Origin of the sequence: Stenotrophomonas sp. HMSC10F07 (assembly GCF_001807895.1) — a bacterium.
Lineage (GTDB): Bacteria > Pseudomonadota > Gammaproteobacteria > Xanthomonadales > Xanthomonadaceae > Stenotrophomonas > Stenotrophomonas sepilia.
Map to the genome: position 1 here is coordinate 1 of NZ_KV791448.1, position 44,776 is coordinate 44,776.

Sequence of the window (44,776 nt, forward strand, 5' to 3'; positions counted from 1 at the left end):
GCCATCCCACGGAATGCACGCTGTTGCTGTTGCTATTGCTGTTGCTGTTGCTTCGGCTTCTGCGGGTGCAGGGCGCAGCCCTGCAAACAGCCCCCAACCTCAGAACATCAGGTTGATCATCAGCACCACCACGCAGGTATAGATCAGCGACAGCGGGCCGCCGACCCGCCACATCTCGCGCGGGGTGTAGTTGGCCGGGCCAGTGATCATCGAGATCACCGGGTTGGAGGCCGTCATCAGGTTGTTGGACGCCGACAGCGCCACGATCAGCGCGAACGCGGTCGGGTTGCCCCCCGCCGCCAGTGCCAGGTTCACCGCGATCGGCACCATCACGATGGTCGCACCCACATGGCTGATCACCAGCGAGAACGCCGTGGTCAGCAGCGCCAGCGCCACCTCCAGCACCCACACCGGAATGCCGGTCGGCAGCTTGTCGATGGTATGGCCGGCCACCCACGCGGCCGCACCGCTGGAGTCCATCGCCCAGCCGAGCGGAATCAGCCCGGCCATCATGAACACCGTCTTCCAGTTGATCGAGGCATACGCCTCGTCCATGCGCAGCACGCCGGTCAGCAGCATGCCGGCCACGCCGGTCATCAGCGTCAGCGCCACCGGCAGCTTGCTGGTCAGCGCGATCAGGATGGTCAGCGCGAAGATCGCCATCGCAATCTTGAACTTGTGCGGGCGCTGCTCGCCGGTCGGATAGTCGGTCACCACCACGAAGTCGCGGCTGCGCGCGGCCTGCGCCAGGTCGGTCCAGATGCTGTGGAACACCAGCATGTCGCCGGCGCGCAGCTGCACGTCGCGCACGTCCTCGCGGATCACCTGCTTGTCGCGGTTGATCGCCAGCAGGCTGATGCCGCGCTCCTTGCGAAGTCGCAGATCGGCCGCACTCTTGCCGATCACGTTCGAGGTCGGTGGCACCACTGCCTCGGAAATGCCGGCGCGGCTGGGGTTGAACAGGTCACCCAGGTGCTTCAGGCGCGAGGACATGCGCAGGAACTGGTTCTGCGCGAAGTCGCTGATCTGCTGGCGCGGTCCCATCGCACCGAGCACGCTGCCGACCCAGATGCGCATCTCCGCCGGCGGTGCCAGGCGGGTGTCGTTGCCGGTCTTCAGGGCCAGCAGCAGCGGCGCATCGTGCAGGGTCTCGGCCTCGCCCAGGGTCATGCCCACCAGCGGGCTCTCGGCGGTCACCACCAGCTCGAACACATCGCCTTCGATGCCATAGGTCTTGGCGAAGTAGCTCTCGGTGCGCGCCGGGGTGACCCCGTCATTGACCAGGCTTTCCTCTTCGATCAGCTTGCGGTCGCCGTAGTAGCGGAAGTACAGCAACGAAGCGATCAGCAACGCCACACCGATCGGCAGCGGCGCGAACATGCGCAGCGGCTCGATGGTGGCCAGGCCGGAGGGAAGGTTGTTGTTGGCCGAGGCCAGCAGATCGTTCAGCAGGATCAGCGGCGAATTGCCGACCATGGTCAGTGCACCGCCCATCACGATCGCCGCCGAGATCGGCAGCAGCAGGCGCTGCATCGTCAGCCCGGTGCGCGCTGCCAGTCGTGAGGCAACCGGCAGATACAACGCCATCACCGACGGGTTCTGCATGAAGGAGGAGTTCAGGCCGGCGATGGCGGTGGTCATCATCAGCAGCCGTTGCTCGACACCGTGGCCGCGCCGCAGCAGCCAGGCCGCCAGCCGGTTCAGCGCCCCGGTGCGGTCCAGGCCCGCACCGAGGATGGTGGTGGCGATGATGCTCATCACCGCGTTACCGGAGAAACCGCCGAAGATCTCCTCCGGCGCGATCAGCCCAGTGACACCAAGCACCACCAGCACCACCAGCGCGACCACGTCGGCGCGGATGCGCTCGAACAGGAACATCGCCATCGTGAAGCCGACCAGCCCGAGCACGAGCTTCATGTCGTTGGTCAGCGTCAGCGCGGTATCCATGTGGGGCGCGGCGTCCTCAGGCGATCGTCAGGTGCGGTCGTACAGCAGGTCCCAGACGCCGTGGCCCAGCTTCTGGCCGCGGGTCTCGAAGTGCGTCTGCGGGCGCCAGTCCGGGCGCGGCACGCTGCCCCGCGGGCCGGCGCGGTTGACCAGCCCGGCGGTTGCGTCGAGCACGTCCCACATCTGCTCGGCGTAGTCTTCCCAGTCGGTCGCGCAGTGCAGGCGGCCCCCCGGGCGCAGCTTGCGCACCAGCAGTTCGGCGAATGCCGGCTGCAGCAGGCGGCGCTTGTTGTGGCGCTTCTTGTGCCACGGGTCCGGGAAGTAGATGCGCACTTCATCGAGTGCGCCGTCGGCGATCTCGTTCTGCAGCACTTCCACCGCGTCGTGGTGGTACAGGCGCACGTGGTCGGCATTGTCCTCGGCCAGCGCGTTCAGCAGCCGGCCCACGCCCGGGGCGTGCACCTCGATGCCGATGTAGTCGCGCGATGGGTCGTGCTGGGCCGCGAAGCGCAGCGCGGCACCGTTGCCGAAGCCGATCTCCAGCACCTTGTGTGCCGGGCGGCCGAAGGTGGCGTCCAGGTCGCGCGGCTGGCCGTTGTAATCGATGCCGAAGCGCGGCCAGCGTTCGTCGAACGCGCGCTGCTGGGCGGGAGTGAAACGGCCTTGGCGCAATACGAAGCTGCGCACCTCGCGTCGGCCCTCGCTCACGGTGAAGGGCTTGGGCGGGGCCTTGGAACCGGCGCTGTCAAAAGGATTGGTCATCAGCCGATCAGCCCGTCCACCGGCGAGGAGGCGCTGGCGTAGCGCTTGCGCGGGATGCGCCCGGCCAGGAAGGCCTCGCGGCCGGCCTCGACCGCCTTGCGCATCGCGCTGGCCATCAGCACCGGGCTGCGCGCACCGGCAATGGCGGTGTTCATCAGCACGCCGTCGCAGCCCAGCTCCATCGCGATCGCCGCGTCCGACGCGGTACCCACGCCGGCATCAACGATGATCGGCACCTTGGCGTCTTCGATGATCTGCAGCAGGTTGTACTTGTTCTGGATGCCCAGGCCCGAACCGATCGGCGCGGCCAGCGGCATCACCGCAGCGCAGCCGATCTCTTCCAGGCGCTTGGCCAGGATCGGGTCGTCGGAGGTATAGACCATCACCTCGAAACCGTCCTTGACCAGCTGCTCGGCGGCCTTCAGGGTCTGCATCACGTCCGGGTACAGGGTCTTCTGGTCGCCGAGCACTTCCAGCTTCGTCAGGTTGTGGCCGTCCAGCAGTTCACGGGCCAGGCGGCACGTACGCACCGCGTCCTCGGCGGTGTAGCAGCCGGCGGTGTTGGGCAGGATGGTGAAGCGCTCCGGCGGCAGCACGTCCAGCAGGTTCGGCTCGCCCGGGTTCTGCCCGATGTTGGTGCGGCGGATGGCCACGGTGACGATCTGGGCACCAGCGGCCTCGGTCGCCAGGCGGGTTTCTTCCAGGTCCTTGAACTTGCCGGTGCCGGTCAGCAGCCGCGAGCCATAGGTCTTGCCGGCGATCACCAGCGAATCGGGGGAGACATGAACGTTCATGGCGCGATTATCGCTTATCCGCCTGAAGATGGGGTCACGTAGAGGGCGGGGTCGAGCGTGGGGTCAGATCCCTTTGCCACCGGCAAAGGGATCTGACCCCTGAACACCCGCGCAGCCTCAGCCCCCACCCAGCGCGTGCACGATCTCCACCACGTCGCCCTCGGCCAGGACGTGCTCGCCATGGCGGCTGCGGCTGACGATTTCGCCGTTGACCTCGACCGCGACCCGGCGTTGCAGCAACTGCTCGGCCTGCAGCAGATCGTGGAGGGTCGCCGAGGCGGGCAGGGTACGGGGTTCGCCGTTGAGCTGGATGTTCATCGCCGCATTGTCGCCTACGGCCTGCGCGGATCGGAACCCTTGCAAATTGCCTCGGCCGCCAGCCCCGGCACAGCGTTGTCCGACGCTGCCGGGCGACAATCCATGCGGCGGCGCAGCGTGAGCAAAACGCGGCGCAGTGAAACCATTCACCGTGCGCCGGCGTACGTCCGCCGGGTCCTCAACGATATCCCCACAGGAGTTTCTTACATGCTGCTCAGCAAACGCCCGATCCGCTCCCTGATGGCGGCCGCGATCGCGCTGGCCGCGGTTCCGGCCATGGCAGGCGAATCCCCGTATTCCAAGGCCGTGTTCTTCGGCGACAGCCTGACCGATGCCGGCTATTTCCGCCCGCTGCTGCCGGCCGATGTGCGTCCGGTGACCGGCCAGTTCACCACCAACCCGGGTTGGGTGTGGTCGCAGCAGGTCGCCAACTACTATGGCCTCAATGGCGCCGCCAACGGCAACGGCCAGAGCGGTGACAACTATGCAGTCGGCGGTGCCCGCGTGTCGGTGGACGAGGCCGGTGGCCTGGGCGTGATTCCGTCGCTGAAGTCGCAAGCAACCCGCTACCTTGCCGCGAACGGTGGCAAGGCTGACGGCAACGCCCTGTACACCGTATGGGGAGGCGCCAATGATCTGTTCGCGGCCACCCGCGCGGCGGCAGGTGGCGCGTCGCAGGCCCAGGTGCAGGGCATCATCGGCGCAGCGGTCACCGACCAGATCGCGCTGGTGGGTGCGCTGAAGCAGGCCGGCGCCCAGTACGTGCTGGTACCGAACCTGCCGGATGTGGGCATCACCCCACAGTTCCGCGGCCCCAATGCCGCCGCCGCCACCGCACTGTCGGCCGGCTACAACAAGGCCCTGTACGGTGGCCTGAAGCAGGCGGGCATCGAGTTCATTCCGCTCGATACCTTCAGCATCCTGCGTGAAGTGACCGCCAACCCGGGCATGTACGGTTTCACCAACGTCACCAGCACCGCCTGCAAGATCGACCCGGCCAACTCGACGCAGAGCATCCTGACCTGCAACCCGACCAGCTACGTCAGCCCGGATGCAGCCAACACCTACCTGTTCGCCGATGGCGTGCACCCGACCACCGCCGGCCATCAGCTGCTGGGCCAGTACGCCGTGTCGGTGCTGGAAGCGCCGCGCCTGCAGCAGGTGCTGAGTCACTCGGCGCAGACCATCGGCCGCTCGCGCGCCGACCAGGTCAGCATGCACCTGGGCGGCCGTCCGGCTGACGGCCTGTCCTGGTGGGGGGGCGTGCGGGGTGACCTGCAGCGCTACGACCACGCCGACCTGTACGACGGGCTGGCCCCGGCCGGCCTGTTCGGTATCGACTGGGCACGCGACGGCATGGTGTTCGGCGGCTTCGCCGGTTTCGGTCGCCTCAACGCCGACTTCGGCAACAACCGCGGCGACTTCACCCAGAAGGACACCTCGGCCGGTCTGTTCGCTGGCTGGTACGGCGACCGCATCTGGGTGAACGGTCAGGTCAGCTACACCTGGCTGTCCTATGACGTGAACCGCAAGGTCCAGCTGGGCCCGGCCACCCGTGAGCATGGTGGTTCGCCGGACGGCAGCAACCTGACCGCCGCCCTGAACGCCGGTTACGAGTTCGGCACCGAAGGCGGCTTCCGTCACGGCCCGATCGCTTCGGTGATCTGGCAGAAGGTGAAGATCGACGGTTACACCGAAAGCGCCGCGGCCGGCACGCTGGCAACCGCACTGGGCTACGACCGCCAGAATGTCGATTCGACCGTCGGCCGCATCGGCTGGCAGGCCCGCTTCGATGGCGGCACCCTCAAGCCGTACGCGCAGGTGACCTACGACCACGAGTTCGAGGACACCAAGCAGGCCAGCGCCTGGCTGCAGACCCTGCCGGAACTGGGCAGCTACCGCGTGCCGGGCCTGAAGTTCGACAAGAACTACGCCACCGTCGTGCTGGGTGCCCGCACCGAACTGTTCGGGCTGCAGAGCAACTTCGGCCTGAGCGCGTCGACCGGCCAGAAGCGTGCGCAGGACGCCACCCTGTTCGCCAACTTCAGCGGCACGTTCTAAGCAGCAATCGCCGGGGTCGGAGCCCTTTCCGCAGGGAAAGGGCTCCGACCTGTTGTATCAGGGGGCGGATCCGTTTCTGCCAGGAAGCGGCTGTGACCCCATTGCGGCATGCTGCCATTGCGCAACACTGGCCCAACCGCATAGACTTTCACCGCGCACTGCGGGCGTAGCTCAATGGTAGAGCTGTAGCTTCCCAAGCTACTGACGTGGGTTCGATTCCCATCGCCCGCTCCAGAGCTTTCGTCAAGTCTCTAAGTGTCTGACTTGGTTGAATATTTTGGCCGATTGATGATTCCGAGCGATGCCCCTTGAGGTATCAATCGAGGTATCAATCTTGCCCAAGCCTCTGATGATGTCGCGCTCTGCTGGCTTGTATGCGCGCTTTTTTGTTCCCACCGATCTTCGAGCCCTGATTGGCTCGCGTTACCTTGTCCGATCGCTGGGAAACCGCCGTGGGGACCACGCCAGGCTGGCGGCGGCCACGATGGGGATGGCACTATCGATGGCATTCGATGCCATGCGGAAAGGGATGACCGTGGATCTGGACGAACTGCTGGAAAAGGTCCGCAGTGGGGACATCAAAGAGCTCACGCTGAAAGACGTGACGCTGCCGGACCGACGTCCCCCCCAGTTTGAGTAGCACCTTGGTTTGGAGTCCAATTCCCTACCCCGAGGAGATTGGACGTGAAGAAGCGTTTTTCTGAAGAACAGATCATCGGCTTCCTGCGCGAAGCCGAGGCCGGCATGGCAATCAAGGACCTGTGCCGACGGCATGGGTTCAGCGAGGCCTCCTACTACCTGTGGCGCAGCAAGTTCGGCGGCATGAGTGTGCCCGATGCCAAGCGGCTCAAGGATCTGGAGGCCGAGAACACGCGGCTGAAGAAGTTGCTGGCCGAGCAGGTGTTCCAGAACGACCTGATCAAGGATGCCTTGCGAAAAAAATAGTCAGCGCACCGGCGCGTCGTGCGCTGGTGCGCGAGTGGATCCAAGGCGGCGCCAGCGAACGTTGCGATCTGACAGCGATCGGCATGAGCGCCAGTGCACTGCGCTATTGTCCGCGTGAGGATCGCAATGACGAGCTGCGTGAGCGCATTGTTGCGTGGCGCATCGCCATCGCCGCTACGGCGTGGGGATGATCTATCTCAAGCTGCGACAGGAAGGACGCCTGGTGAACTACAAGCGCGTGGAGCGGTTGTACCGCGAGCAGCACCTGCAAGTGCGGCGCCGCAGGCGCAAGAAGGTCCCAGTAGGCGAACGTCAACCGCTGCTGCGGCCATCGCAGGCCAATCAGGTGTGGTCGATGGACTTCGTATTCGACCGCACCGCCGAAGGCCGGGCAATCAAGTGCCTGGTGATCGTGGATGATGCCACGCATGAAGCGATCGCCATCGACGTGGAGCGCGCGATCTCCGGCCACGGCGTTGTGCGCGTGCTGGATCGGCTGGCACACAGTCGCGGTTTGCCGAAGGTGATCCGTACCGACAATGGCAAGGAATTTTGCGGCAAAGCGATGGTCGCCTGGACGCATGACCGGGGTGTGCAGCTACGGCTGATCCAACCCGGCAAGCCAAACCAGAACGCCTACGTGGAATCGTTCAATGGCCGCTTACGCGACGAGTGCCTCAATGAACACTGGTTCCCAACGCTGCTGCATGCGCGCACCGAAATCGAACGGTGGCGACGCGAGTACAACGAAGATCGGCCCAAGAAAGCAATCGGCGGTATGACACCAGCCGCCTATGCACAACAACTTGCCAACAGCGATATCATCAACCCCGGACTATAAACCCGACTGCTACTCAGGACGGGGGGGACGTCGGTGAGTGACTTCGCTGTCGTAGACGGTGCTGATGGTGCCAGTGATCCGAGAGCGTGATTCCATTCTGGGACGCCCGCCGCACCTGACGGTTAGACTCTGGTGGCAACCAAGGGCATCGAGCACTCACGGAGGCTCAGCTTGCGCTTACTGATTCACAGCATTGTGGTGCTTACCCTTTCGTTAGGAACGCTGGCCTGTGCTCAAGGACCGGCGAGTGGTTACGCCTCTCAGGAGAAAACGATGGAAGGACATCCCCCCAGCGCCGCAGACGTGCGCTCCGAGCAAGACAAAGCCGCTGCTAGTGCGGACAGGGCCGCAGACGAGGCCAGCCGGCGAGCCGCTCCCAATGCTGTGGTGTCGGGCGATTACCCACCACTGCCGCAAGGCCCAGCACTAACGTCAGGTGCATTGGTCGAGGCCATCGTTCGCATGGCCAAATCTTTCGAAACCAGAGCAGACATGGCCCCGGTGCATGTTGCGCTCGTGTCAGGGCTTGAGGTGACACCAGACAGTCAAGGGCGGCGAACAGGGCTCCAGGGCACACTGGGTGTGGGGCACTACGAGTTCGCCGTGTGGAAGCCTTACGCGCGTCATCCTGGCCATACCATCGAGCTCACAGTGCGGCCGTCCGAAGCCTGCGACCTGTCGTTCAAATCGCTGCATGACCCATTGGTTGCCGCAGGGTTTGGTGTGACCAAGAGCGCGGTGGGCTTCAAGCCGACGGTCTACTTCGAGCGAGCACTCGCAGACGGGCTTGGATTGTATGTGGTCGTCAGCACGGACAAGCACGACGACCCACGCTGCGTTTCGCGGGTCAGGCTCGAAATGGAGCCGCGTGATGGCTGATCGGCGCGACATTGACCGGTTGCTCCAGAACCTGGAGCAACAGCCGGGCCTCCCCAAGGGCGCGGTGCGTGACCTCCGTGAAGCCATCGATACTTCGCCTTACCTTGCTTCGGTCATGACACAGGCCATCGACCTGGGAACCTTGCGCCGGCTGGAAGTGTCCAACCAGCCGAATGAGGGCGGGCACTACGATGACAGGACAGGCACCGTCAGCATCAACACCTCGATTTTCGCGCCGTCCATTCGGTCAGACCGCTTGGACATGTTGGCGGGAACGTTGGGGCACGAGACCGGGCACGCGCTGATGGCGCCGTCGGCGCAGGTTTCCTTGAACACCTTTGTGTTCAAGCTCGATGCCGCGCTCAAAGACGGTATCCAATACGGCGAGTCGGTCGTTGATGCCACGGCGCTGTCCAAGCAATACGTGGCGTCCGCTCGGCAGAACGAAGCCTTGGCCGAGTTGGTGAGCATGAACGCTGTGGCCAGCCGGGTGGAGACGACCACGGGCGAGTTCAACCAGGCCGAGTTTCTGCGTCGCGTCGAGCCGACAACCGCTTGCGTGAGAGGCGGAAAGCTTGAGCCGGGCATTCACTTGGACGAGCACGGACTTCAACGAACCGGAAACAGCATTTCCAGTCCCGCAGTGGAGGCGGTCGCCGTTTGTCACTTCGACCGAAGTGACAGCAGCATGGGAACCCAGGGCACGTCTAACTACGCCGGCTACTACGCGAGCTATGCCGTGAGTGCAGGGGCTGTGTTGCTGAAGGAGCGCGCAGGCTCCACGACGCAAGCCCTGCCGCGCCTGGGTTACAACCTCGCTGAGCTCGGCACCGATACGGCCAAGCTGGAGGGAGCCGGCCTGAACTTGGGCGGGCAGGGCAAGGCGTTCGGATTTGTCGATACCTCCCACGGTCAGCAGCGGGAGGTGGAGGTGCGCCAACTGGGCCCAGCGCAGCATCGCCCGGACATCGAGCCATCCTCGCTTCGGTCACCTTCACAGGTGCTGGCCGACAATCCCGTCCATCCGGACCACTCGACCTATCAGCAGATCCACTCCTGGGTGCGAGGCACCGGCAACTGGAACGACGAAGAGAGCCGGAACGTCACAGCGGCCCTCTACAAGCAGCAGACCGAGGACCCGTTGCTGAAGCGGGTGGATCAAGTCACGGGAGGGCTAGGCCGAGATGGGGCCCACAACGTCTTCGCGGTCTACGCGCCGCATGGGGTGGGAGTTGCGCCCATGTTTCATGCCCATGTCGATGGGCGCGAAGCCTCGCAGGAGCCGGCCCAGCAGAACCTCCAGCAGGCTGAGGTCATTAAGCAGGACCAGATGCGACAGCAGCAGATGGAGCAGACTCAACAGCAGACTCAACAACAAGAGTCGGGGCCGAGGATGACTATGTAGCCCTGCCTTGGGTTAAACTGTGCTTGCTCTGGCGATAGGCTTTCCGCCTGTCCCTCTATTCGTCACCAAGTGACTTACTCGACTCCGCATGTCTCTATTCGGTGGTCGCTGTTGGTTAAGTGTCCATGCGCACTGCGCTAGGCAAGCCGGAGCTAAGAATAGAGGAGTGATCTTATGAAGAAATTTATTCGTAAGACCCGCCTAGTTCATGCGTTGCTGTCGTTTGGGGGCGGATTTTTCCGTTTCCTGGCAGCGCTCATGAACATGGCATCTAACTACTCGTGGGCTTCGCGATGAAGAGATGGGAACACCGCTTTGAGGTAAAGCCAGGGCGATGGGTGTATGTCCCGACTCCCATTGGCAAAGCTGCGGGCGAAAAAATTCGTTCATCTGTGGCAAAGGTGTGGTCCCGCCCCAAGTTCTACTTTCACCTTCGCAAGGGCGGGCATGTGGCGGCTCTCCAAGACCGCGCCGCTTCCCGCCGCGCAGGTCCCTTCAGACCCCCTCAGTACGCCGCGAACACGCTGGCCAACACGTCGGCATCCAGCACGCGCCCCTGATCGCGATTATGCGTGTGCAGGTACCAGACTTCGCCCGGTTCCAATTGCCGTGTCAGGTGCCACTGGTTTTCCCGGGCCAGAATATCCACCCGGCCCTGGCAGCCGAGGCAGAAACGGGCCAGAGGCTTGATCGAGGCGGCCTTGCCGTTGACGCTCAGGGCCAGGACGGGGGCTTGGTAGGTTCTCACTTCCCCGGATGATGGGTGCTCGGTGATGGTGGCCGTTTCCCGGCGCAGCGTGGCCACCTCCGCCTGCACCAACGGTTGCAGCCATAGTTCGAGGGTGTCGAACAACACATGCAGCGATTGGATCCAGTCCTGATACTGCTTTTCGACGGCGGCGGCCCTGGCCTGCTCCGCGTGTGCGGACTGCTGCAGCTTCTGTGCAAGTTGCTCCATTTTCGACATCGGGATTTCCGCTTTGGGAGGCGCTTCCATGGTGATCGGCACGCTCGCCTGCTTCCAGCCGAAAGCGACATTTTCGTAGAACTCCTAGAGGCGCTGCGGAGGGGGCGCGTAACGCTTCAAACTTTTCCCATGGGCAGGCCGGCACCGACCAACTAGCGTGAGCGGATACTGACCAGGAGCTGCCTTCCATGAACTGCCGGAACGACGTCGTCGAGCGCATCCATCGAATCTTTCTTTCCGCCGGCGTCGGCTCGAACAAGCAGCTTGAGGCCGTGCGCGCGCTCGGGCGTGCCGGTGGTCCCAAGGCCGCGGAACTGCTCGAGCAGATCTACCAGCAGGCGTTCAGCAATTCTGCCCTGCAGATGGCCTGCGTGGCGGCGCTGGGCGAAGCGGCCCGTGGCTTCCAGGCCAGTGCTGAACGGGACAGCTGAAGCTTCATCCACAACGCTCGAGATCGTCGACGACGGGCATCATCCGCCCGCCACACGCCCGCGCTATGCTGCGCGCCTGCCGACCGATCCCGCCGCGATGAAGCTCGCCATCCTGTCCCGCAACAGCTCCCTGTATTCCACCCGTCGGCTGGTCGAGGCGGCGCGCGCGCGCGGCCACACCGTGCGCATCCTCGACCCGTTGCGCTGCTACATGCGCATCGCCGCCGATGGCTTTTCCATGCACTACAAGGGCCGGCCGATGACCGGCGTGGACATGGTCATTCCGCGCATCGGTGCCTCGATCACCCGCTACGGCACCGCCGTGCTGCGCCAGTTCGAACTGATGGGCGCACGCACGCCCAATCCGTCCGATGCCATCCTGCGTTCGCGCGACAAGCTGCGCGCGCACCAGCTGCTGGCGGCCAAGGGCATCGACATGCCGGTCACCGTGTTCGGCGACAACCCCGACGACACCGTCGATCTGCTGTCCATGCTCGGCCCGCCGCCGCATGTGGTGAAGCTCAATGAAGGTACCCAGGGGCGCGGCGTGATCCTGACCGAAAAGGCCAGTGCCTCGCGCGGCATCGTCGAAGCGCTGCGCGGCCTGTACGCCAACTTCCTGATGCAGGAATTCATCGGCGAGGCCAAGGGCGCCGACCTGCGCTGCTTCGTGGTGGGCGACCAGGTGGTGGCGTCGATGCAGCGGCAGGCACCGGAGGGTGACTTCCGCTCCAACCTGCACGCTGGCGGCACCGCCGTGGCGGCCAAGGCCAGTCGCGCCGAGCAGCAGGTGGCGGTGCGTTCGGCCAAGGCGCTGGGCCTGTCGGTGTGCGGCGTGGACCTGATCCGCTCCGCGCGCGGCCCGCTGGTGCTGGAGGTCAACTCCACGCCGGGGCTGGAGGGCATCGAAGCGGCCTGCGGTGTGGACGTGGCCACACGCATCATCGAACACGTAGAGAAGATCAAAAAGCCTTGATTATTCATAGGGTTGTGATTCTCATGGGTAAATGATCCGGGCCTTTAACGAGGCTTTAATCGGCCCCGGCGTAGGCTTCAGCGAACCGCAGCTCTGCCTCTCAGCAGGATCGGTATCGGGATACGACTTCAGGCCCAGGCGGGTGCACCGCCTGGGCCTTTTTTATGCCTGTCGGCTCTGTGCCCAAGGTCTCTTGTGGAGGCCGCGTGACGGTCGTAGAGTTGGCCCTTCGTTCCGGGATGGATCGGGAGGTTGGCGATGTACCGCATCATGACGATCGCGTTGCTGCTGGGCCTGTCTGGCGCTGTTGCCGCCAAGCCGGAGAAAGTCGCTGTACAGATGGACCGGCAGGGCTCGGTCGCCGAGCAGATGCGCCAGGTGGAAGCCGCGCTGGCCGCCCCCGACTATGCCGAACTGTCTGCCGAGGATCGCGGCCAGGTGCAGCAGGCGCTGTCGCGTATCCGCCAGCACATGGGCGAACGCCAGACCGTGCAGGAGCTGCCGCCGCAGTTGCAGGCCGAGGTCTTCAACGAGCAGGAACGCATCAACACCCTGATGGCGCGTGGCCATGACGACAGCCGGCAGATCTGCAGGTACGAACGCACCACCGGCAGCAACATGCCCAGGAGCCGCTGTCTGACCGTGGCCGAACGGCGCCGGATCGAAGAGAAAGGCAAGGCGCTGATCAACGACCAGCGCAGCTACAACACGCTCAGCCCACCGCCCGCCGGGCGTTGACCGCACCGCCTTTCGGTCCACCGGGGTGCCGTAACGGCGTGTCGATGGCACCGCAGGGTCGGTGTTCCACTCATGGAAGAACCTGGAGGTAACAATGCAGCGCATGACCCCCTTCGCCCTGATGCTGGGCCTGGCACTGGCCACCACCGCGCACGCCAAGCCCGAGAAAGGGCAGGTGAAGTTCGACGCCAACGCACCGGTGGCCGAACAGATCCGCAACGTTGAGACGGCGATCAACACCGAGGACTACAGCGAGATCGGGCTGGAAGACAAAAGCCGTGTGCAGCAGGCGCTGGGCCGTATCAAGATCAAGATGGGCGACCACGAACGGGTAGAGCAGTTGAGCCCGCAGGACCGCACCGAGATCTTCAACGACCAGGAAGTGATCAACACGATCATGACCCGCGCCCATGCCGACAGCCGCATGGTCTGCCGCCGCGAGCGCACCACCGGCAGCAACATGCCGCAGAGCGTCTGCCTGACCGTGGCCCAGCGCCGCAAGGCGCAGGAAGACAGCCGCAAGGCCCTCAACGACAACCAGCGTTTCAACAACTACAAGCCGTAACCGTGGTTGGACCGGTCGCAGGCCGCCATCGGTCACCCTGCCGTGCGTCCCTTGTGGACGCATCGGCGGAACCGTAAAGTCGAGACCCTATTCATGGACGAACATGGAGCTCGTCATGTACCGCACCACTACGCTCGCCCTGATGCTGTCGCTCGGCCTGGTGGCCACCGTGCAGGCCAAGGCGCAGAAGGACACCGTGCAGATGGATTCCTTCACCCCGGTATCCGAGCAGATCCGCCGCGTTGAAACGGCCATGGGCAGCGAGGACTACAGCGAGATCGGGCTGGAGGACAAGAGCCGCGTGCAGCAGGCGCTGAACCGGATACGGATCAAGATGAATGGCCGCGAGAAGGTGGATGAGCTGGCCCCGCAGGAGCGCAACGACCTGTTCAACGAGCAGGAGATCGTCAACACCATCATGACCCGCGCCCAGGCCGACAGCCGCATGATCTGCCGCCGCGAGCGCCTGACCGGCAGCAACATGCCGACCAGCGTCTGCCTGACCGTGGCCCAGCGTCGCAAAGCCCAGGAAGAGAGCCGCCGGGCGCTGACCGACCAGCAGCGCATCAGCCGCTGAGCGCTCGCCCCGGGGGCGTTTGCCGGTGTCCTCCCTCCGGTACGAAATGTTAAGAATGGAACCTGTATCGTTCAGCAGGTAGACGTCGCGTCCACCCGCACAGGGGCATCCTGAGCAGGTGGGCCTGGCCCCCCGACGACCCTTCAAGAACCAGAGGTCCCAGTGCGCATTCTCGTAATCGAAGACAACAGCGACATCGCCGCCAACCTTGGCGACTACCTTGAGGATCGTGGCCACACCGTGGACTTCGCCGCCGACGGCGTGACCGGCCTGCACCTGGCGGTGGTCCACGAGTTCGACGCCATCGTGTTGGACCTGAACCTGCCGGGCATGGACGGCATCGAAGTGTGCCGCAAGCTGCGCAACGAAGCGCGCAAGCAGACCCCGGTGCTGATGCTGACCGCCCGCGACTCGCTGGACAACAAGCTGGCCGGTTTCGATTCCGGCGCCGATGACTACCTGATCAAGCCGTTCGCGCTGCAGGAAGTGGAAGTGCGCTTGAACGCTTTGTCGCGCCGCGGCAAGGGCGTGCAGACCCGCGTGCTGGAAACCGGCGATCTGGAATACAACCTGGACACGCTGGAAGTGCGTCGCCAGGGCAAGCTGCTGCAGCTCAACCCGACCGCGCTGAAGATTCTGCAGGCCCTGATGGAGGCCGCGCCGGCCGTGGTTACCCGCCAGGAACTGGAGACCCGCGTCTGGGGCGAAGAGCTGCCCGATTCGGATTCGCTGCGTGTCCACATCCACGGCCTGCGTGCGGTGGTCGACAAGCCGTTTGAAGTGCCGCTGATCCAGACCCGCCATGGCATCGGATACCGCATCGCTACCCCGGAAGCCTGATTCCGTGGCAACCAAGGGGGAGCGCCGGCGTTCGCCGTATCGGCGGCGCCTGCGCAGCCGCATCATCGTCTCGTTCGTGTTGTTGGGCTTCTGCCTGACGACACTGTTCGCGTTCGCCACCAACTGGGCCCGCATGCGCGTGGAAAACCAGCTGGTGGAAGACGTGATGAACCGCAACATCAACGAGTACGTGCGGCGGTTCTACGAGAGCCCGGATCGCAACCCCGACCTGCCCGTGCAGCAGATGCGTGCGCGCCTGATCAAGCCTGACAAGTTCGAGGCGCTGCGCGAGGAAGAGCCAGACTGGTACGAGTTCAAGGATGGCCTGTACAACATGGGCGGCGTGGATGAGCGCGGCCAGCGCTATTCGTACAAGCTGGCCGTGCGCAAGACGCCCGACGCCTGGGCATTCCTGGCCTACGACATGACCGACAGCGTGCGCGGCGGGCAGCAGCTCAACCGCGCGCTGGTGCTGTCGGTGCTGGTCTTCAGCCTGTTGTCGCTGGTGCTGGGCTGGTGGTCGGCGTCGAAGGTGATGAAGCCGGTCTCGGACCTGGCCGCGCGGCTGCGTGCCTATCGCGGCGGCACGAGCGAGCCCGAGCCGCTGGCGCCACGTTTCCCCGATGACGAAGTGGGGCAACTGGCGCAGGCGCTGGATGATTATTCGTCGCGGCTGACCGAAGTGGTGCAGCGCGACCGTGAGTTCAATGCCGACGTCAGCCACGAGCTGCGCACGCCGCTGGCGGTGATCCGTGGCGCCACCGAACTGCTGCTGACCCGGCCCGGCCTGGATGAGAAGGTGCTGCAGCGTCTGCAGCGCATCCAGCGCGCCGAACAACAGTGCAGCGACCTGATCGGCGCACTGCTGCTGCTGTCGCGCAATGAACGCGGGCAGGGCACCAGCAACGTCGCCCGCGTGGCCGAACAGCTGCTGGACGCCCACCGTGCACAGCTGGGCGGCAAGCCATTGGAACTGGCACTGGAAGGCGAGCGCAACCTGGTGATCGATGCGCCGGAAGCCGCGTTGTCGGTGGCGCTGGGCAACCTGATCGGCAACGCGGTGAAGTACTCGCAGGATGGCGAAGTGCGCGTCTTTGTCGGCAGCAATTCGGTGTCGGTGACCGACAGCGGACCGGGGCTGAGCGAAGAGGATGCCGCCAAACTGTTCCAGCGGGGCTATCGCGGCACGCATGCCGGCCATTCGCAGGGCGGCGGCATCGGCCTGTCGATCGTCAGCCGCCTGTGCGATCTGTATGGCTGGCAGGTGAGCGTGCGCCCCGGTGGCGAGCGCGGCGTGATCGCCACCCTGACGTTCTCGCCGAAGCCGTTGTAAGGGGCTTTACTTTGGTGGGTGCTCCACGTTTGTAGAGCCGAGCCCGCGCTCGGCTGCGGTGGCTTCCCGGAGCCGAGCATTGGCTCGGCTCTACACCGGGTTCGTGTTGCGCCCTGTGTCGCTTGTGCCATCAAATTAACTTTGCAGTCGTGATGGGCCAGAAGCCCAACACGACATCACCGTGATCGCCGCCACGCCGCGTGCGTGTCCGCATGCACGCATTCGTACCCTCAACTGCGGCTTGAGAATTTCCTTACAGATCACAGCGCTACGTGATGGCCAGATGGGGCGGCCGGGGCAGGTGCCCTGGCCGGGATTGGCGTCCTGAAAAAAATCCAACATTCAGCAATCTTCGACGGCCCCTCGGTCAGTCGTCGAAAATGCACCGCGTGCCTTGCTTCGGCGGGCGGTGCGTGGGGATTCATCAGAATCCGCTGGAGTCTTTTTGCTGAATGTCGGACCTCCGGTACGCCAACCCGCACCGTCCGCCACCTCGCATCCGCAGGTGGCTCGTCGTCTGCGAGGAGATTCATCATGTCCGCACGCCCCTTGTTCCCCCAACTGCACGCCCTGATCGGCGAAGCCGCTGACCTGCTGCCCGCCGACGTCGCCGAGCGCATCGAAACCCTGCTCGATGATCCCAGGGATCTGCTGCCCGCGCTGCTGGCCCGCATGGACGGGCGCGATGCAGCCGACGGCCGACGGCTGGAAGCGGAGGGACTGAGCCCGGCACAGGCGGCCACCATGGCCGGCCTCAGTCGCACCCTGGCCGGCTTGAATGCACTCATGCAGGTGCTGCACGCCGCCGAGGCGGCCCGCGAACAGGGCGGTGCCCACCAGCAGCTCAGCCCGGATGTCGTAGATGGATTGCTGCTTGGCGCACGAGAACTGGCCCGCTATGCCCGCCTGCAGCTGGAGTAGGTCCACGCAATGCGTGGATTCGCTTCGGTAGTGCCGGCCGCTGGCCGGCAACCAAACCGTCCAGTAGATCCACGCCATGCGTGGATTTGCTTTGGTAGTGCCGGCCGCTGGCCGGCAACCAGGCCTCAACCTCCAGCCAACCCCAGATACCGCGCATGCAGCGCTTCTACCTGCGCCTGCAGGTCCTCCGGGTGGCCATCGTTGACCACCACATCATCGGCCAGTGCCAACCGCTGCGTGCGGCTGGCCTGGGCGGCGATCATCTTGTCGGCCAGTGCGGCGTCGATGCCGTCGCGCTGCATCAGCCGGGCGTGCTGCACGGCTTCGGGCGCATCCACCAGCAGCACCCGGTCCAGCCACGGGTAGGCGGTCCGCCCGCCGACCTCGGTCAGCAGCGGAATGGCGGCAATCGCATAGGGGCTGGTGGCCTGCTCGCACTGCTGTTGCATCAGAAGGCGGATGGCCGGATGGGTGATCGCTTCCAGTGCGGCCCGTTCGGCCGGATCGGCGAACACGTGGGCCCGCAGGCGTGCCCGATCCAGGCCGCCGTCTGCCTGCAGCATGTCGGCGCCGAAGCGCTCGGCGATGCGGCCCAGGGCAGGGCTGCCGGCAGCAACCACCGCGCGGGCGGCCAGATCGGCGTCGGCCACCACGATGCCCAGCGCCTCGAAGCGCCGGGTCACCTCGCTCTTGCCGGCGGCAATGCCGCCGGTCAGGCCCACCACATACCGGCTCATGGGGATTCCCCTCAGCGCAGTCCGCTCAGCACCAGGTACTGCTCGACCACGGGCGCGCCCCACATGAAGTACAGCCAGCCCGCGATGGCCAGGTAGGGGCCGAACGGAATCGGCGTGGCGCGGTCACGGCCGCGGGTGTACAGCCAGATCGAGCCGATGATGGCGCCCAGCACCGACGACAGCAGGATGATCGGCAGGATGCCCTTCAGCCCGCACCAGGCGCCGAGGGCGGCCAGCAGCTTGAAATCGCCGTGGCCCATGCCTTCCTTGCCGGTCAGCTGCTTGAACAGCCACCAGACCATCCACAGCGACAGATAGCCCACCGCCGCGCCGACCAATGCAGGCTTGGCCGGCATGTACAGGTTGTCGATGTTGCCTATCAGGCCCAGCCACATCAGGGGTAGGGTCAACTGGTCGGGCAGCAGCTGGGTGCGCAGGTCGATGCCGGACAAAGCGATCAGGAAGCAGGTCAGCACGATGGCGCCAAAGCCCTGCCAGCCGAAGCCGAACTGCCAGACGCAGGCCAGCACCAGCACCGAGGTCAGGGCCTCGACCAGCGGATACTGCAGCGAGATCGGCGCCTTGCAGTGGCGGCACTTGCCGCCCTGGATGAGCCAGCTGAACAGCGGGATGTTCTCGTACCAGCTCAGCTTGTGCTTGCAGTGCGGGCAGTGCGAGGGCTCGACCACGATCCCCGGTGGTGGGGGCTCGTAGAAGTCCGGTTCTTCCAGGACCTCGCGCGCATCGCGCTTCCACTGCCACTCCAGCCGCTTGGGCAGGCGCAGGATGACGACGTTGAGGAAACTGCCCAGCAGCAGCCCCAGGGCGGCCGCGGCGGGGTAGCCGAGGCCGGGATGCTGGTCGAGAAATGCCATGTATGTGTCAGACCACCGATGCCAATTTGAAGATGGGTAGGTACATGCCAATGACCAGGCCACCGACGATGATACCAATGAACACCATGATCATCGGCTCGAGCAGGCTGCTCAGGGCGTCAACGGCATTGTTGACCTCCAGCTCATAGTACTCGGCCACCTTGAACAGCATGGCGTCCAGGGCGCCGGCCTCTTCGCCGATGCCGGTCATCTGGATGACCATGTGCGGGAACAGGGCGGTCTGCTTCATGGCCATGTTGACCGGATAACCGACCGAGACGTCATCGCGCATGCGCAATACGGCATGCTCGTAAACCGTATTGCCGGTAGCGCCTGCAACAATGCCCAAAGCCTCTACCAGCGGCACGCCGGCCTTGAAAGTCACAGCGGTCGTGCGGGCAAAGCGGGCGATCGAGCTGTTATGCATGATCTGGCCAATGACTGGCACCTTCAGGATCAAGCGATCCATCCCGTGTTGCATCTTTGGCGAGCGCTTATAGGCCATGGTGAAGCCGACGATGCTGCCGATGACGACGATCGCGATCAGCCACCACCAAGAGACCATGAACCGGGATGCGGCTACGATCATCTGAGTAAAGGCAGGCAGATCGGCACCAAATCCCCTGAAAACGTCTTCAAACTGTGGAACCACCCAGATCAGCAGGATCGAGCTGACCAAGAGCGCCACCGCAATGACCATTGCAGGGTAAAACAGAGCCTTTTTGATCTTGCCCTTCAGGGCTTCGATGTTCTCTTTGTAGTTGGCCACGGTATCAAGCACCGTCTCCAATACACCGGCGCCTTCACCCGCACGCACCAGGTTGCGATAGAGCTCGTCGAACTGCACCGGATACTTGCTGATCGCCTCATGAAGGGACGATCCGCCTTCGATATCGGTGCGGATGCCGTCCACCATCTTCTTCATGCGTGGGTTCTTGTGCCCGCTGGCGATGATGTCCAGCGCTGAGACGATCGGCACACCGGACTTCATCATCGTCGCCATCTGACGGCTGAAGAAAGCAATGTCCTTCGGCGAAACCTTGCTGCCGGCTGCTCCGAACAGTGGCTTGGGCTTTGGCTTAACCATGCCCGGGGTGATGCCTTGGCGGCGCAGCTCGGCCCGCAGCAGGTTCGCGTTTTTCGCGGCCTGCTCCCCTTTCATCTTTACACCCCGCTTGTCGGTCCCCACCCAGACAAACGGCTGCAGGTCCGTGGTGCTGCGCGCCACGGGCTCCTTCTTGATCGCACTGCGACTGACAGACATATCGGCTCCCCAAGACCCGCCATCCCCAGGCGGGCGTCTAGTCGTCGATGGTAGCGGGTTCATGCCCGTATGGGCAGTTGCCAAGGGGCTCATGATGCGAATTCGTGCCGGGTGCCGACCAAAGGTGACGTACTGCGTCACATTGCCGCGTCCATCGCAGATTCGCACCCGGGGGGTTCCCATCCGTGAAATAGCTGCCATCATGGGTGCGGGGAAATCCAGGGGGAGGCGTGCCGGGGTTGGCACGCAACCTGCGTTGATCCACCCGCAGGGGGCAGGACCCGCTCAGCTGGCCACTGGTCAGACCGATCCTGACTTCTGAAATCAACCACCACTTATCTTGGGGATGTACCAAATGAAGAACCAGAAGGGCTTCACCCTTATCGAACTGATGATCGTTGTTGCGATCATCGCCATCCTGGCTGCCATTGCGCTGCCGGCTTACCAGGACTATGTGGCACGCTCGCAGGTTTCCGAAGCGATGACCCTGAGCTCGGGCGCCAAGACCGCTGTTACCGAGTACTACGCCGACAAGGGCGCCTTCCCGACCACCAATGCCTTGGCTGGCCTGGCTGGCGCCTCGTCGATCAGCGGCAAGTACGTGACCAGCGTGACTGTTGGCACCGGTGGTGCAATTACCGCAATGATGAAGGGCTCGGGTTCGGTTAGCTCCAAGGTTGCAGGCAAGACCTTCGTGCTGACTCCGGCTGATGCGGGCGGCTCGATCACCTGGGATTGCAAGAGCTCCGGTACCATCGACGCCAAGTACCGTCCGTCGTCCTGCCGCTAATCGCGCAGACGGCATAGCGGTATCGGGAAAGGGCCGCTCTGCGGCCCTTTCTTTTTTGGGGCAAGGGGAGTTCTATTCGATGCGAAGTGTGCCTGCTCAGCGACTGCTGCCTCTGGTGGGTCTCGTCCTGCTGGCGCTGCTGGGTGTGGGCGTCTATTGGAATGGCTTGAATGGGGGGTTCATCTTTGATGACTTTCCCAATCTGGTGGACGATCCGGATTGGCGCTTGACCTCGATGGACTTTACTTCCATCGCGCAGGTCATGGGTAACGGGGTCACGGGCGACGTGGGCCGCCCATTGGCGCTGCTCAGTTTCGGCCTCAACTACTACTTTACCGGCTTGGCGCCTTGGCCGATGAAGGTGACGGGCTTGGCTCTGCACCTCCTGAATTCAGTGCTGGTATTTGCTCTGGCGTCCGGGCTGATCGGGCGAGTGCTCAGCATGTCGTCGTCACAGGTGCGCTTGACGGCCTTCATGGTCGCCACCGCATGGATGGTTCATCCATTGCAGGTGTCTACCGTTCTTTACGTTGTGCAACGCATGGAGATGGGAGGAGCGACGGGTGCCCTGATCGCACTTCTCTGTTATCTCAAGGCGCGCAGCAGCGTTCCGTGTTCCCGGGCAGCGTTGTTCTGGTGGTGCGGTGCTGTAGTCGGAGCCGGGATTGGCCTTGCCTTCAAAGAGACCGCGATACTGATCCCGGTTTACACACTGCTGATTGAGGTGTTTCTCCTCAAATTCCGGAATCCGGATGGAACGCGCGCCCGTGCACTGTCCGTTCTGTATGCTTTTGGGGCCACAGGGGCGGCGCTGTTGTACTTTGCAGTGATTCTGCCTGGCGCCCTGGTGCCGGAGCGCTACTCCGCACGTGATTTCAGCTTGGCAGGCCGGTTGTATTCGCAGCCGGCGATTTTGTTGAACTACCTTCAGCAGATCATGCTTCCCTGGCCTGAGTCGTTGAAGTTCTATTACGACAATGCGCAGGTCCCGCCATCCTGGCGTTCAACTACTTTCATAGTCCCGATGCTGGCGCTGGTCGCGGTGACGACCGCGGCCTGGGGGCTGCGCAAGCGCTGGCCCCTTACGGCACTTGGCATCGGATGGTTCTTTGCCAGCCATTTGTTGACCAGTAATGTTGTGCCGCTGGAGTTGGCTTTCGAACATCGGAATTACCTAGCAATCGCGGGTGTCGCTCTTGCTCTGGTGCAACCACTGGGGGCGCTGATGCAAAGGTGGACCGTTGAGGCACGCCGTACGGTAGGGGGAGTCCTGCTACTTTTTGTTGCGGCCATGGGGTGGATCCAGGTGCAGACGTGGGCAGATCCGATGCGCCTTGCTCTCACGTTGTCCAACCGTAATCCTGATTCTTCGCGGGCCGGTTATGAACTTGGACGAGCACTGCTGGCATCGGCCCCTGCCGATCCTGCTTCCCCGGCCTGGGCCCTGGCTGAGAAGGAGTTCACACATGCGGCCTCATTGCCCGGCAGTTCGCCACTTCCCGAGCAGGCACTGATCATTCTCAAGTCGAATCAAGGGCGGGCGCAGCTCCCGGAGGTATGGGCGGCACTTGAGCGGAAGATATCCAGGCGGTCATTGGGACCACAGGAAGTCGGGGCGCTTGAAGCGATCGTTGCATGCCGGGTTGAGGGGGGGTGCAGGCCAGCTGAAGAGCAGGTGCTGTTTGCTCTGTTGTCGACCGCAACTGCAGAGAATCCCCGCTCGTCGAGGGTCCGGGTGGTGTTCTCGAACTACGCCTTCAACGTAATGAGGGACCCGGATCTAGCGATGAGGCTCATTCGTGAGGCCGTGCAAATCTCACCGAAAGACCTGGGATGTCGGCTGTGGCTGTTGAGGATGGGGTTGGCATCGAACTTGCTTCAGGTCAGTGAGGCTAGGCAAGGATTGGGGATCCTGCGAGCCGTCAATCATCGCCATGCATATGACCGGGACATTGAGGGCCTGGAGCATTGGCTGGTGGCGAGCCAACAAACAACAGGGGAGTAGTACATGAATCAGCGTGGATTTTCCTTGATCGAACTCATGATCGTGGTCGCTATCATCGCCATTCTGGCGGCAATTGCGCTGCCGGCCTACCAGGACTATGTTGCTCGAGGACAGGTAGCTGAGGGGCTCTCGTTGTCGACCGGGGCCAAGGAGGCAATAGCCACCTACTACTCCGACCATGGGCAGTTTCCTGCCGACAATCGCGCCGCGGGCATGGCTGCTCCAGGGTCGGTATCCGGAAAATTCGTCCGATCGGTGACCGTTGACGGTACCGGATCGATCTCGGTTGCCTTTGCTTCTTCGGCCAGCGCGAAGGTCGCCGGACAGACACTAGTTCTTACCGCGAGCGATACCAACGGGGCGGTGAACTGGTCTTGTGGAGGGTTGGACGCCCGGTATGTGCCCACATCCTGTCGCTAGACGACAGTCCGGTCCCGGGGCTTGAACGAGAGTTCAGGGGTGATTTGAGCGTGTCGCCTCTAGAAGAAGCGCTTCCATCTGAATGGCTCGCTCTTCCCAGTCGAAGGCCCTCAGGGCGGTATTGGAAAGCGGCATCTGAAGCTGAAGATCGATGGATTCTACGAGATCATTGATGTCGCCGGGGGCGTATGCGCGTATTGCGCCCCCGCCGATCCGTCGTGTGTCACCAACGTCTGAGGCGACGATCGGCACATCACAGGCAATCGATTCCGCTAGCTTCAATGGGTAGCAGAATCGCCCAAACCCTGAATTGCGATTGCAGACTACTGATACATCGAGTGAATTGATTAGTAACGGGACCTGCTTCCAGCCGATGACGCCGAAATCGATGATCCTGGGATGTGGGTAGCGGCGAAGGGTGGCATCCCTGGGGCCGGCAATGACGAGGTGGATGTCGGGGTGGCGCTCTGAAAGTGCCTGGAATGCTCGGAATAGATCTTCAATCCCCCTGCTTTGATCGAGGGCGCCGGCACAGCCAATCAGGCGAGCCTTCACGGGAAGACCAAGCATCTCCCTGCTGACACGTTTGTCGATCGGATGAAACAGATCCCGGCGGACCCCGTTGCCAATGACATGTAATGGAACAGGTGTTGAAAGGGTGGATTTCACGTGATCAGCCAGGGCATGTGTTACTGCGCTGATTGCCTTTGAGCCCGCACATGCGCGACGGAACGCGGCGCGCATGCCTGGGATCCGGCTGAGTCCGAAAGATTCGTAATTGTCGTAGAGATCTGCAACGTGAGGAGTATGGATGTGCTTCGCCAAGCTTGCACCGAGCACGGTGCATGGCGCATCAGAGCTTGTCAGGAGGACATCGATAGGGTGCTGCTGGTGAAGTCGCCTGATTGCACGTTCTAACTGGATGGTCTCGAGTGAAAGAGCGTTGATGGAACGCCATTGAACCCCTGCCGCAGACAGGAAATTCCCGGAATCTCGATGCCGATAGCTCAGTGCGATTCCGCTGATGGCATGCCCACGGCGTGCAAGTGCTTCCGGGATCTCCCAGAGTCGACCGTAGCGGTCGTCGATAAGGTCGCGTCCGGTGTACTGCCGTTTGCAGAGCATGAGGACATGCATGGACGGACCTGTATGGAAAATCAGATGGGTAGTGCATCATCATGGGCTAGTTGAAGGTGGAAAGTCACCTACGGGGTGGGGCATGGGAGTTGCAACAGCGCTAAGACAGGTGGGTAATCATCTGCGCCTTGGGGAGCGGCCGGGCTGGGTGCAGAGCATGCTGCGCCGCCTGTTCCGTCACGCCCAGGGGCGGCAGACCATATGCGACTTCGATGGCCGGTTCATGATGACCCTCGATCTGGCCGAACATATGCAGCGTCGCATGTTTTGGATGGGCTACTACAACCTTCGCCTCGTCTCCCTCCTCGACCATCTACTCGAGCAGGGCATGACCGTGGTCGATGTGGGAGCCAATATCGGGGAGATTAGTCTGGTCTGCGCGAATCGAGTGGGCAGTGGGGGCCATGTCGTCGCACTGGAGCCGATAGCCGGGATTGCTGACGAATTGCGATTGAATATAAGGCGCAATGGGCTACAGGGGGTAGTGCATGTCCATCAGCAGGGCTTGGCGGGAAAAATTGGCCGGCAGGCGATCTATGCGTCCTGCGGGCAGCATGATGTGAATGAAGTTCATCAGGGACTGGGAAGCCTGCATGGAACCGAGGGCGTCGACAATCGCATTGGAGTGGTCGACATCACAACGTTGGACGAACTCGCACGGCGTATTGGCCTGTCGCGGTTGGATTTTTTGAAAGTCGACATTGAAGGCGGTGAGTTGCCCTGCCTGGAAGGTGGCATCGAAACGCTACGACGCTTCCTGCCGGTAATTGCAGTGGAAGTACAGGAGCGCTCCAGCCTGGCGGCTGGGTACCATAGTCGGCAGATTCTGGAGCTGTTATCACCATTGGGCTACCGCTTCTATCGCCTGGAGACGAGGCGGCGGCTGGTTCGAATCGATGTTCAGGATCTGCGGGACTATCAGGATGTGATCTGCTTCGCAGGGCCGGTTCGAGCCTTGGAGGTTGCATGATCTGGCTACTGGCCAGTCGCTGGGAAGCCGGGGGACTGGAGCGTGTGCAGTTGAACCTCGCCCGTGGCTTCAAGGAGAGAACGTGCTCGGTGAGCATCATTGCTGGGCGTGATCTGAATGGGCCGGGTGACAACGGTGAAGTAACCTTCATCGCTCCGCGCGGGGCCTGGCAGATGCTCCTTGGATTGCCTTGGCGCATCCGGCGAGAGCGACCACACGTCGTGGTCACCACCTCCAACGACATTGCGGTATGGATCACCTTCTGGCGCCGCATTCTTTATCCCTCGACGGCAGTCGTTGTGGCTCAGCATCTTTCACTGTCAGGGCCAAGACGGCGGGCTCGTGGGTTCGTCAGAGCCAAACTGGAGTTGATTCGCTGGGCGATGCGGGTCACGCTGACGCGATCCCAAGGGCTGGTTGCTGTTTCTGCCGCGTTGGCAGCAGATATGGCGTCTGAGCTGAACCTTCCTTATTCCAGCATACGAGTGATCCACAATCCGTTGGTTCGTATGGATGAGATGCAGGAAAATCTCATATCGCAGGCGTGGCCCTTCCCGGATGATGATGTGCCAGTTTTTATCTATGCAGGGCGCCTTTCATCGGAGAAACGCCTCGATCTTCTTTGGGAGGCATTCCAGCTAGTGCGAGCCACGCATCTGGCTCGTTTGCTCATATTGGGGCAAGGGCCAGAAGGTGCGCGCGTGGCCCAGTGGATTGAGGGGAGCAGCATTCAGGGTGACTGCGCGCTGCCGGGGCAGGTGGAGGATGCGCTTCCCTGGATGGCCCGAAGCACAGCGCTGGTGCTGCCATCAGACTACGAAGGGTTTGGCAATGTCCTGGTCGAGGCCATGAGCTGCGGAGTGCAGGTGATTGCTACCGATTGCCCGCACGGCCCTTCGGAAGTCCTGGGAGGCGGCCAGTTTGGTCAATTGGTGCCAGTGGGGGACGCCCGTGCATTGGCTCATGCCATGCGGAATGTGCTGGATGGAAAGCGGCGGGTGGCGGTTGAAACTCTCCGCGAACGGAGCAAAGCGTTCTCCATCGACGTAGCCTGTGCGGCGTATCTGGAGATATTCAACTCGGCAAGTGAGCGACTTCAGGGCCAGAACTGAAAATTACCGTCAACCATGCGGCCGCCGCCATCAGTGTTTCGGCGAGGATGATCATCCAGACCGCTCCCAACAGGCCGTGTGCAGGAATCCAGGCTGCAGCGATCAAAGCCATTATTATCAGCCCGAGAGTCTCGATGACGAACCGGTACATTTTCATGCCGCGTCCAATCAGGATATGACAGGCGATCTGGCGCAGGCTGTAACCAATAATGAACAGGCCCATCCATCGTAGGCCCGGAATTGCGGCAGCGAACTCCATGCCGAGCAGCGAAGGCAAGACGCCGGCGGCACACCACAGCACGAGGCTCCCCAACATTCCATACCCTGTCGCGGCCAGGATCATCGCAACTATCAGGTGCCGATACTGGGGGGATACTCGTTGCGCCCGGAACAGGCGCGGCATCGCGGACATGACCATTGCATCCAGTGGCATGGCAATCACCGCCGCGATGCGATAGCACGCAGCGTACAAACCGGCTATCTCGCTTCCACCTGCGTGCAGGACGAACGATTTGTCCACGGTGGTAACGGCGACGGCGGAACTCCATGCGGCGGCGTGTCCCGTGCCATGCGCCAGATCACTGCTTCCGATCTGCATTTTCGCTGGGCCGGGGCGCAATATTCTCCGTACCAGTACTAGGGCCAGCGCCGCGCTGCATGCCGAAGAGGTCAAATGCAGCATCAGATAGACCGTCAGATCGTGGTCGACCGGTAGAAGACCGAAGATGCAGATCGCCGCAAGCCTCATGGCTGCGTTCAATGCGGGAAGGCCAGCCGCCCAGCCCAGGCGATCATTGGCTGAGAAGGCAAATGCGGCATTGGTGACGATAGGGAATGCAATGATTTCCGAAATCGCGACAAGGCTGAGTGCGGGCCACGGCATTAGGCCTGCGGCCAATAGCGAGAATGTCAGGGAAAGCGGGGCTGCGCTCACGGCGCAGAGTAGAAGGCTCTGCTTCCAGTAGCGGGGAAACTGCGTGTGGTCGGCAATGCTGTACTGATACATCAGCATGCCGCCGCCGAGCCCAACCAAACCGGCGAGAGCGGAGGCAGTGCCAACCGTGCCGGAGAACAGGCCGTAGTTGGTTGCCCCCAAAACGCGAGCGCCGAGGATGATCCATGCAGCCAAGCACGCCATCCGCATGCCCTGCCAGAACATCACCAGGATCGAGGTCCTAGCAAGGTTGCCAAGGCGCGGTAGCCTAGCGGACATTCTGGGGCTCCATGATGGCGCGTAGTTGCTTCGCATAGTCTGCGGCGACTTGCGAATGGTCGAAGCGAGCTACCAGCTCAGGTCGTTGTGCGTGCGCCCACGCTTGCGCCTGTTCCGGTGCACTCAGCAGTTCGATGAGTACGCTTGCAAGCGAAGCTGAGGATCGTTGCGTGGCCAGATAGCGAGGTGGGCCTGCTGGAAATGCATCACGTACTGCCGGCACGTCCGTGGTCACGACCGGGCAGCCGCAACCGAGAGCTTCCACAGTAACCAATCCAAGCCCTTCCTGATCTCCGTTGCGGGCCTCGACGAAGGGAGCGACGAGCGTAGTCGCACGTTGGTAGTAGGCGGGAAGCGCGTTCTGTGTCACCGGACCGACGAAACGGACGTGCTTTTGCAGACCTAATGCTGCCACCTGAGCTTCCCGTTCTGGTAGTTCCGGCCCGTGTCCGATGATGGTGAGGAAAACCTGGGAATGACGAGCCAGAACGAGTGGCAAAGCATCAATCAGGTACGTCAATCCCTTCTTCTCGACCAGTCGTCCGACGAACAGCAGTTCGTTACGTGCCCGCTTCACTGGGGAGGGGACAAAGCGGTGTTGAAGGTCCACGCCCATTGGCGAAACCGCCAAGGGAAGGTTCGCCGCTAATGCGCGAAAGGGTGCCACCATCGCCTGACTGACGACGCTGGCCGCTTGTGCGCGAGCTAGGGAGAATCGTTTCACGGCCGAGAGAAGCCGTCCCTTCAGAGAGAAGAGATCTCCGCCATGAGATGTAATCAGCATCGGGGGGCGGAGGCGTCTTGGCAGCAGCGCGCTTGTGAGTCCCTGCGGAATGATCCAGTGTGCATGCAGCACTTCGTGACGATTTCGCCGCAGCTCGCGTTGCAATGCCCACCACTGACACAGCAGGAACGTGGGCAACAGTGCAAGCATCCAAGGGCGGCGGCGCAAGTTGGAGGTGATGCCACCACCATTGACAAGTTGCTCCATGCCTTCCGGCGCGTAGCGATAGCGAATGACCTGTACACCGTCCAGTTTCTCTTGGGTGGCGGCGCCAGGAGCGTGAGGACATAGCACAGTGACCCGGAAATCACCGGTCAGATGCCGGCTGAGGGCGTGCACGAACCCAGGCTCGGTGTCTCCTTCCCACCGCGGATAGGTGGACGCCACGACCAGCAGCCCCGGAAGAGAGGCGGTCTGCATGCCTCCCTCAGTCACTCGGTTGAGTCCTTCCGCGATGCAAGGTAGGTAAGGCCGGTGATCTGCTCCGATACCAAACCGATAAGGAAGATGATCACCGATGCGCTGAACAGCAGTGTGCTCATATTGGTGAAGCGATGCATGGTCGCGAATGTATACCCGTAGTAACCCAAGCCCAGAAGGAAGAAGGCCAGCGCCACGGGTGCGAACAGCTTCAGGGGAGAGTACAAGGTGGCAATCTTGAAGATGATCAGCAGGAAGCGGATTCCATCCTTGATCGGACGAATGTGGCTACCGTTCCCCACACGCTTCGCGACAGGAATGGGGACATAGGCAACAGGGTAGGCGCTTCGGAAGAATGCCATGGTGCTGGTCGTTGGGTAGCTAAATCCGTTAGGCAGCAAATGCAGGAACTCGCGGAAGCGTCGCGCGCGTACTGCACGGAAGCCCGAAGTCAGGTCCATTACTTTGAAGCCGGTCATATGGCTGGCCAGCCAGTTGTAGAATCGATTGGCAAGGCCGCGGTGAACGTTGGCTTGGCCGCTGCTGTCGCGAGCGCCGACGACCATGTCGTAGCCTTCGGACAGCTTATCCAGCAATGCCCGGATGTGGGCTGGATCATGCTGCCCGTCGGCGTCCATGAATACCAGAATGTCTCCGCTGGCTGCACGCGCGCCACGTTTGATCGAGGCACCGTTGCCCATCGAATAGGGGCTGGAAAGCACCCGAACACCTTGTTCCCGCGCAATTGTTGCGGTGGCGTCGGTGGAGCCGTCATCGACTACGATGATCTCTGCAAGTGGGTACTGCAAACGAAGTTCCGGCAGCGTGCGAAGAAGGCCTTCGGCTTCATTCTTGGCCGGCAGGATGATGCTGAGCTGATTCAAAGTGTGTCCCCATTTTCCCCGGTGCAATGGTACTCCGCTGCGGTGCCTGAATGGGGCGGGGAAGGAGCGGAGGGAAAGGCATGGGTCAGATCTCCTCCAACCTGAAGTAGTCTGAGGAGCCGCTGCAGATGAAGGCGATGTGGAACATGTGACCAGAAGGGATGTTGGCGGACCGTTGACGGGGCTATCATCCCGGGGGGAGTCAGGATCGTGCCTGCCGGGCTGGGAGTGCCGGGCGAGGCAGTCATGCTGAAGGATTGGCGTCGTCGTCGGCCAGCGGGTCGCGGCAGGTTCTGCTGCCCTGTGCGGTGCCCCTGGAAGGCGCGCCGCACTGCCTGACCCATGATGAGCCAAGGATTCATATGAACGCCGTAACCACCGCCAATCTCGTCGGCATCACCGGCCTGGCCCGTCGCCTGGTCCAGGATGGTGCGCTGGACGAGGCTTCCGCCCGCGACGCGATGGCCAAGGCCGCTGCGGCCCGCCAGCCGCTGCCGACCTGGTTCGCGCAGAACAAGGTGGTCGGTGCCGCACAGTTGGCGGCCGCCAATGCGGTCGAGTTCGGCATGCCGCTGTTCGACGTGTCCACGTTCGACGCCAGCCAGAACGCGATGAGCCTGGTCAGCGAGGAGCTGCTGCGCAAGCACAACGTGCTGCCACTGTTCAAGCGCGGCGGCAAGCTGTTCGTGGGCACCAGCAACCCGACCCATTCGCTGGACGAGATCAAGTTCCACACCAATCTGGTGGTGGAGCCGATCCTGGTGGATGAGGACCAGATCCGCCGCACGCTCGAGCAGTGGCATGCCAGCCATGACACGCTGGGCGACGCGCTGGGCGGTGACGACGATGGCATTGGCAACCTGGATGTGTCCGGCGGTGACGAGGACATTTCCGGGGGCGGCGACTCCGGCATCGATGCCAAGGGTGATGACACCCCGGTGGTGAAGTTCGTCAACAAGGTGCTGGTGGACGCGATCCGCAAGGGCGCCTCGGACATCCACTTCGAGCCCTATGAAGACGACTACCGCGTGCGCCTGCGCATCGATGGCCTGCTGAAGATGGTCGCGCGCGCGCCGGTGAAGCTGAACCAGCGTATCGCCGCACGCCTGAAGGTGATGGCGCAGCTGGACATCGCCGAGAAGCGCGTGCCGCAGGACGGCCGCATCAAGCTCAACCTGTCCAAGACCAAGCAGATCGACTTCCGCGTGAGCACCCTGCCGACCCTGTTCGGCGAGAAGGTGGTGCTGCGTATCCTGGACGGCAGTGCGGCCAAGCTGGGCATCGACAAGCTGGGTTACGAGCCGGACCAGCAGAAACTGTTCCTGGAAGCCATCCACAAGCCGTACGGCATGGTGCTGGTGACCGGCCCGACCGGTTCGGGTAAGACCGTGTCGCTGTACACCGCGCTGGGCATCCTCAACGACGAGACGCGCAACATCTCCACCGCCGAAGACCCGGTGGAAATCCGCCTGCCCGGTGTCAACCAGGTGCAGCAGAACAACAAGCGCGGCATGACCTTTGCCGCGGCACTGCGCTCGTTCCTGCGACAGGATCCGGACATCATCATGGTCGGCGAAATCCGCGACCTGGAAACGGCCGAGATCGCGATCAAGGCGGCGCAGACCGGCCACATGGTGCTGTCCACGCTGCACACCAACGATGCGCCGCAGACCATCGCGCGCCTGATGAACATGGGCATCGCGCCGTACAACATCACCAGCTCGGTGACGCTGGTGATCGCCCAGCGCCTGGCGCGCCGGCTGTGCAACAACTGCAAGCGCCCGGCCAACCTGCCCGAGCATGCGCTGCTGGCCGAAGGCTTCACCCAGGCGCAGCTGGACGCGGGTATCGAACTGTACGAAGCGGTCGGCTGTGACGAGTGCACCGAGGGCTACAAGGGCCGTACGGGTATCTACCAGGTGATGCCGATGACCGACGAGATCGCCACGATCGTGCTGGCCGGTGGCAATGCGTTGCAGATTGCCGAGGCCGCGCAGCAGATCGGGGTGAACGATCTGCGCCAGTCGGCGTTGAAAAAGGCCGCTGCGGGCATCACCAGCCTGGCCGAGATCAACCGCGTTACCAAGGATTGAGGTAGCCCGGAGAGCAGCCGAGCATGGGCTCGGCTCTACAGTAGATCCACGCCATGCGTGGATGTCGCGATGCATGAGTTTGCCGGCCAGCGGCCGGCACTACCAGGTTGGTGGGCCCGCGTCGGGCCCTGTCCTTACTCCATGCCCAACTTCTTCAGCTTGTAGCGCAGCGCGCGGAAGGTGATGCCCAGCTGCGCGGCGGTGCGGGTCTTGTTCCAGCGGTTTTCTTCCAGCGCGCGCTGGATGGCGCTGCGCTCGAGCTGTTCGATGTACGAGGGCAGGGCGGCGTTGCCGGGCTGCAGGTCAGCCACGGCTTCGGCATGTGCTGCGCTGCCGGGCGTGCGCGGGGCATGTTGCGGCAGGCGCAGGTCGTCGGCGCCGATGCGGTCTTCTTCGGCCAGTGCCAGTGCACGCTCCAGGATGTTCTCCAGTTCACGCACGTTGCCGGGGAAGGCGTACTGGGCCAGTGCTTCCAGTGCCGATGGCGCCAGCAACGGCGTCGGGCGGCCATGGCTGCGGGCCAGCCGTGCCAGCACCGACGCGGCCAGTTCCGGCAGGTCCTGGCGACGCTCGCGCAGCGGCGGCACCCTCAGCTCAATTACGTTGATGCGGTAGTAGAGGTCGTGGCGGAAACGGCCGTCCTCGACCAGCTCGGCCAGGTCCTTGTGGGTGGCCGAGAGGATGCGCACGTCCACCGGCTCCTCGTTGGCGGCGCCGACCGCACGCACCGACTTTTCCTGGATCGCGCGCAGCAGCTTCACCTGCATCTGCAGTGGCAGCTCGGCCACTTCGTCCAGGAACAGGGTGCCGCCATGCGCGGCCTGGAACAGCCCGGGCTTGTCGGCGTGGGCGCCGCTGAAGCTGCCCTTGCGGTGGCCGAAGAATTCGCTCTCCATCAGCTCGCCGGGAATGGCGCCGCAGTTGACCGGCACGAACGGGCCGGCCGCGCGGGCACCCTGGGCATGGATGGTGCGTGCGACCAGCTCCTTGCCCACGCCGGATTCACCGAGGATGTAGACCGGCGCCTGGCTGCGCGCGACCTTGCCGATGGTGGTACGCAGCAGGTCCATGGCCGGCGAGTCGCCAAGCAGGCGTGCGCCCTGTTCGGCGGCAGGGCCGGGCACGGGGCGCTCGGTGTTGTTGAGTTCCAGCGCGTGCTTGACCAGGCCACGCAACACGGCGATGTCCACCGGCTTGCTGACGAAATCGAAGGCGCCGGCCTTCAGCGCTTCCACCGCCAGGTCCATGCTGCCAAAGGCAGTGATCATCGCCACCGGCGTGCGCGGGTAGTGCTGGGCGATCTCGCTGACCAGCTCGATACCGTTGCCGTCCGGCAGGCGCATGTCGGTGATGCACAGGTCGTACGGATTGCTGGCCAGCAGTTCGCGCGCTTCGGCAAGGTTGGCTGCGGTACTGATGCGCAGCCCCATGCGGCCGAGCGTCAGTACCAGCAGTTCGCGGATGTCGCGTTCGTCGTCGACGACGAGGGCGCTGCGGGTTTCGTTCATGGGCGTGAAAGATAAACGAGGGGGCTGGAAGCGACAAATGTTTGACGCACAGAATCGAGATCAGGTGGGCAACAGCGTATGCGGGCCGGGCAGCACCAGGCGGAAGCAGGAGCCTCCAGCGGGAACCGGGATGTAGTCCAGCCGCGCCTGGTTGGCTCGGCACAGCTCGCGGGCGATATACAGGCCCAGCCCGGTGCCATGCTCGGACGTGGTGAAGAACGGCCGGAACAACTGCGCGGCCACGCTCTCGGGAATACCGGGGCCACGATCCATCACGTCGATGACCGCACTGCGCTCGTGCTGCGCCACGCGCAGGCGCACCCGCGCCGGCTGCTGGCCGATGCGGCCATACTTGAGCGCGTTGTGCACCAGCACGGTCAGCACCTGGTAGAGGTGCTTGCTGTCGACCTGGGCCAGTACCGAGGTGTCGTTGATGATCGGCTCGATGCTGTCGGTCTCCAGCGTCTGACCCTGCTTGTACTCCAGCACGAAGCGGCGCACGAAGGCGGCCAGGTCGACGTTTTCGGGCGTGGCGCGCTCGCGCCGGGCCAGGCCCAGCACGCTTTCGACGATGCCGTTGGTGCGCTGGCACTGCTGGCGGATGATCTGCAGCAGGCGGCGGTCGCTTTCGTTGAAGCCGGTGCCTTCCTCCAGCAGCTGCACCGCGTAGTTGATCGCGGCCAGCGGGTTGCGGATCTCGTGGGCGAGGCTGGCCGAGAAGCGTCCCATTGCTGACAGGGTGAGCGACTCGGCACGGCGCGAGACCACGCTGGAGTCGTCCAGGAATACCAGGGCCAGCTCGCTGCCGGCCAGCAGGCGCGCAAAGCGGGGCTGCACTTCGGGCTGGTCGGGGTTGAGCTGCAGCGGCAGTTCGTCCTGCGCCCAGCCGTTGCGCCAGCGCTGCAGGCGACGGGCCAGTTCCGGGGCGGCGCTGGCCAGGTCCAGGCGGCCGCTTTCGCCGCTGCCGTCGCTGTCACCGAGCAGCATCGAGGCGGCCTCGTTGGCCAGGGTGACACGGTTGTCGGCGTCGACAACCAGCACGCCGGTGCGCATGCGGCGGATGATCAGCTCGTTGATCTGGAACAGGTTGGCCACTTCGTCGCCGCGCTGGTTGGCCAGCTGCTGGTTGCGGCGCGCGCGGCTGCCGACCTGGTAACTGATGAAGGCCAGCGCCAGGTAGCTGGTGGCGAACATGGCCAGTTCGGCCAGGGTACGGGTGGGGTCGCCGCCTTCCAGCAGCTTCCAGGTGTATTCCACGCCGGTGGCGAGGCTGGCGGCCAGTGCCAGGCCCAGCCCCAGGCTGAGCGGCAGCAGGGTGGCGGCAGCGGCGATGTTGAACAGCAGCGACATCGAGATGCCGGCGCTGGCACCGGGCAGGGCATGCGACAACAGGGTGGCGGCGACGATGTCCACCAGCACGCCGCTGACCACGATCGGGCGCAGCCAGCGTTCGTTGCGGCCGATCACCAGCGCCAACAGCGACAGCCCCAGGTAGATGGCGGCGACGGTGTCGGCCAGCCGCGGGTGGTGGGCTTCGCCGACCATGGCCGACAGCGGGCTGTAGAGCAGGGCGGCGATGACCGAAGCGATCAGCACCCGGTACAGCGCGAAGAAATACAGCTCACGCCGCGGAATCGATTCGATGCGGTCGATCAATGAAGCACTGGGTGACACGCCGGAACTCCCCTTCTGGCTGCCTGGGTCTGGAATCTGCGGCGGGCCTGCCCGGCGTCCCCTGAGGCCGGGCGGTACGTCGCTTCGATGTGGCCTGCGGTGGAAAACCGTCGAGCACCCCCGACGCTACACACCCTGGCTGACCAGTATAGGGCCCCCGGCAGGGGCCCGCCGCTGCGGCCCGGATCGCGCATTTGGCCTGGGGTGGATACCGCTGGCCAGCCGGCCCCCGGGCGCAACTGCCTGAATGACGGCGGAAATCTGGCCGGGTCTGGCGTTTTGTACAGACTTCTTTGCGCCCCGGCGCCGGCTCGGCCACAATAGAGGGCCCGCCGCGGTCCGTGCCGGTGCCTCTTCCAGGGGGCCCTGAGGAATTGCGTGCGGTCGTTCCTATTCCCACGGTGACGCATGAATTTCCACGAATACCAGGCAAAACAACTGCTTGCCGAATACGGCATCCCGGTCCCGGCCGGCAAGGTCGCAGCGACCCCGGACGAGGCGGTTGAAGTCGCCCAGTCGCTGGGCCAGGGCCCCTGGATGGTCAAGGCGCAGATCCACGCTGGCGGCCGCGGCAAGGCTGGCGGCGTCAAGTTCTGCAAGACCGTCGACGACGTGAAGGCCGCAGCGGCCAAGATGCTCGGCACCAAGATGGCCACCTACCAGACCGCCGGCGTCGAGCTGCCGATCAACCTGGTGCTGGTGACCACCGCCGGTGAGATCGTCAAGGAGCTGTACCTGTCGGTCCTGGTGGATCGCGGCACCCGCACCATCAGCTACATCGCCTCTTCCGAAGGCGGCATGGAAATCGAGCAGGTCGCTGCCGAGACCCCGGACAAGATCCACACCCTGAACGTGGACTTCGTCGAGGGCGTGCAGGGTTACCACGGCCGTGACATCGGCTTCAAGATGGGCCTGACCGCCAAGCAGGCCGGCCAGTTCGCCAACATCATGGTGAACCTGTACCGCATCTTCAACGAGAAGGACCTGGCGCTGGTTGAGATCAACCCGCTGGCGATCCTGGACGATGGCAACCTGTACGCGCTGGACGGCAAGTTCAACAGCGACGACAACGCCAACTTCCGCCACAAGGAACTGGTCGCGATGCGCGACAAGTCCCAGGAAGATGAAACCGAAGTGACCGCTTCGGAGCTGGACATCAACTACGTCACCATGGACGGCAACATCGGCTGCATGGTGAACGGTGCCGGCCTGGCCATGGCCACCATGGACGTCATCAAGCTCAACGGCGGCGAGCCGGCGAACTTCCTGGACGTGGGCGGCGGTGCGAACAAGCAGCGCGTCATCGAAGCGTTCAAGCTGATCCTGTCCTCGGACAAGGTTGAAGGCATCTTCGTCAACATCTTCGGCGGCATCGTCCGCTGCGACATGATTGCCGAAGGCATCATCGCCGCCGTGAAGGAAGTGGGCGTCAAGGTTCCGGTCGTGGTGCGCCTGGAAGGCACCAACGTGGAAGAGGGCAAGCAGCTGCTGCGTGACAGCGGCATGGCCATCATCCCGGCTGACAACATCAACGACGGCGCCAAGAAGGTCGTTGAAGCGGTCAAGAACGCCGCCTGATCCACGACACCGAAGGAAATTCCCATGTCTGTTTTGATTAACAAGAACACCAAGGTGATCGTGCAGGGCTTCACCGGCCAGCAGGGCACCTTCCACGCCACTCAGATGATCGAGTACGGCACCCAGGTTGTTGGCGGCGTGACCCCGGGCAAGGGTGGCACCACCCACATCGACCTGCCGGTCTTCAACACCGTTGCCGACGCCGTGCAGAGCACCGGCGCCAACGCTTCGGTCATCTACGTGCCGCCGCCGTTCGCGGCCGACGCGATCCTGGAAGCTGCGGCTGCCGGCATCAAGGTCATCGTCTGCATCACCGAAGGCATCCCGGTGCTGGACATGCTGCGCGTGAAGAACGTGCTGACCCGTTCCTACCCGGACACCGTGCTGATCGGGCCGAACTGCCCGGGCGTCATCACGCCGGGCGAGTGCAAGATCGGCATCATGCCGGGCCACATCCACAAGCCGGGCAAGATCGGCATCGTGTCGCGTTCGGGCACCCTGACCTATGAAGCGGTCAAGCAGACCACCGAAGTCGGCCTGGGCCAGTCCACCTGCATCGGCATCGGCGGTGACCCGATCAACGGCCTGAACTTCGTCGACTGCCTGAAGCTGTTCAACGAAGACCCGCAGACCGAAGGCATCATCATGGTCGGCGAGATCGGCGGTGACGCTGAAGAAGCCGGCGCCGAGTACATCAAGAACCACGTGAAGAAGCCGGTCGTCGGTTTCATCGCCGGTGCGTCGGCTCCGGCCGGCAAGCGCATGGGCCACGCGGGCGCGATCGCCTCGGGCGGCAAGGGCACCGCGGAAGGCAAGTTCGCCGCGATGGAAGCCGCTGGCGTGGTCACCGTCCGCTCGCCGGGCGACCTGGGCGCCGCCATCGCCAAGCTGGTGAAATAAGATCGACTGCCTCGCGCAGACGATGCTGTAGAGCCGGCCGTTGGCCGGCTGCTGAAACAGAAGGGCCGCCTCCGGGCGGCCTTTCTGCGTCTGGTGCCCTGGCCATCCTGGCAACCCCATCCACGCATGGCGTGGATCTACTGAGCCAGGGCTGTCCATGCAGTGCGTGCGCCCGGCGAGCGCATGGCGCGGCGTTACAATGGAAGCATTGCAACCACAGGCTGGATTCCCATGGCTTCGATCCGCATCGCGATGGCGCAGTTCGACTTCCCGGTCGGCGACGTCGCCGGCAACACCGAGCGCATCATCGAGATGATCGGCCAGGCGCGCGATGAGTACGGCGCCGAGCTGGTGATGTTCCCCGAGCTGGCGGTGAGCGGGTACCCGCCGGAGGACCTGCTGCTGCGCCCGGGTTTCCTGTACGAGTGCGAGCAGGCGATGACCCGTATCGCCACCGCCTGCCGTGGCATCACCGCCGTGGTCGGCTGGCCGCAGGCGGCTGGCGCGGTGGTCTACAACGCTGCCAGCGTACTGCGTGACGGCCTGGTCGAGCAGACCTACCGCAAGCGCGAACTGCCCAACTACGCGGTCTTCGACGAGCGCCGCTACTTCGACGTCGATCCGGATGGTGGCAGCTGCGTGTTCGAGGTCAATGGCATTCCGGTCGGCCTGCTGATCTGCGAGGACCTGTGGTTCGCCGAGCCGCTGGCCGACACCACGCGCGCGGGTGCGCAGCTGGTGGTGGTGCCGAATGCTTCGCCCTACGAGCGTGGCAAGCACGCGCAGCGCGACGCCGTGCTGGCCGCGCGTACCCGCGAGAGCGGGGCGGCCATCGCTTACCTCAACGTGGTGGGCGGCCAGGATGCGCTGGTGTTCGACGGTGCTTCGGTGGTGGCGGATGGTGATGGCACGGTGCACCCGGCCGCTGCTGCCTTCGTCGACCAGTGGCTGGTGGTGGAGTATGACGGTGAGACCCGCCGCTTCATGCCGCATGTGTGGATGGACGACGGCGACGAGAGCATGGACGCGCTGGCCTGGCGCGCGGTGACCCGTGGCATCCAGGACTATTGCCGCAAGAACGGCTTCAGGAAGGTGTGGCTGGGCCTGTCCGGTGGCATCGACTCGGCCCTGGTGCTGGCATTGGCCGTGGATGCGATGGGCGCGGAGAACGTGACCGCCGTGCGCCTGCCCTCGCGCTACACCGCCGGCCTGTCCAACGACCTGGCCGCCGAGCAGTGCCGGGCGCTGGGGGTGAAGCTTGAGGCTGTGTCGATCGAGCCGGCGTTCAAGGGCCTGATGGAATCGCTGGCGCCGATGTTCGAAGGCACCGCGCCGGACGTGACCGAAGAGAACCTGCAGTCGCGCAGCCGCGGCGTGATCCTGATGGCGCTGGCCAACAAGTTCGGTGGCCTGCTGCTGACCACCGGCAACAAGAGCGAGTACGCGGTCGGCTACGCCACCATCTACGGCGACATGTGCGGTGGCTATGCGCCACTGAAGGACCTGTACAAGACCGAAGTGTTCGGCCTGTCCAAGTGGCGCAATACCGTGGGCGGCGCACCGGTGATCCCGCCGGCGGTGATCAGCCGCCCGCCGTCGGCCGAGCTGCGCGAGAACCAGCTGGACCAGGACTCGTTGCCGGCCTATGACGTGCTGGACGGCATCCTCTACCGCTACATCGACCAGGAGCAGTCGCGCGGCGAGATCGTGGCCGCCGGCTACGACGCAGCCGTGGTCGACCGCGTGCTGCGCCTGGTGCGCATCAGCGAGTGGAAGCGGCACCAGGCCGCGCCGGGGCCGAAGGTCTCGCGCCGCGCGTTCGGCCGCGAGCGGCGCTACCCGATCAGCAACGGCTACAAGGGCTGAGGCAGCGCTTGTCGGGTCGTGCCGGCCGCTGGCCGGCAACCCGTTGGCCCCTCCCTGGTGGGTGCGGAGCTTGGTCCGCACGATGGTCGAAGATCATCCACGCTTGGCGTGGATCTACCGGACTCCGTCGAGCAACTGTTCGAGGCCGGCGGTTTCCGCAGCGTCGTTGAAGGGATCGTCCCCCAGTCGCGCACGTACGAACCCCACGCTATCGACCGCCGCTGCGTCCAGCGTGCCCCGGTGGTCGACGGGGTAGCGCCGGAACGCGACCGGCTCGCCTCGCAGGGCCAGGCCAGCGGCGTACAGCAGGGTGGTCAGGTAGGGCACATCGCGGTCCTGGCTGCCATGGCCCAACATCAGCGGTTGGCTGAAGCCGCGGCGCGGTACGCCGAGATAGTCGTACAGCACCGCCCAGATGCCCGGCACGCTGGCCAGCGGCGCAGTGAACATGCTGCCGGTGTCGGCGCCGTCCAGCGTGGTGGCCAGTTCGCCCAGGCACTGCTCGCGTGCCACCGCCACCCGCGCGCGGCCTTCATCGCTGAGGACGCGGTCGATCTGCGGCGCGACCTGCAGCAGGCCATCGAGCAGATACGCGTGATACGCGTTGAGCGCGCCCGGATTGGCGGTGCGGTTGTCCGGCTTCATCACCAGCGCGGTCAGTTCGACTGCGGTGGGCGTGCCGGTGGTGAAGCTGCCGCGGTACTGCAGCGACGGTCCGCCATAGGTGGGGGCGATGTGGCCCGCCGTGAGCGCGGCGGCACCGCCCTGCGAATGGCCGACCGAGACCCAGCGCGGCGACAGCGTCCCGTTGCCGAGGTACTGGCGGCTGGCCTTGATCATGTCGATGGCGTTGCGCGCGGCAGTGCGCACATGCAGATAGGCATGGTCGCCTGAGCTTCCGAGGCCCTGGTAATCCGCGGCGACCACTGCATAGCCCTGTGCCAGGAACCGATCGAGAAAGTGCCCGTCGCGTTCGGGTTGGTAGGGGCCGGAGACCGAGGGCGCACAACGATCTGCAATGCCCTGGGTGCCATGCGCCCACGACACCACCGGCCAACCGCCGATGGGCGGCGTGCCGGCGGGCAGGTACAGCAGGCCGGTGCCTTCGGCCAGCTGCCCGCGGTGGTCAGGGGTGCGGTAGTGCAGTTTGTAGGCCTGGGCGGCCTGGGACGGCACCCAGGTGGCGCGATAGGGGGCTGCGGACAGCAGATCGCCCGCTGCGTCCTGTGCGGCGGCCGGCGGCGCCGAGGTCAGCGCCAGCAGCGCGATGGCGAGGAGGCAGGACAGAGGGCGGATACTGCAGCAGGGCAGACGGGCCATGGGGCGCTCCGTGATGGCCGGTGTGGCCGTGGCGCTGCAGTGTGGATGGTCGTGCCCGGGCAGGCTGCGACCGGCGTCGCATCCGCCGGGTATTCGTAGCATTCCTAGTGTCGTGGTCCATTGGCGCACGAACCATCCACGCATGGCGTGGATCTACCGACAAAGAAAAGGCCCCTTTCGGGGCCCTCGCTTACTTCTTTTCCAGTCGCGCGTTGCGCTGGCCGGTGCTGGCGGACTTCTCGCCGGCGAACGGGTTCAGCTTGCGGATCATCCACGGGTACTTCGGCCACTTGCCTTCCAGCCACGGGTGGTCCGGCTGGTTCAGCTGCAGGACGCGGCGGGCGTCGTCGGCCAGGGTCTTGTTGCCCAGGTGGGTGTAGGAATCGGCCAGCACGGCCACGGCGTCGTACTGGAAGGCGCTCTGCGGGTAGGTTTCCAGCAGGTAGTTGGCGCGGCCCACGGCTGACACCCAGGCGCCGCGGCGCATGTAGTACAGCGCGTTGTCCAGCTCGTGCTGGGCGAACACGTCACGCAGCTCCAGCATGCGCTGGCGCGCATCGGCGGCGTAGCGGCTGTTCGGGTAACGATCCACCACGATGTTGAAGTCCGAGTACGCCTGGTGCGGCGTGGACAGGTCGCGGCGGCTGGCATCCAGCGACCATACGCGGCGCAGGAAAACCGTACTGCGGTTGGAGTTGGCCAGGCCGCGCAGGTAGTACAGATAGGCAATATTGCGGTGGGTCGGGTAGGTACGGATGAAACGGTCGATGCTGGACACCGCGTCATCGTGCTTGCCGGCCTTGTACTGGGCGTAGGCGGTTTCGATCATCGCCTGCTCGGTGTACGGACCGTACGGATACTGGGCCACCAGACGGCGGAAGCTGGCTTCGGCGCCGCTCCAGTTGCCGCCCTGCATCAGCTTGTGGCTTTTCTCGTACAGCTGTTCGACCGGCACGCCTTCATCGGGGCGATCCCCCTTCTTGGCGCCGCGATGGCAGCCGGTTGCGGCGATGACCAGCACCAGCAGCAGGGCGGTGAGGCGGACGGGCGCGGAGAGCATGGCGGAGCGTCGGATCATGGGGTCGAGGCGGGACGCGGCTGGAATACGAAGGGTCGATGATAGCCTAGTGTCCTGTCCAGCGACTGAAACCGGCCGCCGGGACCCCAAAATTTCAAAGAATGCCCCCTGCCATGTCTGAACAACCCTCTGAATCGGCCCGCCAGGCCATCGTCCCCGACACCGCCGCCGGCCGCCGTTTCGACGCGGTCGTGGCCGAACTGTTCCCCGAATACTCGCGCTCGCGGTTGACCGAGTGGATCAAGGCCGGGGAGGTCCTGCTGGACGGTGCCCAGGTGCGCCCGCGCGATCCGCTGCGCGGCGGCGAGGTGGTGACCCTCAACGCGGTGCTGGAAACCCAGACCGATGCCCAGCCGGAGGACATCCCGCTGGACGTGCTGTTCGAGGACGAGCACCTGCTGGTGATCAACAAGCCGGTCGGCCTGGTGGTCCATCCGGGTGCCGGCAACCACAGCGGCACCCTGGTCAACGCGCTGCTGTTCCGCGATCCGTCGGTGGCGGTGCTGCCGCGCGCCGGCATCGTGCACCGCCTGGACAAGGACACCAGCGGCGTGATGGTGGTGGCCAAGACCCTGGAAGCGCAGACCGCGCTGGTCGAGCAGCTGGCGGCACGTGACGTGCACCGTCAGTACCTGGCCATCGTGATGGGCGCGTTGGTGGCCGGTGGTACAGCCGATGCCCCGATCGACCGCCACCCGCGCGACCGCCTGAAGATGGCGGTGCGTGAGGACGGCAAGGAGGCGGTGACCCACTACCGCCTGCGCGAGCGCTTCCGGGCACACACCGCGCTGGAGTGCCGCCTGGAAACCGGCCGTACCCACCAGATCCGCGTGCACATGGCGCACGTGCGCCATCCGATCATCGGAGACCCGCTGTATGGCGGCGCGCTGAAGCTGCCCAAGGGCGCCAGCGACGAGCTGGTGGCCGCGCTGCGCGGCTTCAAGCGCCAGGCCCTGCACGCCGAGACCCTGGAGTTCATGCACCCGATCACCGGTGAACCGGTGCGCAACACCGCGCCGGTGCCGGAGGACATGCTGCACCTGATGAAGGTGCTGCGCGAAGACAGCGAAGCCTTCGCCGCCCGCGAGCGGGACCGCTGGTGATGGCGGCCGCGCTGCCGTTGCTGCAGGCCGACTGGCCGGCGCCCGCAGGCGTCCATGCGCTGACCACGCGCCGGCACGGTGCGGGCATCTCGCCGGCGCCGTTCGCGCAGTTCAACCTGGGCAACCGGCACGCGGCCGATGGTGATACCCCAGCCAACGTTGAGCACAACCGCCAGCTGCTGCAGCAGGGGCTGGCGCTGCCGTCGGCACCGCACTGGCTGCGCCAGGTGCACAGCAGCACCGTGCTGCGCTTCGATGCACCGCCGGCGCCTGGCGCGAGCGAGCCGGTGGCCGACGCGGCGGTAACCTCGGTGCCGGGCGTGGTGCTGGCGATCCTGACCGCCGACTGCCTGCCAGTCGTGTTCGCCGCCGCAGACGGCAGCGAGGTGGGCGCGGCCCATGCCGGCTGGCGGGGGCTGGCCGACGGCATGCTGGAGGCCACGGTGGCCGCCCTGCAGACGTCGCCGGCGCAGCTGCGGGCCTGGTTGGGCCCGGCCGCCGGGCCGTCCGACTATGAGATCGGCGAGGAGGTCTATCACGCCTTCGTCGGCCATGATCCCGCTGCTGAGCGGGCGTTCGTCGCGACCCGTCCCGGACACTGGAAGGTGGACCTGTTCGCGCTGGCGCGGCAGCGCCTGCAGTCTGCGGGGATGGACCCGGCACAGGTGTATGGTGGCACGGTGTCGACGATGGCCGACCCGGACCTGTATTCGCATCGGCGCGATCGTCGCACCGGGCGCATGGCGACCCTGGCCTGGATCGCGCCCTGACTCCGCCGCTGTTCGCGCGTGTGCTGGGGCCGGCCTTTGCCACCCTGGCAGGACCGGTGCAGGCGCTGCATGCCGCGCCGTTGCCGTGCCGCTACGCAGGGCAGGCCTGCATCGTGAGGGGGCGGCACTGGCTGGTGCCGCTGCTGGCTGCATTGGCGCGGTTGCCACAGGACGGTGACGCGCTGCCCACCGAGGTGGCGTTCAACCGCTACCGGCAGGGTGAGCAGTGGGCGCGGCGGTTCGGCCGCTGGCCAATGGTGTCGCGGCTGTGGGCGCACGACGGGCATCTGCGCGAGCAGCTGGGCGCGGTGCGCTTCGAGTTCGCGCTGCAGGCCCGCGACGGTGGTATCGACTGGTCGGTGCGTCGGGTCTGGGCGTTCGGGCTGCTGCCGCTGCCGACGCGTTGGTTCGGCGGTGTGCGCTGCCGTGAAGCCTGGCAGGGCGAGCGCTACACTTTCCTGGTCGATGTGACGCTGCCCTGGCCCGGAGCCCTGATCCGCTATGAAGGTTGGCTCGAACCGCAGTGACGCTGCCGCCGAGGCTGGCAGCGCGGTGGTCGTGTTCGATGGCGTGTGCGCACTGTGCAATCGCTGGGTTCGGTTCCTGCTGCGTTTCGACCGCAGGGGGCGCTACCGCTTTGCAGCGATGCAGGGGCAGAAGGGCAGCGCGATGCTGCGCGCGCACGGGCTGGATCCGCAGGACCCGATGTCGTTCCTGCTGCTGGACGCACAGGGGGCCTGGACCGATACCGATGCGATCCTGCGCGTACTTGCGGGGCTGGGCGGCGCCTGGCGCCTGGCCGGCGTGCTGCGGCTCGTGCCGCGCCGCTGGCGTGATGCGGCGTATCGCGCGCTGGCACGCAACCGCTACCGCTGGTTCGGTCGGCATGACACCTGCCATCTACCCGCACCGGAACAGGCCGCGCGGTTCCTGGATTGACGAAAAAGGGGACGGAGGGGATTAAGTCGTTTGTGC

Annotated in this window: 39 protein-coding genes, 1 tRNA gene and 3 pseudogenes; 27 read left to right on the plus strand and 16 right to left on the minus strand. The window is 64.3% G+C overall.

What is annotated here, in order from left to right:
* Positions 1-99: 99 nt before the first annotated feature.
* The 4 genes from HMPREF3114_RS18700 to thiS all read right to left on the minus strand — a co-directional run bounded on the left by HMPREF3114_RS18700 (position 100) and on the right by thiS (position 3,821).
* Positions 100-1,947 carry an SLC13 family permease gene (locus HMPREF3114_RS18700; protein ID WP_005418803.1) on the minus strand — a complete coding sequence of 616 codons (1,848 nt, stop codon included), beginning with the start codon at positions 1,945-1,947 and terminating at the stop codon, positions 100-102.
* A gap of 27 nt (positions 1,948-1,974) precedes the next feature.
* A complete protein-coding gene (gene trmB / locus HMPREF3114_RS18705; protein WP_053501092.1) occupies positions 1,975-2,709 on the minus strand; it encodes a tRNA (guanosine(46)-N7)-methyltransferase TrmB in 735 nt (244 codons plus the stop codon).
* Positions 2,709-3,503, minus strand: a complete 795-nt coding sequence (locus HMPREF3114_RS18710; RefSeq protein ID WP_005418798.1) for a thiazole synthase — start codon at positions 3,501-3,503, stop codon at positions 2,709-2,711. Before HMPREF3114_RS18710 ends, trmB begins: the two co-directional genes overlap by 1 nt.
* A 117-nt stretch (positions 3,504-3,620) precedes the next feature.
* Positions 3,621-3,821: a sulfur carrier protein ThiS gene (gene thiS / locus HMPREF3114_RS18715; protein WP_005418796.1), complete on the minus strand. Its 201-nt coding sequence runs from the start codon at positions 3,819-3,821 to the stop codon at positions 3,621-3,623.
* Between the two features lie 207 nt (positions 3,822-4,028).
* Here thiS and HMPREF3114_RS18720 point away from each other — a divergent pair, with 207 nt between their 5' ends.
* From HMPREF3114_RS18720 to HMPREF3114_RS21605, 6 genes and pseudogenes are all read left to right on the plus strand, one after another.
* Positions 4,029-5,882 (plus strand): autotransporter domain-containing esterase, encoded by a 1,854-nt coding sequence (locus HMPREF3114_RS18720; RefSeq protein WP_053501089.1) that lies wholly within the window; start codon positions 4,029-4,031, stop codon positions 5,880-5,882.
* Between the two features lie 160 nt (positions 5,883-6,042).
* Positions 6,043-6,116: transfer RNA gene (locus HMPREF3114_RS18725), tRNA-Gly, on the plus strand.
* 67 nt (positions 6,117-6,183) lie between these two features.
* A pseudogene (locus tag HMPREF3114_RS18730) lies at positions 6,184-6,498 on the plus strand (DUF6538 domain-containing protein); the annotation flags it as partial.
* 68 nt (positions 6,499-6,566) lie between these two features.
* Positions 6,567-7,665, plus strand: a pseudogene (locus tag HMPREF3114_RS18740) (transposase); the annotation flags it as partial.
* Between the two features lie 276 nt (positions 7,666-7,941).
* Complete coding sequence (locus HMPREF3114_RS18745; protein WP_070490385.1) at positions 7,942-8,547, plus strand: hypothetical protein; 606 nt, start codon at positions 7,942-7,944, stop codon at positions 8,545-8,547.
* Positions 8,548-9,535: 988 nt separating this feature from the next.
* Positions 9,536-9,952 (plus strand): annotated as a pseudogene (locus HMPREF3114_RS21605) (XVIPCD domain-containing protein); the annotation flags it as partial.
* A gap of 505 nt (positions 9,953-10,457) precedes the next feature.
* Here HMPREF3114_RS21605 and HMPREF3114_RS18755 read toward each other — a convergent pair.
* Positions 10,458-10,961: a hypothetical protein gene (locus tag HMPREF3114_RS18755; RefSeq protein ID WP_141750853.1), complete on the minus strand. Its 504-nt coding sequence runs from the start codon at positions 10,959-10,961 to the stop codon at positions 10,458-10,460.
* A 146-nt stretch (positions 10,962-11,107) separates the two neighbouring features.
* On the opposite strand from HMPREF3114_RS18755, the gene HMPREF3114_RS18760 reads away from it, so the two are divergent.
* The 8 genes from HMPREF3114_RS18760 (at position 11,108) to HMPREF3114_RS18795 (ending at position 17,300) form a co-directional block, all read left to right on the plus strand.
* Positions 11,108-11,350: a hypothetical protein gene (locus HMPREF3114_RS18760; protein ID WP_053499212.1), complete on the plus strand. Its 243-nt coding sequence runs from the start codon at positions 11,108-11,110 to the stop codon at positions 11,348-11,350.
* Positions 11,351-11,447: 97 nt separating this feature from the next.
* Entirely contained in the window at positions 11,448-12,326 is an 879-nt protein-coding gene (rimK, locus tag HMPREF3114_RS18765; RefSeq protein WP_005418651.1) for a 30S ribosomal protein S6--L-glutamate ligase, read from the plus strand.
* A 258-nt stretch (positions 12,327-12,584) separates the two neighbouring features.
* The gene (locus tag HMPREF3114_RS18770; protein WP_053499210.1) at positions 12,585-13,064 is read left to right on the plus strand and encodes a hypothetical protein; all 480 of its coding nucleotides are present in this window, start codon (positions 12,585-12,587) and stop codon (positions 13,062-13,064) included.
* A 94-nt stretch (positions 13,065-13,158) separates the two neighbouring features.
* Positions 13,159-13,629, plus strand: coding sequence for a hypothetical protein (locus tag HMPREF3114_RS18775; protein ID WP_005418647.1), 471 nt, complete (start codon positions 13,159-13,161; stop codon positions 13,627-13,629).
* Between the two features lie 115 nt (positions 13,630-13,744).
* Entirely contained in the window at positions 13,745-14,206 is a 462-nt protein-coding gene (locus tag HMPREF3114_RS18780; protein ID WP_053499209.1) for a hypothetical protein, read from the plus strand.
* A gap of 162 nt (positions 14,207-14,368) precedes the next feature.
* Positions 14,369-15,046 carry a response regulator transcription factor gene (locus HMPREF3114_RS18785; protein WP_005410804.1) on the plus strand — a complete coding sequence of 226 codons (678 nt, stop codon included), beginning with the start codon at positions 14,369-14,371 and terminating at the stop codon, positions 15,044-15,046.
* Entirely contained in the window at positions 15,009-16,379 is a 1,371-nt protein-coding gene (locus HMPREF3114_RS18790; protein ID WP_053499207.1) for a sensor histidine kinase, read from the plus strand. Before HMPREF3114_RS18785 ends, HMPREF3114_RS18790 begins: the two co-directional genes overlap by 38 nt.
* A 534-nt stretch (positions 16,380-16,913) precedes the next feature.
* Positions 16,914-17,300 (plus strand): hypothetical protein, encoded by a 387-nt coding sequence (locus HMPREF3114_RS18795; RefSeq protein WP_053499205.1) that lies wholly within the window; start codon positions 16,914-16,916, stop codon positions 17,298-17,300.
* Positions 17,301-17,425: 125 nt separating this feature from the next.
* Here the strand turns inward: HMPREF3114_RS18795 and coaE are convergent, their stop codons facing one another.
* The 3 genes from coaE to HMPREF3114_RS18810 are packed head-to-tail and all read right to left on the minus strand — an operon-like array spanning position 17,426 to position 20,176.
* Complete coding sequence (gene coaE / locus HMPREF3114_RS18800; RefSeq protein ID WP_053499203.1) at positions 17,426-18,037, minus strand: dephospho-CoA kinase; 612 nt, start codon at positions 18,035-18,037, stop codon at positions 17,426-17,428.
* Positions 18,038-18,048: 11 nt separating this feature from the next.
* Positions 18,049-18,912, minus strand: a complete 864-nt coding sequence (locus tag HMPREF3114_RS18805) for a prepilin peptidase (protein ID WP_065185263.1) — start codon at positions 18,910-18,912, stop codon at positions 18,049-18,051.
* A gap of 7 nt (positions 18,913-18,919) precedes the next feature.
* Positions 18,920-20,176 carry a type II secretion system F family protein gene (locus tag HMPREF3114_RS18810; RefSeq protein ID WP_070490390.1) on the minus strand — a complete coding sequence of 419 codons (1,257 nt, stop codon included), beginning with the start codon at positions 20,174-20,176 and terminating at the stop codon, positions 18,920-18,922.
* A gap of 355 nt (positions 20,177-20,531) precedes the next feature.
* Between HMPREF3114_RS18810 and HMPREF3114_RS18815 the strand changes: the two genes are divergently transcribed.
* The 3 genes from HMPREF3114_RS18815 to HMPREF3114_RS18825 all read left to right on the plus strand — a co-directional run bounded on the left by HMPREF3114_RS18815 (position 20,532) and on the right by HMPREF3114_RS18825 (position 23,391).
* Entirely contained in the window at positions 20,532-20,966 is a 435-nt protein-coding gene (locus HMPREF3114_RS18815; RefSeq protein ID WP_070490391.1) for a pilin, read from the plus strand.
* Positions 20,967-21,081: 115 nt separating this feature from the next.
* A complete protein-coding gene (locus HMPREF3114_RS18820) occupies positions 21,082-22,971 on the plus strand; it encodes a hypothetical protein (protein ID WP_070490393.1) in 1,890 nt (629 codons plus the stop codon).
* Between the two features lie 3 nt (positions 22,972-22,974).
* Positions 22,975-23,391: a pilin gene (locus HMPREF3114_RS18825; protein ID WP_070490395.1), complete on the plus strand. Its 417-nt coding sequence runs from the start codon at positions 22,975-22,977 to the stop codon at positions 23,389-23,391.
* A gap of 33 nt (positions 23,392-23,424) precedes the next feature.
* On the opposite strand, the gene HMPREF3114_RS20765 is transcribed toward HMPREF3114_RS18825, so the two are convergent.
* Entirely contained in the window at positions 23,425-24,528 is a 1,104-nt protein-coding gene (locus HMPREF3114_RS20765; RefSeq protein WP_083297623.1) for a glycosyltransferase family 4 protein, read from the minus strand.
* 157 nt (positions 24,529-24,685) lie between these two features.
* On the opposite strand from HMPREF3114_RS20765, the gene HMPREF3114_RS18830 reads away from it, so the two are divergent.
* Together HMPREF3114_RS18830 and HMPREF3114_RS20770 are read left to right on the plus strand one after the other, a co-directional pair.
* Complete coding sequence (locus tag HMPREF3114_RS18830; RefSeq protein WP_164093147.1) at positions 24,686-25,498, plus strand: FkbM family methyltransferase; 813 nt, start codon at positions 24,686-24,688, stop codon at positions 25,496-25,498.
* On the plus strand, positions 25,495-26,610 hold the full coding sequence (locus HMPREF3114_RS20770; RefSeq protein ID WP_083297625.1) for a glycosyltransferase: 1,116 nt from the start codon (positions 25,495-25,497) through the stop codon (positions 26,608-26,610). Before HMPREF3114_RS18830 ends, HMPREF3114_RS20770 begins: the two co-directional genes overlap by 4 nt.
* Here HMPREF3114_RS20770 and HMPREF3114_RS18840 read toward each other — a convergent pair.
* Genes HMPREF3114_RS18840 through HMPREF3114_RS18850 form a run of 3 tightly spaced genes read right to left on the minus strand, consistent with a single transcriptional unit; the run spans position 26,573 to position 29,911 of the window.
* On the minus strand, positions 26,573-27,769 hold the full coding sequence (locus tag HMPREF3114_RS18840; RefSeq protein WP_235643011.1) for a lipopolysaccharide biosynthesis protein: 1,197 nt from the start codon (positions 27,767-27,769) through the stop codon (positions 26,573-26,575). The two genes, HMPREF3114_RS20770 and HMPREF3114_RS18840, sit on opposite strands and share 38 nt — an antisense overlap.
* A 43-nt stretch (positions 27,770-27,812) precedes the next feature.
* Positions 27,813-29,027: a glycosyltransferase family 4 protein gene (locus HMPREF3114_RS20775; protein WP_219634362.1), complete on the minus strand. Its 1,215-nt coding sequence runs from the start codon at positions 29,025-29,027 to the stop codon at positions 27,813-27,815.
* Between the two features lie 11 nt (positions 29,028-29,038).
* On the minus strand, positions 29,039-29,911 hold the full coding sequence (locus tag HMPREF3114_RS18850) for a glycosyltransferase family 2 protein (RefSeq protein ID WP_032955905.1): 873 nt from the start codon (positions 29,909-29,911) through the stop codon (positions 29,039-29,041).
* A gap of 362 nt (positions 29,912-30,273) precedes the next feature.
* Between HMPREF3114_RS18850 and pilB the strand changes: the two genes are divergently transcribed.
* Positions 30,274-32,004, plus strand: a complete 1,731-nt coding sequence (pilB, locus tag HMPREF3114_RS18855; RefSeq protein WP_070490405.1) for a type IV-A pilus assembly ATPase PilB — start codon at positions 30,274-30,276, stop codon at positions 32,002-32,004.
* A gap of 134 nt (positions 32,005-32,138) precedes the next feature.
* Here pilB and HMPREF3114_RS18860 read toward each other — a convergent pair whose 3' ends face one another.
* Together HMPREF3114_RS18860 and HMPREF3114_RS18865 are read right to left on the minus strand one after the other, a co-directional pair.
* Positions 32,139-33,512: a sigma-54-dependent transcriptional regulator gene (locus tag HMPREF3114_RS18860; RefSeq protein ID WP_053499190.1), complete on the minus strand. Its 1,374-nt coding sequence runs from the start codon at positions 33,510-33,512 to the stop codon at positions 32,139-32,141.
* Between the two features lie 60 nt (positions 33,513-33,572).
* A complete protein-coding gene (locus tag HMPREF3114_RS18865) occupies positions 33,573-35,186 on the minus strand; it encodes a sensor histidine kinase (protein ID WP_053499189.1) in 1,614 nt (537 codons plus the stop codon).
* Between the two features lie 408 nt (positions 35,187-35,594).
* Here HMPREF3114_RS18865 and sucC point away from each other — a divergent pair, with 408 nt between their 5' ends.
* The 3 genes from sucC (at position 35,595) to HMPREF3114_RS18880 (ending at position 39,530) form a co-directional block, all read left to right on the plus strand.
* Positions 35,595-36,764: an ADP-forming succinate--CoA ligase subunit beta gene (sucC, locus tag HMPREF3114_RS18870; RefSeq protein ID WP_005418614.1), complete on the plus strand. Its 1,170-nt coding sequence runs from the start codon at positions 35,595-35,597 to the stop codon at positions 36,762-36,764.
* Positions 36,765-36,788: 24 nt separating this feature from the next.
* Positions 36,789-37,664, plus strand: a complete 876-nt coding sequence (gene sucD / locus HMPREF3114_RS18875; protein WP_005418610.1) for a succinate--CoA ligase subunit alpha — start codon at positions 36,789-36,791, stop codon at positions 37,662-37,664.
* Positions 37,665-37,895: 231 nt separating this feature from the next.
* Positions 37,896-39,530 (plus strand): NAD+ synthase, encoded by a 1,635-nt coding sequence (locus tag HMPREF3114_RS18880; protein ID WP_070490407.1) that lies wholly within the window; start codon positions 37,896-37,898, stop codon positions 39,528-39,530.
* A gap of 114 nt (positions 39,531-39,644) precedes the next feature.
* Here HMPREF3114_RS18880 and HMPREF3114_RS18885 read toward each other — a convergent pair whose 3' ends face one another.
* Both HMPREF3114_RS18885 and HMPREF3114_RS18890 read right to left on the minus strand, forming a co-directional pair.
* Entirely contained in the window at positions 39,645-40,850 is a 1,206-nt protein-coding gene (locus tag HMPREF3114_RS18885; protein ID WP_070490409.1) for a lipase family protein, read from the minus strand.
* 190 nt (positions 40,851-41,040) lie between these two features.
* Complete coding sequence (locus HMPREF3114_RS18890; protein ID WP_032960726.1) at positions 41,041-41,928, minus strand: outer membrane protein assembly factor BamD; 888 nt, start codon at positions 41,926-41,928, stop codon at positions 41,041-41,043.
* A 113-nt stretch (positions 41,929-42,041) separates the two neighbouring features.
* On the opposite strand from HMPREF3114_RS18890, the gene rluD reads away from it, so the two are divergent.
* The 4 genes from rluD to HMPREF3114_RS18910 are packed head-to-tail and all read left to right on the plus strand — an operon-like array spanning position 42,042 to position 44,740.
* A complete protein-coding gene (rluD, locus tag HMPREF3114_RS18895; protein WP_083297626.1) occupies positions 42,042-43,031 on the plus strand; it encodes a 23S rRNA pseudouridine(1911/1915/1917) synthase RluD in 990 nt (329 codons plus the stop codon).
* The gene (pgeF, locus tag HMPREF3114_RS18900; protein WP_070490411.1) at positions 43,031-43,801 is read left to right on the plus strand and encodes a peptidoglycan editing factor PgeF; all 771 of its coding nucleotides are present in this window, start codon (positions 43,031-43,033) and stop codon (positions 43,799-43,801) included. Before rluD ends, pgeF begins: the two co-directional genes overlap by 1 nt.
* Before the next feature lie 20 nt (positions 43,802-43,821).
* Entirely contained in the window at positions 43,822-44,328 is a 507-nt protein-coding gene (locus tag HMPREF3114_RS18905; protein ID WP_070490413.1) for a DUF4166 domain-containing protein, read from the plus strand.
* Complete coding sequence (locus HMPREF3114_RS18910; RefSeq protein ID WP_053499177.1) at positions 44,303-44,740, plus strand: thiol-disulfide oxidoreductase DCC family protein; 438 nt, start codon at positions 44,303-44,305, stop codon at positions 44,738-44,740. Before HMPREF3114_RS18905 ends, HMPREF3114_RS18910 begins: the two co-directional genes overlap by 26 nt.
* Positions 44,741-44,776: the final 36 nt, after the last annotated feature.

Excerpts from the sequence above, each read along its gene's own strand:
- HMPREF3114_RS18830 (WP_164093147.1), top strand. The coding sequence starts at position 24,686 with ATGCTGCGCCGCCTGTTCCGTCACGCCCAGGGGCGGCAGACCATATGC.
- HMPREF3114_RS18910 (WP_053499177.1), top strand. The coding sequence starts at position 44,303 with ATGAAGGTTGGCTCGAACCGCAGTGACGCTGCCGCCGAGGCTGGCAGC.
- HMPREF3114_RS18810 (WP_070490390.1), bottom strand. The coding sequence starts at position 20,176 with ATGTCTGTCAGTCGCAGTGCGATCAAGAAGGAGCCCGTGGCGCGCAGC.
- HMPREF3114_RS18770 (WP_053499210.1), top strand. The coding sequence starts at position 12,585 with ATGTACCGCATCATGACGATCGCGTTGCTGCTGGGCCTGTCTGGCGCT.
- HMPREF3114_RS18860 (WP_053499190.1), bottom strand. The coding sequence starts at position 33,512 with ATGAACGAAACCCGCAGCGCCCTCGTCGTCGACGACGAACGCGACATC.
- HMPREF3114_RS18885 (WP_070490409.1), bottom strand. The coding sequence starts at position 40,850 with ATGGCCCGTCTGCCCTGCTGCAGTATCCGCCCTCTGTCCTGCCTCCTC.
- pilB (WP_070490405.1), top strand. The coding sequence starts at position 30,274 with ATGAACGCCGTAACCACCGCCAATCTCGTCGGCATCACCGGCCTGGCC.
- sucD (WP_005418610.1), top strand. The coding sequence starts at position 36,789 with ATGTCTGTTTTGATTAACAAGAACACCAAGGTGATCGTGCAGGGCTTC.
- thiS (WP_005418796.1), bottom strand. The coding sequence starts at position 3,821 with ATGAACATCCAGCTCAACGGCGAACCCCGTACCCTGCCCGCCTCGGCG.
- HMPREF3114_RS18890 (WP_032960726.1), bottom strand. The coding sequence starts at position 41,928 with ATGATCCGACGCTCCGCCATGCTCTCCGCGCCCGTCCGCCTCACCGCC.
- HMPREF3114_RS20775 (WP_219634362.1), bottom strand. The coding sequence starts at position 29,027 with ATGCAGACCGCCTCTCTTCCGGGGCTGCTGGTCGTGGCGTCCACCTAT.
- HMPREF3114_RS18805 (WP_065185263.1), bottom strand. The coding sequence starts at position 18,912 with ATGGCATTTCTCGACCAGCATCCCGGCCTCGGCTACCCCGCCGCGGCC.
- trmB (WP_053501092.1), bottom strand. The coding sequence starts at position 2,709 with ATGACCAATCCTTTTGACAGCGCCGGTTCCAAGGCCCCGCCCAAGCCC.
- HMPREF3114_RS18795 (WP_053499205.1), top strand. The coding sequence starts at position 16,914 with ATGTCCGCACGCCCCTTGTTCCCCCAACTGCACGCCCTGATCGGCGAA.
- HMPREF3114_RS18775 (WP_005418647.1), top strand. The coding sequence starts at position 13,159 with ATGCAGCGCATGACCCCCTTCGCCCTGATGCTGGGCCTGGCACTGGCC.
- HMPREF3114_RS18840 (WP_235643011.1), bottom strand. The coding sequence starts at position 27,769 with ATGTTCTGGCAGGGCATGCGGATGGCGTGCTTGGCTGCATGGATCATC.
- HMPREF3114_RS18720 (WP_053501089.1), top strand. The coding sequence starts at position 4,029 with ATGCTGCTCAGCAAACGCCCGATCCGCTCCCTGATGGCGGCCGCGATC.
- coaE (WP_053499203.1), bottom strand. The coding sequence starts at position 18,037 with ATGAGCCGGTATGTGGTGGGCCTGACCGGCGGCATTGCCGCCGGCAAG.
- HMPREF3114_RS18880 (WP_070490407.1), top strand. The coding sequence starts at position 37,896 with ATGGCTTCGATCCGCATCGCGATGGCGCAGTTCGACTTCCCGGTCGGC.
- rluD (WP_083297626.1), top strand. The coding sequence starts at position 42,042 with ATGTCTGAACAACCCTCTGAATCGGCCCGCCAGGCCATCGTCCCCGAC.
- HMPREF3114_RS18825 (WP_070490395.1), top strand. The coding sequence starts at position 22,975 with ATGAATCAGCGTGGATTTTCCTTGATCGAACTCATGATCGTGGTCGCT.
- HMPREF3114_RS18710 (WP_005418798.1), bottom strand. The coding sequence starts at position 3,503 with ATGAACGTTCATGTCTCCCCCGATTCGCTGGTGATCGCCGGCAAGACC.
- HMPREF3114_RS18745 (WP_070490385.1), top strand. The coding sequence starts at position 7,942 with ATGGAAGGACATCCCCCCAGCGCCGCAGACGTGCGCTCCGAGCAAGAC.
- HMPREF3114_RS20770 (WP_083297625.1), top strand. The coding sequence starts at position 25,495 with ATGATCTGGCTACTGGCCAGTCGCTGGGAAGCCGGGGGACTGGAGCGT.
- HMPREF3114_RS18760 (WP_053499212.1), top strand. The coding sequence starts at position 11,108 with ATGAACTGCCGGAACGACGTCGTCGAGCGCATCCATCGAATCTTTCTT.
- rimK (WP_005418651.1), top strand. The coding sequence starts at position 11,448 with ATGAAGCTCGCCATCCTGTCCCGCAACAGCTCCCTGTATTCCACCCGT.
- HMPREF3114_RS20765 (WP_083297623.1), bottom strand. The coding sequence starts at position 24,528 with ATGCATGTCCTCATGCTCTGCAAACGGCAGTACACCGGACGCGACCTT.
- HMPREF3114_RS18790 (WP_053499207.1), top strand. The coding sequence starts at position 15,009 with ATGGCATCGGATACCGCATCGCTACCCCGGAAGCCTGATTCCGTGGCA.
- HMPREF3114_RS18700 (WP_005418803.1), bottom strand. The coding sequence starts at position 1,947 with ATGGATACCGCGCTGACGCTGACCAACGACATGAAGCTCGTGCTCGGG.
- HMPREF3114_RS18815 (WP_070490391.1), top strand. The coding sequence starts at position 20,532 with ATGAAGAACCAGAAGGGCTTCACCCTTATCGAACTGATGATCGTTGTT.
- HMPREF3114_RS18780 (WP_053499209.1), top strand. The coding sequence starts at position 13,745 with ATGTACCGCACCACTACGCTCGCCCTGATGCTGTCGCTCGGCCTGGTG.
- pgeF (WP_070490411.1), top strand. The coding sequence starts at position 43,031 with ATGGCGGCCGCGCTGCCGTTGCTGCAGGCCGACTGGCCGGCGCCCGCA.
- sucC (WP_005418614.1), top strand. The coding sequence starts at position 35,595 with ATGAATTTCCACGAATACCAGGCAAAACAACTGCTTGCCGAATACGGC.